Origin of the sequence: Psychrobacillus sp. MER TA 171 (assembly GCF_023713305.1) — a bacterium.
GTDB lineage: Bacteria > Bacillota > Bacilli > Bacillales_A > Planococcaceae > Psychrobacillus.
This window is the reverse complement of the sequence record NZ_JAMAWN010000023.1, coordinates 1-57,671: the sequence shown is the minus strand read 5'-3', so window position 1 is coordinate 57,671 and position 57,671 is coordinate 1. Positions and strand designations below refer to the sequence as shown.

At 37.1% G+C, this 57,671-nt stretch carries 63 protein-coding genes and 2 pseudogenes (1 of these 65 running past the window's edge); 36 read left to right on the top strand and 29 right to left on the bottom strand.

Annotated features, from left to right (window positions below):
- The 3 genes from proS to M3627_RS16925 form a co-directional block, all read left to right on the top strand.
- Positions 1-458, top strand: partial view of a proline--tRNA ligase gene (gene proS / locus M3627_RS16935; protein ID WP_251556711.1) — the 3' end only. 982 nt of this gene lie to the left of the window's left edge; only the last 458 of its 1,440 coding nucleotides appear in the window; its start codon lies beyond the left edge, outside the window; it ends in the stop codon at positions 456-458.
- Positions 459-583: 125 nt separating this feature from the next.
- Positions 584-1,099: an RNA polymerase sigma factor gene (locus tag M3627_RS16930; RefSeq protein WP_251556710.1), complete on the top strand. Its 516-nt coding sequence runs from the start codon at positions 584-586 to the stop codon at positions 1,097-1,099.
- The gene (locus M3627_RS16925; protein WP_251556709.1) at positions 1,080-2,402 is read left to right on the top strand and encodes a hypothetical protein; all 1,323 of its coding nucleotides are present in this window, start codon (positions 1,080-1,082) and stop codon (positions 2,400-2,402) included. Before M3627_RS16930 ends, M3627_RS16925 begins: the two co-directional genes overlap by 20 nt.
- Before the next feature lie 218 nt (positions 2,403-2,620).
- Here M3627_RS16925 and M3627_RS16920 read toward each other — a convergent pair whose 3' ends face one another.
- Both M3627_RS16920 and M3627_RS16915 read right to left on the bottom strand, forming a co-directional pair.
- Positions 2,621-3,139: a DIP1984 family protein gene (locus tag M3627_RS16920; protein WP_251556707.1), complete on the bottom strand. Its 519-nt coding sequence runs from the start codon at positions 3,137-3,139 to the stop codon at positions 2,621-2,623.
- Between the two features lie 3 nt (positions 3,140-3,142).
- Entirely contained in the window at positions 3,143-3,832 is a 690-nt protein-coding gene (locus tag M3627_RS16915; RefSeq protein WP_251556705.1) for a B3/B4 domain-containing protein, read from the bottom strand.
- A gap of 57 nt (positions 3,833-3,889) precedes the next feature.
- Here M3627_RS16915 and queG point away from each other — a divergent pair, with 57 nt between their 5' ends.
- From queG to M3627_RS16900, 3 genes are all read left to right on the top strand, one after another.
- The gene (gene queG / locus M3627_RS16910) at positions 3,890-5,029 is read left to right on the top strand and encodes a tRNA epoxyqueuosine(34) reductase QueG (protein ID WP_251556703.1); all 1,140 of its coding nucleotides are present in this window, start codon (positions 3,890-3,892) and stop codon (positions 5,027-5,029) included.
- 12 nt (positions 5,030-5,041) lie between these two features.
- Complete coding sequence (gene trmL / locus M3627_RS16905; protein ID WP_251556701.1) at positions 5,042-5,515, top strand: tRNA (uridine(34)/cytosine(34)/5-carboxymethylaminomethyluridine(34)-2'-O)-methyltransferase TrmL; 474 nt, start codon at positions 5,042-5,044, stop codon at positions 5,513-5,515.
- Between the two features lie 311 nt (positions 5,516-5,826).
- Positions 5,827-6,009, top strand: a complete 183-nt coding sequence (locus tag M3627_RS16900; RefSeq protein ID WP_144541921.1) for a hypothetical protein — start codon at positions 5,827-5,829, stop codon at positions 6,007-6,009.
- Positions 6,010-6,078: 69 nt separating this feature from the next.
- Here M3627_RS16900 and M3627_RS20915 read toward each other — a convergent pair whose 3' ends face one another.
- A complete protein-coding gene (locus tag M3627_RS20915) occupies positions 6,079-6,213 on the bottom strand; it encodes a hypothetical protein (protein ID WP_285841735.1) in 135 nt (44 codons plus the stop codon).
- Between the two features lie 256 nt (positions 6,214-6,469).
- Between M3627_RS20915 and M3627_RS16895 the strand changes: the two genes are divergently transcribed.
- Complete coding sequence (locus M3627_RS16895; protein ID WP_251556699.1) at positions 6,470-7,300, top strand: aldo/keto reductase; 831 nt, start codon at positions 6,470-6,472, stop codon at positions 7,298-7,300.
- Between the two features lie 236 nt (positions 7,301-7,536).
- Here the strand turns inward: M3627_RS16895 and M3627_RS16890 are convergent, their stop codons facing one another.
- The gene (locus M3627_RS16890; protein WP_251556698.1) at positions 7,537-7,845 is read right to left on the bottom strand and encodes a hypothetical protein; all 309 of its coding nucleotides are present in this window, start codon (positions 7,843-7,845) and stop codon (positions 7,537-7,539) included.
- 767 nt (positions 7,846-8,612) lie between these two features.
- Here M3627_RS16890 and M3627_RS16885 point away from each other — a divergent pair.
- A complete protein-coding gene (locus tag M3627_RS16885) occupies positions 8,613-9,032 on the top strand; it encodes a hypothetical protein (protein WP_251556697.1) in 420 nt (139 codons plus the stop codon).
- 74 nt (positions 9,033-9,106) lie between these two features.
- Here the strand turns inward: M3627_RS16885 and M3627_RS16880 are convergent, their stop codons facing one another.
- The 3 genes from M3627_RS16880 to M3627_RS16870 are packed head-to-tail and all read right to left on the bottom strand — an operon-like array spanning position 9,107 to position 10,903.
- Entirely contained in the window at positions 9,107-9,955 is an 849-nt protein-coding gene (locus tag M3627_RS16880) for an RluA family pseudouridine synthase (protein WP_285841734.1), read from the bottom strand.
- A 50-nt stretch (positions 9,956-10,005) separates the two neighbouring features.
- Positions 10,006-10,476, bottom strand: coding sequence for a thioredoxin family protein (locus M3627_RS16875; RefSeq protein ID WP_251556696.1), 471 nt, complete (start codon positions 10,474-10,476; stop codon positions 10,006-10,008).
- Position 10,477: 1 nt separating this feature from the next.
- Positions 10,478-10,903, bottom strand: a complete 426-nt coding sequence (locus M3627_RS16870) for a disulfide oxidoreductase (RefSeq protein ID WP_251556695.1) — start codon at positions 10,901-10,903, stop codon at positions 10,478-10,480.
- Between the two features lie 130 nt (positions 10,904-11,033).
- Between M3627_RS16870 and M3627_RS16865 the strand changes: the two genes are divergently transcribed.
- The 3 genes from M3627_RS16865 (at position 11,034) to M3627_RS16855 (ending at position 14,828) form a co-directional block, all read left to right on the top strand.
- Entirely contained in the window at positions 11,034-12,575 is a 1,542-nt protein-coding gene (locus M3627_RS16865) for a carbon-nitrogen hydrolase family protein (protein ID WP_169360642.1), read from the top strand.
- An 18-nt stretch (positions 12,576-12,593) separates the two neighbouring features.
- The gene (locus M3627_RS16860; RefSeq protein WP_251556694.1) at positions 12,594-14,312 is read left to right on the top strand and encodes a phospho-sugar mutase; all 1,719 of its coding nucleotides are present in this window, start codon (positions 12,594-12,596) and stop codon (positions 14,310-14,312) included.
- Positions 14,313-14,540: 228 nt separating this feature from the next.
- The gene (locus M3627_RS16855) at positions 14,541-14,828 is read left to right on the top strand and encodes a hypothetical protein (RefSeq protein ID WP_169360640.1); all 288 of its coding nucleotides are present in this window, start codon (positions 14,541-14,543) and stop codon (positions 14,826-14,828) included.
- Between the two features lie 227 nt (positions 14,829-15,055).
- Here M3627_RS16855 and M3627_RS16850 read toward each other — a convergent pair whose 3' ends face one another.
- Positions 15,056-15,427, bottom strand: a complete 372-nt coding sequence (locus M3627_RS16850) for a hypothetical protein (RefSeq protein ID WP_251556693.1) — start codon at positions 15,425-15,427, stop codon at positions 15,056-15,058.
- A 1,369-nt stretch (positions 15,428-16,796) separates the two neighbouring features.
- Here M3627_RS16850 and M3627_RS16845 point away from each other — a divergent pair.
- Positions 16,797-17,219: a hypothetical protein gene (locus tag M3627_RS16845; RefSeq protein WP_251556691.1), complete on the top strand. Its 423-nt coding sequence runs from the start codon at positions 16,797-16,799 to the stop codon at positions 17,217-17,219.
- Between the two features lie 138 nt (positions 17,220-17,357).
- On the opposite strand, the gene M3627_RS16840 is transcribed toward M3627_RS16845, so the two are convergent.
- Complete coding sequence (locus M3627_RS16840) at positions 17,358-17,939, bottom strand: dienelactone hydrolase family protein (protein ID WP_251556690.1); 582 nt, start codon at positions 17,937-17,939, stop codon at positions 17,358-17,360.
- 332 nt (positions 17,940-18,271) lie between these two features.
- Between M3627_RS16840 and M3627_RS16835 the strand changes: the two genes are divergently transcribed.
- Positions 18,272-19,384, top strand: coding sequence for a GAF domain-containing sensor histidine kinase (locus M3627_RS16835; RefSeq protein ID WP_251556689.1), 1,113 nt, complete (start codon positions 18,272-18,274; stop codon positions 19,382-19,384).
- Positions 19,385-19,395: 11 nt separating this feature from the next.
- Positions 19,396-20,043: a response regulator gene (locus M3627_RS16830; RefSeq protein WP_251556688.1), complete on the top strand. Its 648-nt coding sequence runs from the start codon at positions 19,396-19,398 to the stop codon at positions 20,041-20,043.
- 175 nt (positions 20,044-20,218) lie between these two features.
- Here the strand turns inward: M3627_RS16830 and M3627_RS16825 are convergent, their stop codons facing one another.
- The 8 genes and pseudogenes from M3627_RS16825 to M3627_RS16795 form a co-directional block, all read right to left on the bottom strand.
- The gene (locus tag M3627_RS16825; RefSeq protein ID WP_251556687.1) at positions 20,219-20,788 is read right to left on the bottom strand and encodes a DUF2695 domain-containing protein; all 570 of its coding nucleotides are present in this window, start codon (positions 20,786-20,788) and stop codon (positions 20,219-20,221) included.
- 112 nt (positions 20,789-20,900) lie between these two features.
- The gene (locus tag M3627_RS20910) at positions 20,901-21,029 is read right to left on the bottom strand and encodes a hypothetical protein (protein WP_255475385.1); all 129 of its coding nucleotides are present in this window, start codon (positions 21,027-21,029) and stop codon (positions 20,901-20,903) included.
- Positions 21,030-21,124: 95 nt separating this feature from the next.
- Positions 21,125-21,562: a hypothetical protein gene (locus M3627_RS16820; protein WP_251556686.1), complete on the bottom strand. Its 438-nt coding sequence runs from the start codon at positions 21,560-21,562 to the stop codon at positions 21,125-21,127.
- 54 nt (positions 21,563-21,616) lie between these two features.
- The gene (locus tag M3627_RS16815) at positions 21,617-21,982 is read right to left on the bottom strand and encodes a DUF2750 domain-containing protein (RefSeq protein ID WP_251555857.1); all 366 of its coding nucleotides are present in this window, start codon (positions 21,980-21,982) and stop codon (positions 21,617-21,619) included.
- Positions 21,983-22,217: 235 nt separating this feature from the next.
- A complete protein-coding gene (locus tag M3627_RS16810; protein ID WP_251556685.1) occupies positions 22,218-22,766 on the bottom strand; it encodes a short-chain dehydrogenase in 549 nt (182 codons plus the stop codon).
- An 80-nt stretch (positions 22,767-22,846) separates the two neighbouring features.
- Positions 22,847-23,670: pseudogene (locus M3627_RS16805) on the bottom strand (MBL fold metallo-hydrolase).
- A gap of 233 nt (positions 23,671-23,903) precedes the next feature.
- Positions 23,904-24,185, bottom strand: a pseudogene (locus M3627_RS16800) (transposase); the annotation flags it as partial.
- Between the two features lie 324 nt (positions 24,186-24,509).
- Positions 24,510-25,853, bottom strand: coding sequence for a hemolysin family protein (locus tag M3627_RS16795; protein ID WP_251556684.1), 1,344 nt, complete (start codon positions 25,851-25,853; stop codon positions 24,510-24,512).
- 214 nt (positions 25,854-26,067) lie between these two features.
- Between M3627_RS16795 and chrA the strand changes: the two genes are divergently transcribed.
- Entirely contained in the window at positions 26,068-27,225 is a 1,158-nt protein-coding gene (chrA, locus tag M3627_RS16790; protein WP_251556714.1) for a chromate efflux transporter, read from the top strand.
- 246 nt (positions 27,226-27,471) lie between these two features.
- On the opposite strand, the gene M3627_RS16785 is transcribed toward chrA, so the two are convergent.
- Positions 27,472-27,624 (bottom strand): hypothetical protein, encoded by a 153-nt coding sequence (locus M3627_RS16785; protein ID WP_251556683.1) that lies wholly within the window; start codon positions 27,622-27,624, stop codon positions 27,472-27,474.
- 174 nt (positions 27,625-27,798) lie between these two features.
- Here M3627_RS16785 and M3627_RS16780 point away from each other — a divergent pair, with 174 nt between their 5' ends.
- The 4 genes from M3627_RS16780 (at position 27,799) to M3627_RS16765 (ending at position 34,454) form a co-directional block, all read left to right on the top strand.
- Entirely contained in the window at positions 27,799-29,541 is a 1,743-nt protein-coding gene (locus M3627_RS16780; protein ID WP_251556681.1) for an ABC transporter ATP-binding protein, read from the top strand.
- A complete protein-coding gene (locus M3627_RS16775; protein WP_169360633.1) occupies positions 29,538-31,277 on the top strand; it encodes an ABC transporter ATP-binding protein in 1,740 nt (579 codons plus the stop codon). Before M3627_RS16780 ends, M3627_RS16775 begins: the two co-directional genes overlap by 4 nt.
- 171 nt (positions 31,278-31,448) lie before the next feature.
- Positions 31,449-32,906, top strand: a complete 1,458-nt coding sequence (locus M3627_RS21125; RefSeq protein ID WP_169360632.1) for a M1 family aminopeptidase — start codon at positions 31,449-31,451, stop codon at positions 32,904-32,906.
- Positions 32,907-33,197: 291 nt separating this feature from the next.
- A complete protein-coding gene (locus M3627_RS16765; RefSeq protein ID WP_251556679.1) occupies positions 33,198-34,454 on the top strand; it encodes an MFS transporter in 1,257 nt (418 codons plus the stop codon).
- A gap of 43 nt (positions 34,455-34,497) precedes the next feature.
- Here M3627_RS16765 and M3627_RS16760 read toward each other — a convergent pair whose 3' ends face one another.
- Positions 34,498-35,247, bottom strand: a complete 750-nt coding sequence (locus tag M3627_RS16760) for a class I SAM-dependent methyltransferase (RefSeq protein ID WP_251556677.1) — start codon at positions 35,245-35,247, stop codon at positions 34,498-34,500.
- 341 nt (positions 35,248-35,588) lie between these two features.
- Between M3627_RS16760 and M3627_RS16755 the strand changes: the two genes are divergently transcribed.
- Together M3627_RS16755 and M3627_RS16750 are read left to right on the top strand one after the other, a co-directional pair.
- Entirely contained in the window at positions 35,589-37,007 is a 1,419-nt protein-coding gene (locus M3627_RS16755; protein WP_251556675.1) for a YfcC family protein, read from the top strand.
- Positions 37,008-37,035: 28 nt separating this feature from the next.
- A complete protein-coding gene (locus M3627_RS16750; RefSeq protein ID WP_251556674.1) occupies positions 37,036-38,208 on the top strand; it encodes a M20 metallopeptidase family protein in 1,173 nt (390 codons plus the stop codon).
- Between the two features lie 133 nt (positions 38,209-38,341).
- Here the strand turns inward: M3627_RS16750 and M3627_RS16745 are convergent, their stop codons facing one another.
- Positions 38,342-38,896, bottom strand: coding sequence for a lysozyme inhibitor LprI family protein (locus tag M3627_RS16745; protein ID WP_251556673.1), 555 nt, complete (start codon positions 38,894-38,896; stop codon positions 38,342-38,344).
- Between the two features lie 24 nt (positions 38,897-38,920).
- The gene (locus tag M3627_RS16740; RefSeq protein ID WP_169360626.1) at positions 38,921-39,124 is read right to left on the bottom strand and encodes a YheE family protein; all 204 of its coding nucleotides are present in this window, start codon (positions 39,122-39,124) and stop codon (positions 38,921-38,923) included.
- Between the two features lie 73 nt (positions 39,125-39,197).
- Between M3627_RS16740 and M3627_RS16735 the strand changes: the two genes are divergently transcribed.
- The 6 genes from M3627_RS16735 (at position 39,198) to M3627_RS16710 (ending at position 44,224) form a co-directional block, all read left to right on the top strand.
- Positions 39,198-39,587: a ferritin-like domain-containing protein gene (locus tag M3627_RS16735; RefSeq protein ID WP_169360625.1), complete on the top strand. Its 390-nt coding sequence runs from the start codon at positions 39,198-39,200 to the stop codon at positions 39,585-39,587.
- 65 nt (positions 39,588-39,652) lie between these two features.
- Complete coding sequence (locus tag M3627_RS16730; RefSeq protein ID WP_251556672.1) at positions 39,653-40,795, top strand: DUF445 domain-containing protein; 1,143 nt, start codon at positions 39,653-39,655, stop codon at positions 40,793-40,795.
- Between the two features lie 42 nt (positions 40,796-40,837).
- Positions 40,838-41,182 (top strand): YlbF family regulator, encoded by a 345-nt coding sequence (locus M3627_RS16725; protein WP_251556671.1) that lies wholly within the window; start codon positions 40,838-40,840, stop codon positions 41,180-41,182.
- Between the two features lie 119 nt (positions 41,183-41,301).
- Positions 41,302-42,081, top strand: coding sequence for an enoyl-CoA hydratase (locus tag M3627_RS16720; RefSeq protein WP_251556670.1), 780 nt, complete (start codon positions 41,302-41,304; stop codon positions 42,079-42,081).
- Positions 42,082-42,666: 585 nt separating this feature from the next.
- Positions 42,667-43,221, top strand: a complete 555-nt coding sequence (locus M3627_RS16715; RefSeq protein WP_251556669.1) for a sigma-70 family RNA polymerase sigma factor — start codon at positions 42,667-42,669, stop codon at positions 43,219-43,221.
- Positions 43,208-44,224: an anti-sigma factor gene (locus M3627_RS16710; RefSeq protein WP_251556666.1), complete on the top strand. Its 1,017-nt coding sequence runs from the start codon at positions 43,208-43,210 to the stop codon at positions 44,222-44,224. Before M3627_RS16715 ends, M3627_RS16710 begins: the two co-directional genes overlap by 14 nt.
- Before the next feature lie 48 nt (positions 44,225-44,272).
- Here the strand turns inward: M3627_RS16710 and M3627_RS16705 are convergent, their stop codons facing one another.
- Positions 44,273-44,458, bottom strand: a complete 186-nt coding sequence (locus tag M3627_RS16705; protein ID WP_251556665.1) for a YhzD family protein — start codon at positions 44,456-44,458, stop codon at positions 44,273-44,275.
- Positions 44,459-44,596: 138 nt separating this feature from the next.
- Here M3627_RS16705 and M3627_RS16700 point away from each other — a divergent pair, with 138 nt between their 5' ends.
- The 6 genes from M3627_RS16700 to yhaM all read left to right on the top strand — a co-directional run bounded on the left by M3627_RS16700 (position 44,597) and on the right by yhaM (position 50,267).
- Positions 44,597-44,797 (top strand): helix-turn-helix transcriptional regulator, encoded by a 201-nt coding sequence (locus tag M3627_RS16700; RefSeq protein WP_169361391.1) that lies wholly within the window; start codon positions 44,597-44,599, stop codon positions 44,795-44,797.
- Complete coding sequence (locus M3627_RS16695; RefSeq protein ID WP_251556663.1) at positions 44,798-45,109, top strand: DUF2178 domain-containing protein; 312 nt, start codon at positions 44,798-44,800, stop codon at positions 45,107-45,109.
- Positions 45,110-45,124: 15 nt separating this feature from the next.
- Positions 45,125-45,313: a hypothetical protein gene (locus tag M3627_RS16690; protein ID WP_251556661.1), complete on the top strand. Its 189-nt coding sequence runs from the start codon at positions 45,125-45,127 to the stop codon at positions 45,311-45,313.
- A 90-nt stretch (positions 45,314-45,403) separates the two neighbouring features.
- Positions 45,404-46,609: a metallophosphoesterase family protein gene (locus M3627_RS16685; protein WP_251556659.1), complete on the top strand. Its 1,206-nt coding sequence runs from the start codon at positions 45,404-45,406 to the stop codon at positions 46,607-46,609.
- Positions 46,610-46,614: 5 nt separating this feature from the next.
- A complete protein-coding gene (locus M3627_RS16680) occupies positions 46,615-49,332 on the top strand; it encodes an ATP-binding protein (RefSeq protein WP_251556657.1) in 2,718 nt (905 codons plus the stop codon).
- A complete protein-coding gene (yhaM, locus tag M3627_RS16675) occupies positions 49,329-50,267 on the top strand; it encodes a 3'-5' exoribonuclease YhaM (protein ID WP_251556655.1) in 939 nt (312 codons plus the stop codon). Before M3627_RS16680 ends, yhaM begins: the two co-directional genes overlap by 4 nt.
- 115 nt (positions 50,268-50,382) lie before the next feature.
- Here the strand turns inward: yhaM and M3627_RS16670 are convergent, their stop codons facing one another.
- Positions 50,383-51,321 (bottom strand): peptidylprolyl isomerase, encoded by a 939-nt coding sequence (locus M3627_RS16670; protein ID WP_251556653.1) that lies wholly within the window; start codon positions 51,319-51,321, stop codon positions 50,383-50,385.
- Between the two features lie 139 nt (positions 51,322-51,460).
- Between M3627_RS16670 and M3627_RS16665 the strand changes: the two genes are divergently transcribed.
- The gene (locus M3627_RS16665; protein WP_169361385.1) at positions 51,461-51,577 is read left to right on the top strand and encodes a YjcZ family sporulation protein; all 117 of its coding nucleotides are present in this window, start codon (positions 51,461-51,463) and stop codon (positions 51,575-51,577) included.
- Positions 51,578-51,675: 98 nt separating this feature from the next.
- Here M3627_RS16665 and M3627_RS16660 read toward each other — a convergent pair whose 3' ends face one another.
- The 6 genes from M3627_RS16660 to M3627_RS16635 form a co-directional block, all read right to left on the bottom strand.
- On the bottom strand, positions 51,676-51,861 hold the full coding sequence (locus M3627_RS16660) for a hypothetical protein (protein WP_090570160.1): 186 nt from the start codon (positions 51,859-51,861) through the stop codon (positions 51,676-51,678).
- Positions 51,862-51,929: 68 nt separating this feature from the next.
- The gene (locus M3627_RS16655; protein WP_169361384.1) at positions 51,930-52,475 is read right to left on the bottom strand and encodes a DUF3267 domain-containing protein; all 546 of its coding nucleotides are present in this window, start codon (positions 52,473-52,475) and stop codon (positions 51,930-51,932) included.
- A gap of 121 nt (positions 52,476-52,596) precedes the next feature.
- On the bottom strand, positions 52,597-53,130 hold the full coding sequence (locus M3627_RS16650; RefSeq protein WP_169361383.1) for an HTH-type transcriptional regulator Hpr: 534 nt from the start codon (positions 53,128-53,130) through the stop codon (positions 52,597-52,599).
- Positions 53,131-53,413: 283 nt separating this feature from the next.
- Positions 53,414-53,791 carry a YtxH domain-containing protein gene (locus tag M3627_RS16645; RefSeq protein ID WP_169361382.1) on the bottom strand — a complete coding sequence of 126 codons (378 nt, stop codon included), beginning with the start codon at positions 53,789-53,791 and terminating at the stop codon, positions 53,414-53,416.
- A gap of 106 nt (positions 53,792-53,897) precedes the next feature.
- Positions 53,898-54,422, bottom strand: coding sequence for a tryptophan transporter (locus M3627_RS16640; RefSeq protein WP_169361381.1), 525 nt, complete (start codon positions 54,420-54,422; stop codon positions 53,898-53,900).
- Between the two features lie 111 nt (positions 54,423-54,533).
- Positions 54,534-54,962, bottom strand: a complete 429-nt coding sequence (locus tag M3627_RS16635; RefSeq protein WP_169361380.1) for an HIT family protein — start codon at positions 54,960-54,962, stop codon at positions 54,534-54,536.
- Positions 54,963-55,117: 155 nt separating this feature from the next.
- Here M3627_RS16635 and M3627_RS16630 point away from each other — a divergent pair, with 155 nt between their 5' ends.
- A complete protein-coding gene (locus M3627_RS16630) occupies positions 55,118-55,858 on the top strand; it encodes an ABC transporter ATP-binding protein (RefSeq protein ID WP_251556652.1) in 741 nt (246 codons plus the stop codon).
- Positions 55,851-57,047, top strand: a complete 1,197-nt coding sequence (locus tag M3627_RS16625; protein ID WP_251556651.1) for an ABC transporter permease — start codon at positions 55,851-55,853, stop codon at positions 57,045-57,047. Before M3627_RS16630 ends, M3627_RS16625 begins: the two co-directional genes overlap by 8 nt.
- The last annotated feature ends 624 nt before the right edge of the window (positions 57,048-57,671 follow it).

The window sequence follows — 57,671 nt, the reverse complement described above, 5'->3', positions numbered from 1 at the left end:
ATAAATTTAATGAGTGGGAGCTTAAAGGTGTGCCAGTTCGCGTTGAATTAGGACCACGTGATTTAGAAAACAATCAAGTGCTTATGAAGGCTCGCGATTTAGATGAGAAAGAATCAGTTGATATAAATGTTATTGTGGAGCGTGTGGAAGAAGAGCTAAACACAATGCAAACTCGTCTATTAGAAAAAGCGCGTGCATTCCGTGATGCAAACTCTCATACCCATGTCGATTCCATGGATCAGCTGAAACAGCATTTAGAGGACTCTTCGGAAAAAGGAGAAATCCCTGGATGGATCCTTGCTGGATGGTGTGGAGACGATGCTTGTGAGGAGCATGTTAAAGAAGAAACAAAATTCACAACACGTAATATTCCATTCAATCCACCAGCTGAAAAATCAACTTGTATTAATTGTGGAAAAGAATCGAAACACACGGTATGGTTTGCAAGATCATACTAATTAAATATGGAACACATAAATCAGTCATTGTTTCTACAATGGCTGATTTTTTTATTTTCAAAAGTCTTGTAAGATTAAGGAAAGTAAAACGTCTAATGAAGTAGTAGGGAGATAGGGGGGATCACTTGGAAAGGGATTTAATGGAGGAGTGGTTTGAGTTATATGAGCGGGATGTGACCAGCTTCCTCATTTACTATACAGGCTCTATGGATGTTCAGGACCTGGTGCAGGAAACTTTTCTTCGTGGATTGAAGAAGATTGCCTACTTTAAGGAAGGGGCACATCCAAAAACATGGTTAATAACCATCGCAAAGAATATAGTGGTTGATCGCGCTAGAAAGAATAATATTTGGAATCGAATAAAATACGTTTTGCGAGATGAAAAACAGATAGAGGGATTAGATCATACTGTTTTACTTGGTGAGATGAATCAAGAATTATATCTAGCTATAAATAAATTGCCAGCTAAAAACAAAGAGGTAATTATTTTAAAGGCAATATTAGAAATGACTTCTAAACAAGTAGCCGAGATTCTAGAATCCAATGAAAACCACGTGAATGTTCTTTATCACCGTTCGCTAAAGAAGCTGAAGAGCATTTTGGAAAAGGAGGGATTTGAGTATGAAGCGAGAACACGATGATTTGGAGGAACGGTTGCGCAATCTTCCGAAGCATTCTCTTGATAAAGAAGAAAAGAGAAAAGTGATTTACAGCATTCGAAATGCTCCAAAATCAAACCGACTAAAGTTTCTAAACCCTCTATCTGTTTTTGTTGCAGCGGCCTGCCTTTTAATGGTTGCTTATTTAGCAAGCCCCATGTACAACCCAGATTTAACGAAAGAAACAGAAGTAGGCATGGGCTCGTTGACAGAGCAGGAATTTATAAAAAGCCTCGATCTTCAAATAGATGATATTAAAAGCACGGAGGTTTCAATGAATGCATCAGGGGAGAAGCTCCATGCAGTTAGGACGGAGTTATCTTTAATGTCTAAAGAGCTTATACCAATAGATGTTTGGCATTCTATGGAGTTTCGAGCGGAAAATAAATACCTTTTCTTAAAGGACAGTTACGGTATTGGAAATAGGGCAAGCTATAATTCAAATCCGAATAAGGGTAGATATGATTACACAATTACATTTGAATCTTTATATGCAAATTATTCCGAAGCAGAACTACAAAAATTATTAGAGGCAAGCAAAGATATCAAGTTTTCGGTGGCTTATAAGGGAAAAACGTATGATTTAAATAATGAGTCACCAAAATTCGCTACACTAGACGCACCTTTCGCTACTTCATTTCCTTTACAAGATTCGCCACAAAATGTAATAGGGATAGAAGGGAAAATTGGAATACTAGGGCCTGACAATTTCGTTGAAGAGGATACTCGTCGAGGTGCAAAGCTTATGCTCTACTATTGGAGTGATCCTGAATCTTTAGTTGGAAAGGAATATAAGGTAGAGGCGATAAACAGTTATGGAGAGAAGCTTTTATTGTCAGAGGGATTATTAGCCGCCGGTTTATATAGTGAGGACGCTCATATTTTAACAAGCTTCCCAGCCTTTACTATAGAGGGAGAGTGGCAGCTCTCCTTTTATGTGGAAGAAGAATTGTTTGAGACATTTAGGATAGAGGTCCTTCCGCCTTTTCCAAAGTCCGAACATTACGTGCTGCTAGATTCACCTAAGGAGATTCAAATTGGTGAAACTTCTAATGTACTTATAGAAAGCTCTATTGGGGAAAAGGAAAGTATAGAGGTTCTTTTAGTAAATTCAAATGGAGATGAAATTGTACAGAGGAGTAGCTTTCAAAATGATCAAAACCCTGTGATTGACGCAGTTAACGGACAAAGATTATTCCATTACGAGGGAGAGATCAAATTTCCTAAGGAAGGTTCCTGGTACCTTGAAATAGATGGAGAAAAAACACAGGTCTTTGAAAATTAACTAAGCAAAAACGCTCCTTCCCTAAAATGGAAAGGAGCGTTTTTCATAGTAGGAAGTCCGGTCGTACACTAATTGGAGGTCGATTGCAGTTGCAATGGTTAGTCATTAGTTATTAGTCACAAAGTAAATGGTAAATGGTCATTGGTTTGCCACCAGTTAAATTGTAATGACCTCCTACTACGCCTTGGCAAGGAGTCTCACCTTACCAAGGATACATATTAAGCATATTTTTCATCATCAAAGGCAATAGTAACGGCATAGTTTTTCGCGTTAATCAGTCCAGATAATTTATTGGCATCCTTTTCAAAGTCTAATGCTTTTTTTCGGTATTCCTCTGGCTCATATAAGGCAACTTCTACATAAGTGGTTCCTTCGCCGTAGCCGCTGAACTGGATTCTTTGCTTTTCATGGCTTCCTAGCTGTTTATATACTCTTGCCTGGGCACGAAGCTGAGTAGCTAGTTCAATTGCTTCCACAATGGTGAGTTCAGCTTCTTTATATGTAACTGTATTGTTTAAGTTAGCCTCGTATATAAGTCGATCAAGCTTTCTAATATCCGAGCGAATATCATTCATTTCTAAATCGATTGCGCTTACAGTTCGTATAGGGGGAGCAGGAGTAGTCCCCTTCTCGATAACAGTGAAACCGACACGCATCATTTCTATCTCCAACTCTTGAACCCTCTTCAATAAAATACTCTTAAGCTTTACTGCCTCTGCAAGAAGTATTGGTGCCATAATTTATATCCTCCATTCTATTTGGTTACTGTCTAATACAACACTTGCGGCTTCTCCACCGTGTACTTGCGTGAACATTTGTCCCATGGATTCTAATAATTTTACCGCTTCTTCCTGACTCATAGAAGGTCGTAGATATACTACTTGTATAGCACTCGTTGTGCTTTCAGTAACTGCCGTTCGTTTAGAATCGACAAATGGACTTCCGAATGAACCTATTTCATCTTGAAGTGTTAAAATCCCGTGTAAATTATTTTCTCTACCATTTAATCCAAGATAACTTGTTTCTTTATTGCCTACAGTGATGAAAATGTCGCCTTTCAGCTGTGCCAGGTCATAAATTCCAAGAGGAATCTCATAGCGCATAGAGAAGAAGTTATTTAAATCTACAGCAGAATGCATAGGTGTGATATAATTTTGTTTTGCAATCCTTCTGTACATTGCTTCCATAGAAGGACGATAACGGTTAGGGTCTGCTCCAAGCTTTTTCCAAAGACCTCGCCATTCCTTTATCCCATCAAAATCATTAACTGCTTTTTCCTCTAATTCGAAAAAAAGCTGTTCTTGAAATAATTGGAGGCGTCCCTTAAGCATTTGAGGGGAAGATGATACAATAATTTTGTTATAATAAATAAGGCCAATTTTAAAAGTAGGCTCTATTTGTAATAGAGAAGTATCTAATTTTACAAACATTTTAAACCATCCTTGTATATATTTTCTTCATTGTACCATACAGAAAGGAGAACTCTAGTGAATATAAACCAGTTTCAACAGAACCTCATAGAATACGCTGCATCCATTGGAATTGATAAAATTGGTTTTACCACTGTTTCTCCATTTCATGAATTGAAAAATCATCTGATTCGCCAGCAGGAGCTAGGATATGCTTCCGGCTTCGAGGAGCCGGACATTGATAAAAGGACCAATCCTCAGCTTTTAATGGAGGAGGCACAGAGCATTATATCTATAGCTATTGCGTATCCGTCTAAAATGAAGGATGCACCACAAAGTGTAAAGGGAGCGAGACGTGGAATATTTGCTCGAGCCTCATGGGGGATGGATTACCATACCGTTTTAAGAGAAAAGCTCGCTCAGTTAGAATTATATATTTTAACGCACATACCAGAAGCTAGGCTGCGCTCAATGGTCGATACTGGTGAACTGTCAGACCGTGCTGTTGCCGAACGTTCTGGGATTGGGTGGAGCGCCAAAAATTGTTCTATCATCACCCCTGAATTTGGATCTTATGTTTACTTGGGAGAAATGATCACCTCTATTCCTTTTGCTCCAAGTGAACAGATGGAAGATCAGTGTGGAGACTGCAGGCTTTGTCTAGATGTCTGCCCTACTGGTGCGTTAATAGAAGGTGGTCAGCTGAATGCCCAAAGATGCATCGCCTTTATCACCCAAACGAAAACGATGGTGCCTGATGAGTTTCGAGCGAAGATAGGGAATCGGATATATGGCTGTGATACATGCCAAACCGTCTGTCCTAAAAACAAAGGCAAGGCTAATCTTCATCAGGAAGCATTTAAGCCGGATCCAGAGCTTGTTAAGTCTCTATTGTTACCACTGTTAGGCATGACGAATCGGACCTTTAAAGAAACGTATGGTCATATGTCTGGTTCATGGAGAGGAAAAAATCCGATTCAACGAAATGCAATCATTGCATTGGCACATTTTAAAGAAGAAGGAGCCGTTCCAACGCTGATCGAACTAATGCTACACGATGCAAGGCCAGTTATAAGAGGAACAGCAGCATGGGCATTAGGCAAAATCAATACAGAGGAAGGCTTGCTTGCATTAAAGGAAGCAGAAAAAACAGAGCAAGAAGAACAGGTTTTAGAAGAGATTCGCAAGGGTCTTGCGTTTTATACAATTGAAAATTAGGAAGTGGAATCATTGAGTATTAATGTCGTTTTATATCAACCAGAAATTCCTGCAAACACAGGAAATATTGCTAGAACATGTGCAGGTACAGGAGCTAAGCTTCATCTTATCCGACCATTAGGATTTTCTACAGACGATAAAATGCTAAAGCGTGCAGGATTAGATTATTGGGAGCATGTGGACATCACCTATTATGATGGGTTAGATGAATTTTTCGCTGCTCACCCTGAAGCTGAATATTACCTCATCACTAAATTTGGCGCGAAGCCACATACTACTTTTGATTTTAGTGATTCAGAGAAGGATCATTTCTTTATATTTGGACGTGAGACGAAGGGACTTCCACGTGAGTTTATCGATGCACATCCAGACCGTGCGCTTAGAATACCGATGAATGATAATATTCGTTCATTGAATCTCTCGAATACTGCAGCAATTCTTATTTATGAGGCTTTGCGTCAACAGGATTATCCAAACTTACATTAATAAAAAAACGGACGATGTCTTATGCAGACTCGTCCGTTTTTATGTTGAATAATTATTATTTCTCAGATGCACCTGGTTTGTCGTCGTATCCTGCAGTGAAAATTGCAGTAAGAAACGCAACACAAACGCCAAGAATAAGGATTAGTTTCATACTTAAGCGCCTCCTCTATATATTCTAAATCTTAGTATAACCTAATTTGTAAAAAAATGAAACGATACAATAAAACGAAATTATGTCTGAAATAGAAAGTGTCAAAGTTGCATGTAACGTGTGATTCTACTAGGATAGATAAAAAGGAGTGATTTTTTAAATGGATAATTTGAAAAATGGTCCAGAGAACGGCTCAATGGCAACAAATATGGACGAGGTAAAAACATTAGGCAAGCAAATGGAACGCATGAGAGATAACCAAGAGCTAGAAGAAGATAACCGTGTATCAGACCCTGCTCAATCAGATAGTGCTACAATTATGAAGAAGCGGAAAGACGACTGATTCTTCAGTCGTTTTTTTCTTGAGTTTGCCTGTCGGGGCAGAAATAGGCGTCTGTGCATTTCTTGATGTCTAGCTCCGGCGCCTTGCCCCTCGGGGGCAAATGGATAAAAGCTGTGGTGGCTGGAGAACTGCCTCCTCGCTTTTTTCCATTTGCCTGTCGGGGCAGAGATAGGCGCCTATGCTTTTATAGATATCTAGCTTCATCGCCTTCCCTCGGGGTCAAATGGATAAAAGCTGTGGTGGCTGAGGAACTGCCTCCTCGCTTTTTCCCATTTGCCTGTCGGGGCAGAAATAGGCGATTACGCTTTTATAGATATCTAGCTTCATCGCCTTGCCCCTCGGGGTCAAATGGGAAAATACCGCGGTGGCTGAGGAACTGCCTCCTCGTATTTCCCCATTTGCCTGTCGGGGCAGAACCAGGCGATTACGCTTTTATAAATATATGGGAAGGATGAGATTAATGGAATTACTAGAGGATTCAACAAAGAGATTGGCTAATGGAGTTGAGATGCCGCGTCTTGGGTTAGGGGTATATAAGATGACCGAGCCTGAGGTTGCTCTAGAGGCAATTACATATGCTTTGGAATCTGGCTACCGCCATATCGATACAGCTTCATTATATGCAAATGAAAGAGAAGTTGGTGAAGCAATACGAACTTCTGGAATCTCACGCAAAGAGATTTTTGTAACTACTAAGGTTTGGAATACCGATCAAGGCTACGATCAGACGTTAAGAGCCTTTGAAAAGTCTTTAGAGCTATTAGGTATGGATTATGTAGATCTATACTTAACTCATTGGCCAGTTGCTGAGAGTTATATAGATACATATCGTGCAATTGAACGTCTTTATGAGGAGAAGCTTATTCGAGCGACAGGCGTATCTAATCATAATCAGCACCATTTAGAGGCAATAGCCGCTAAGGCTAATATAAAGCCTATGGTCAATCAGATAGAGTGCCATCCTAGACTGACGCAGTATGATCTTAGAGAGTACTGTGCCTCCGAAGACATTGCAGTTACGTCTTGGTCACCTCTAGCTAGAGGTAGATTATTAGAGGAGCCTACGTTGGCTCGCATCAGTGCTAAGTATGGGAAATCTACCGCGCAGGTGATTATCCGCTGGCATTTACAGCATGACTTGATTGTTATTCCAAAGTCTATTACTCCGGAAAGAATCCATGAAAATTTCGATGTGTTTGACTTTGAATTATCATTTGAAGATGTAAAAAATATTGATGCACTTAATTTAAATGAGCGAACTGGAGCAGATCCAGATAATTTTAGCTTTTAATAAATGAAAAAAAATGGTCGTTACTGAGGGGATTTCAGTAACGACCATTTTTATTCGCTGTTATAACATGTATGAACTTTTCCCTGTGAAAGAATAGGAAGTAAAAGGGATACAGCGTCAATAAAGGGGGTTTATTCTAATATTACCCATTTGTCATTATTTTATTCAAAATATTTATGGAAAACTACTTGTTAAAGTTTATTAATTGAAGGCTTTCTTTGAAACTGATAACCATCCTAGCCCCACCACATTATACAAACAAATACTGACCACAAGGATACGATGAGGCCAACCATGACAGTACCTAAAATGTATACATCATTAAACTTGTTATCTATTTTTTTAAACTTAACCAATACTGATACTAAAAAAGGTGTAGCTAAGTATAGGATGATACTAATTACCGTTATGATGGTTAAGTAATATATAGGTGGGACGTTACTCGCCATAATTTCATCTACAAAATAGGCTAAAGCTTGTCCAAATAAGCCTAACAGGGTTGCACTTATTATTAATACCCACAAAAGAAAGTGCCATTTTTTCAAAACTCATGCCTCCTTTGTTAATTTAGAGTATAGTATATTTAGTGTAATTTTACACTAAATATAACTAATATGCCGAAAATTTTAATCTTAATTTTGAAGGGAATCTCAATTATTTATAGAAAGTATGTAGGGTGCTTTTAATGGAAATGATTCAGCGACCGAAGAGGGTATACCATTTAAGTTTATGAGGGAATGTTTGAAGAAGTTTATCTCTTTTTTCACCCTTTTATTAAACCAGAAACAATGCTATGTTCATATAAAAATAAAAAGCTTTGTTAAAGTTATTGGTTGATTTTGACTAACAATTCTTTTTTATAGTGACTGTAAACATAAACAATTGAACTTTCAAATGGCTATTCAGAACATAAATAGATGATGAAAATGGGGTTGGTGACAGTTTTTTAGCTTTGTTTATGCGAGTAAATTTATTAGTTCTTTATCAATGTTAAAGCTGTTCCCATTTATTGATTGGAGCGACAGACGGCGACTCCAGTGGGATGAGTGAGACAGATAAGACATCACAACCGCGCGCGTTAGCGACGGGTGATGGCTTATCGCTCACCCCACGGAAAGCGTCCGGCTGGGGCGGAAATCAATTCTACTCTCTGATCTAAAATTTCTTTGGATTATAAATCAACCCTACCCTTTAACATAGGAAAATAAAATAATAAATAGTTACAACCTGTAATCTGAAAGGTTTTTATTGCGAAGAAAGCACCATTGGAGTATAAGGTGATTTTATAATGTATCAAAAGGAGAGATTTATAATGACTTTTGAGGAGCTAATAAAAGAAAAAGGATACCATATTTCATTTGAAAGTATTTCAGAACCTCGGATAGATGGAATACAGCTTAAAATCATAGTAAATAAAAGTGACAATCCAACTGATTTACTTATTTATCCCCACCCAGATAGTAATGTTACAAGGTTACAGATTGATTTTAAAAACTATATATCCTATTACGTTATTTATGATGATTATACTAAATGGAATGATGAAGAAGAGTACGAGGGGGAATCCTTCGTTATTTACACGAAGTCTAACTTATTACGTTTCTTACAAAAGGATTCTTCATTAGACTCTTACTTTCCAAATGAAACAATTACTCATTACTCCTTGTCCTGTATCGAACATAGAGTTGATATATTGTCAAAATATGAGCCGGTAATAACAGAGATACATTAAACACATATTTTGATCTAAAAAAAGCTCTCGAAATTGTAATTTCGAGAGCAACTTTTTTATTCAAATCTAGAATATTATCGCTTATCCTCAGCAATAATTACTTCTCCAGTAATTGGATGCTTGAATTGAACCTTGAACGCATGTAATTCATATGTTTTAGTAGGTGATCTTTTTGCTCCATACAAGTCATCTCCAACAATTGGGTGACCTAAATGTGCTAAATGTACTCGAATTTGATGCGTACGACCCGTTTCTAAAATAGCATGCACCTTTGTAAATTGGTCATGTCGGCCGACTACCTCATAATGGGTAATTGCCAGCTGTCCAGAAGGAGATACACGTCTTCTAGTAGGATGGTGTCGGTCGCTTCCAATAGCAGCACGAACGGTACCATGATTACTCTTCATTTGACCTTCTACAATCGCTTCATACGTGCGGACAATTTCTTTTTGCTCAATCATTCGGTCTAGCATGCCTTTAACGATTGGATTCTTCGCTACTACTACCAGCCCTTTTGTGCCTTCGTCGATGCGATGGATATGCTCACCGTAGGAATGTCCCTTGCTCTGCAAGTAATGGGTAACTGTATTCATTAAAGTATGGTTTTGACCTTGCTCGTTAGGGTGGGTCGACACTCCACGTGGCTTAGAGGCGATGAGTAAATACTCGTCCTCATAGGCAATATACAAAGGGATTTGGTCAGATGGTAAATAGCTGGAGGATTCTCCTTCCCATTTGAAAGTCAAAACATTGCCCTTCTGCTGTGGTAATTTCCATTGTAATAGTTCCCCGTCTTGATCGGTCACAGCTTTTTGCATTCGGAGCTCATGTATAAGTTTCTTGCCGAGCTTCCATTTAGTTTGGAGCAGCTGATCGATTGTCAGATCATCCTCTTGAATCGTATAAGTAAGTATATGTTGCATAATCTCTCTCCTTTAAAAAAAGTCATGTCAATGAGACATGACCCTTTTCTTTATTTTAATACAACTTGATCAAAAAATGCTTGAATATTTTCATTTGGCTGAGCATTAGGCATGCGAGCCACTTCTTTACCATTTTCAAAATGAATTAAGGTAGGTGTACCTTCGATTTGGAAATCATCCCATCCTTGTTCATACTCTAAAACATTATATTTTAAAATCTCTACATTGTTTTCCTCGGCAAGTGGCGTCAATCTTGGCGTCATTTCCTTACAATGTGAGCATTCAGGACTGAAGAAATAAACTGTAAAGGTTTCCCCTTTTTTAATTTTATTATCTAGATCCTTTGGTAAAATAATATTTTGGTAATTTGGATCATCAAGTAAGTCAATAGTGGATTGCTTTAGATTATCGGTATCATAAGGATTATTCTCTAAAGCATTTTTATTTTTTTGACTGTTTAATACAAAAATTAATACAAAAACTAATATTATTACTCCGCCGATTATGGCAACTTTCTTCATGTTACTTGTCCTCCTTGAGACTCTTCAAAATAACTAAGCTACTAATTGCGATTAAAAGAAACGCTATTAAAGCTAAGAATGGGATAGTGATAAATCCGAATACATTTATATATTCACCAGTACAAGGAACTCTACCGCAAGCAGGGGCTACGTCCTGTAAAAAAGCCAGCTTTTGTAGACTATAATGATAAATAGAGAAGCATAGTCCTATTGTAGAAAATATAAGAGTAGTAACAGCTATCTTTGCATTTTTTTGTGCTATAGCTATCCCAAGTATGATCACAAGAGGATACATGAGAATGCGCTGATACCAGCATAACTCGCATGGCTCGTATTGCCGTATCTCAGAGAAATACAAGGAACCCAGAGTCGCTACAAATGCAACGGACCACATGAATAACATAATATTTTCGATTTTCTTAGTCATAGTTATGCTCCTTTAAAATGCTTTGAACTCAAATAGAATTATAAGCGTTAAAAGAGGGCATGTAAAATATTTTATATGTGAACAAAAGAGTTATATAATGAAAGTTAGTACTAAAAAGAGGAGCGGTATAATGTCAGAAGAATTTGATTTATCACAGTTTGAAAAAAGTATGATTATTAGAGAAATGACTTTCTCAGATATAGATTCGATTTTAGAAATTTCACGTTTATGTTTCCCAGGTATGGACCCTTGGAAGGTTGAACAATTAAAAAGTCACTTGACCATATTTCCAGAGGGACAATTGGTTGCCGAATTAGACGGCAAGGTAATTGGCTCCTGTTCAAGTCTTATTATTAACTTTGATGAGTACGATGATCGCCATTCTTGGTCTGACGTGACTGATAAAGGGTATATCACCAATCATAATCCAGATGGATATAATCTATATGGGATTGAAGTGATGGTACATCCTAAGTATCGCCGAATGAAAGTTGGACAAAGACTTTACGAAGGTAGAAAGGACATTGCACGCCAATTCAATTTAAAATCAATCATTATTGGTGGACGTGTACCTAATTATCACAAGCATGCCGATGAAATGTCACCACGTGAATACGTAACTGCCGTATCTCGACATAAAATCTATGATCCAGTTCTAACATTCCAGCTTATGAATGGCTTTACGCTAATGCGTATTAATCCAAATTATTTACCAGATGACGTTGCCTCTGCAAAATATGCAACATTAATGGAATGGAATAACGTCGATTATATTCCATTGTCTAAGCGACACTTTAAAACAAGCTACCCGGTACGAATTTGTGCAGTTCAATATATGATGCGAAAGATTAATTCTTTTGAGGAATTCGCTAACCAATGTGAGTACTTTGTAGACGTTGCTTCAGACGCGCAATCAGACTTTGTGGTATTCCCAGAAATTTTTACAACACAGCTTATGTCATTTTTAGATGAACAATCTCCAAGCCAGGCTGTACGTAAGCTAACAGAGTACACTCCTCAATATATGGAGCTATTCTCTGATCTTGCTGTACGATATAACATTAACATTATTGCGGGTTCCCATTTCGTAGAGGAAGAAAATGAGGAAATATATAATATTGCTTACTTGTTCCATCGTGATGGATCTATTGATAAGCAATATAAAATTCATATAACTCCTAATGAAAGAAAATGGTGGGGGATCAGTGCAGGAGATTCCGTTAAAGTTTTTGATACAGACTGTGGGAAAATTGCCATCCAAATATGCTATGACATCGAATTTCCAGAGCTTGCAAGAATTGCAACAGATATGGGAGCAAATATTATTTTCACTCCATTTTGTACCGAAGATCGCCAAGGCTATTTAAGAGTTCGATATTGTGCTCAGGCTCGCGCTGTCGAAAATCAAATCTATACGGTAATCTCTGGGACTGTAGGGAATTTACCTCAAACTGAGAATATGGATATCCAGTATGCTCAATCAGCAATCTTTGCCCCTTCTGATTTTGAATTTGCTCGTGACGGAATCGTTGGAGAAACAGAGCCTAACGTGGAAATGGTATTAATCGGAGATGTGGATTTAGAAATTTTAAGAAGACAGCGTCAAGATGGTACTGTTAAGCATTTAAAAGACCGTCGACATGATGTATACAGTATAGATTATAAAAAATGATGGATGGAGTAGAGATATATGTCCTATAAAAAACTCTTCGAACAATGGAATAGTACAAATGAGATGGAAACGGTATGGAAGGAAGACTTAGCGCTTTTAGCGAGAGATGAAAAAAGACAAGAGGATGCCTTTTACAGAGATTTGGAATTTGGAACTGGTGGTATGCGAGGAGAAATAGGAGCTGGCACGAACCGTATAAACAATTATACGGTTCGCAAAGCAACGACGGGTCTAGCAGAATATATCAAGGCTGCTGGTAAGGACGCAATGAATCGTGGTGTAGTTATTGCTTATGATAGTCGAAGATTTTCTCCAGAGTTTGCACAAGAGGCAGCGAACACGCTAGCTGCTGCTGGTATTAAGGCTTATATTTATCGTGAGCCTAGAACAACTCCACAGCTTTCTTTTTCAGTGAGAAAGCTTAATGCATATATGGGGATTGTTATTACTGCTAGTCATAACCCACCTGAATACAATGGTTATAAAGTATACGGGCAAGACGGCGCCCAGTTAAATTTACAGGATGCAGATACTGTTATTGAATATGTTAAAAAAGCGGGAGACGCACTATCTATTAAAAATAATGAAATTGATGAGGATCTAATCGTTTATTTAGATGAGAGCATGGATTCCTCATACATAGATGCGTTAAAAACGGTACAAGAAAATCCCAAACTAGCATCAAAGACAGATTTAAAGGTAGTATTTACCCCATTACATGGGGCTTCGGGTAAAACTACAAAGCGTATTTTGGCCGAAGCAGGCTATCAGCATATCTTTTTCGTGGACGAGCAAATGGAGCCAAATGGAGATTTTCCAACGGTTGTGTCTCCTAACCCAGAGGAGAAAAGTGCCTTTGAATATGCTATCCGATATGGTGAGCAGCATGAAGCTGATATTTTAATAGCTGTAGATCCAGATGGTGACCGTGTAGGAGCAGCAGTTAAGACAAAAAGTGGCTATAAACTCCTGACTGGCAATCAAACCGGGGCTATTTTAATAGAGTACCTATTGATGATGCGTAAGGAAAAAGGGACGATGCCAGCAAAAGGCCGAGTGTTTAAAACAATTGTCACGTCTGATTTAGGCAGAGTAATAGCAGAATACCACGGCGCAAGTACGGAGGACGTGCTAACAGGTTTTAAATTTATCGGTGAGAAAATTAAACACTACGAGGAAACAAAAGAATATGAGTTTCTTTTTGGTTATGAGGAAAGCTATGGCTATTTAGTAAAGGACTTTGCAAGAGATAAGGATGCAATTCAAAGTGTCTTGGCATTAGTAGAAGCAGCTGCCTACTATAAACAGAAGGGGCTGACATTAGTAGATGTCTTGAACAGTCTATATGAAAGACATGGCTATTATCTAGAAGGCTTAGTGTCCGTTACGAAAAAAGGCGTAAGCGGAGCAAATGCGATTGCTAACCTGTTAGAGCAAATCAGAGTGAACCCTATAACAGAAGTTGCAGGTATCGAAGTGCTATCTCAGGAAGATTATTTATCATCTCTAAGAACATTTACGGATGGCAGAGAGCAAGAGAAGATATTGTTGCCTTCTTCCAATGTATTAAAATACTTCTTGGCAGACGGTTCCTGGGTATGTGTAAGACCAAGTGGAACAGAGCCAAAAATCAAATATTATTTTGGAGTAACTAGTGATTCAACAGAAGAAAGCCAGAAAAAGCTGGAAGCGATTAAAGAATCCTTTACGGGCAATTTAAATCAATATTTAGAATAGAGAAGAGGCGCTGAAATTTTTTCAGCGTCTTTCATAATATAAAGAAGGATTTAAAAAGAGCATGGTCTATGGATTATTTTAGTTGTATTTAAGGTAATATTATAATCAGTAATTTAAAGTGATAATTGTATATTATTGGTATAATATAAGTGCAAAGACGGTTTAGCTGAAATTTTGTTTTGGCTTATTATGTATAATGTCAAATTTGGCTATAGGAGTGTTGTTTAAATGTTAACTTCTTTGTTCGTTTTGGTGCTAGTTTTTGGGATACTAACTTTCATTCTTACTTTTAAACGATCTTGGACATTTAACTTAATAATATGGGGCATTTATTTAGCTGTTATATTTGCACCAATATTCACTGTTGTGTATGCATTTATGTATGAGAACATATTCGAAAGCGGATTGGCAGGAAGAGCATTCGTCCTGTTCGAAATAATTGCATTTCTAATGGTCGTAGTTGGTTGTATTGGAATTATTAAAAAGAAAAAGATGAAATCTGATGTTCAATTATAAATCAGCTATTCACTAGAGGTGTAGAATAGGATTTACTATATGAATTTTAAATATGATAAAAGTTTAATCGTATTCAAGGAAACTCTTGAGTACTTTTTTTATTAAGGCTATGTTAAAGGTCAAGGTTGATTTTAGATACACATAAAAAAATGAGCTAGAATATTTTCTCCCGGCCCATGTTAATTTAATATTTGCTAAAGCACCTCGTGAGCATAACAAGGAATTCTTTAATCTTCACTATTATTTACTTTATAGTAGTCACTTTCCATAAATTTATCATAATTTCCATCGTGTTCTCTTTTGACTAGAACGACTTTACTATCTTCGTTCGAGGAGTATATTTCTTCTCCAACTTCTAGAAAATTGGATGATAGATTGTCCTTTGGCATTACTTCTTTATCAACTTTTTTATTAACTTCTCCAATTTTATCCGCGACTGTGAATTCATTATTTTCAATATCACCTTGCCAAGTGTACTCTTTCCCATCAATTATCAAATATGCACCATAAGAACTTTCCGAACTTCCACTATTACAACCAGACAACACAACTAAAACAAAAAGATGTATTAGTAATGATAGAATGCTTTTTCTAAGCATATTAACTCCCCCTTCACCGAAATAGACAAGTGAATTTTACAATGGTTTCAAAAATAAAGCACATGTTCAACTAAATTGCTGCTTTAGTTTAATAAGAAAAAGACTTTACTCCTTTTTGATACAGATAGGTAAGCTTTTGAAGTTATCACCAGCTTTTCCCCTCGTTCACACCGTACGTGCGACTTTCACCGCATACGGCGTTCCAACTAATCCAATTCTATTTCATCATCAACACAGTTAATGTCAAATGAACTTCCGTGTCTCAATTCTTCCGTTTTAATAAGTCGGTGCCATCCATTGGGAGGTGAACCTCTATTAGTCTTACGAGAACCTTAATAATCGATAAAGATTTGCCTTGCATGATTCAATATATCTTTATTAGTCTAGTGGCTATCCCTTCACGTTCATTACACGCTTCGTCGGTACTATGCCACCACTTTCACTGATAGAAAGGCAAGTTATACAACTACTAATATCATAATTATTTTCCTTGCCAACGTTTCGTTGGGAGTAAGCCCTCCACGTTATCAGCTTACAACGTTGAATTATATCTATTTTAGAATGAACTTAGGTGCTTCCTCTAAGCCTGTTAGCGTTCATACGCCTGTAACGTATCATGGATTTTCATATTACTTATTCTTACTCATCCACCGCTAACCTCACATTTGGTGATATACACATTTCTATGTATCGTGCTTGTAGACCTGTACATTCAGAAGTTCGTCAGCAAATCCTTTTTTTGTAGGGCATAATGCATTCTCACCATATTCATTCAACTCAAGCATCATGATTTACACCACCCCCGCGGGTAGGCTTTCGTCAGCCGAACTGCTACGGTAAATTCTCACGCCTTTTCGCCGAGCTTATAATACGATCATTCTTACTAAATCTAATGCTATTCGACTAAGAGAGAGCCCTTCAAGACGTTACTCTATCATTTGACTCTTCGATATAATCCTTCAGTTCCATTGGAACTGTCTAGCCTTTACCAGAGAAATGTGACCATCCTCTATTTAAACTAGAAACGTTTCGCACAAGTAAAGCACCTCGTTAGTTCAATAAGGGGTAAAGTCAGATTTATGCGGATTTACAACGTTAAGAATATACACAATTCTATACAATATCGTCGTTGACACAGCATCTCCAAAAACACGCTCAACCTGTTGCTGGCACTGGCTTTGTAGAAACGTGCATAAAATCACGTATAAACAATGTTCCATATGAAAAGCCATAAATGTTGATGTGACAGCGTTTATGGCTTTTTGGTGTGTTCCCTAACTTTGATTTGGGAACGTTTTTTGTTTTCTTTATGTATAAGTTATAATAATTCTATCTAGTATTATTTATTTAATAAATCGGAGGAATCGTTTTGAGCATTGCAACTTATATAGGGTTAAATTTTGAGATAGCAGTTAGTGATGAATTTACAGATGACCCAATAGAAATCGGTTATTGTTTTTCAGATGAAGAAAATCGTCTGTCTATAAAAGAAAGGCATTTTACTACTCAATTTGTTTATGAAATATGTGACTATGGCGAAGCTATTTGGAATATGAATGAATACAATCAACAATACTCACCACATAATTTTGAAAAGGCTAAAAAAACATTTATTCAGTTATGTGAATTCTTAAATGAATTGATTCCAGATGGTGATTATTGTGAGATATATATTTGTTGGGTGGGAGATGAAACCGAACCTATGGAGTATAAGGTAACTATTGATTTAAAAAAACCTGTTATTGAACCATTGAAACAGTATGAGAAATGCTATATTAAATTCTCTAAATAATGAAAACAACTTTGTTTAAGTATTTTAAACAAGGCTGTTTTCGTTACCAAAGTGTCATTTGGGTACGTTATTATGTTTTACAGTTAATCTTTATACATTAGCTTTTTAGTCTTACCTAATGTTTATTTCAAAATGTTATTAATCGAATAAACATTCTAGTAAATTATTAGTTGTCTGTTCATTGTATTTGGAAGAATAGGGGTCAGCAAAACCATGTTCACCATCCACAATACTAATTCTCACATTGGAATAGGCGTTAAGATTTGTTTTTAATTCAATCGGATTAAAAGATTTCTCTTGCTTACCGAATAATAGAACTATTTCTGCATTCGGAACAATATCCGTATATTGACGAATTCGGGAACCATAGAATCCAATTACTTTATATACATAGTTGTTATTGCTACAAAGCCAAGCAATCGTAGCCCCAATGCTAAAACCAACAATATGTATTTGATTATATTCTTTCGACAAATCGTTTATTAGAATATCAACATCATTCTTTGCTTTTTTAAATCCGATATCCCCCATGAAATTCTGATATGCAAGCTCTTCCTCTTCGTATGAGAATACAGTGTCTTTTTGTAATAAGTTTGGTACATATACATCGAATCCTTTTTGATATAAGAAGTTTGCATAATATTTCATGTGTGCATTTACTCCATAAATTTCATGAAGTAAAATGACACATCGATTTGAGCTTTGTTTTAGTTGTTCCAATAAGATTACCCTCCTTTGATTTAAAATTCATTATAAATAAATTAAAAGGGCAAAGATATGTCAAATCGTTCCCAAAGAGTCGTTTGGTAACATTTCTTTATTTATCGTTGTAAATCTGACTATAATCCTTCTTCAACTAAACTGCGGCGTTAATTTAAGTGTAACATTTCACAATGCAAAACCAATCCTACTCTTTAACATATCCTAAATTTATTACAAGTAGGGTTCGAATTCTATACTGTCAGTCAAAAGTATGATGCTTCTGATATTTATATGTAGACCTTATACATGATAAGATGAATATAACAGGTAGGTTAGATGGAGGAGTTATAATGCAATCGAAGGAACTTTCCAATATAGAGCTATTGAAAGAAATAGCAGAGCTAATCAACGAAGAAACAGATATGGAACAAATGCTACAGGGAGCGCTTCGTAAGCTTTTAGAGGGAACTATTTTTGAGACGGGATGGATTTTTTTCATTAATGAAAAAGGGAAGCAGGAGCTAATTGCGCATGAAAACCTTCCCAAGTCACTTGAAAAAAATGATTGCCGACACCTGCAAAAGGGTGGCTGTTGGTGCGTGTCTCGATATAGAAATGGAGAATTACAAAAGGCTTCTAACATAATAGAATGTCAGCGAATAGAAAATGCTCATAAAAAAGATGTAAATGAAGAGGGAATCACACATCATGCAACAGTACCTTTACAGTCTGGGCAGGAACGCTTTGGTTTGTTAAATGTAGCTACAGCGAATACTGTCCGTTTTGAGGAAGGTGAGTTAGCCTTATTAGAATCTGTTGCATTTCAAATTGGATCAGCGATTAAAAGAATATTATTGACTAAGCAAGAGCAACAGGTGGCGCTTGTTCAAGAAAGGAATAGACTTGCTCGAGATTTGCATGACTCTGTAAACCAGTTGCTTTTTTCAGTTACGTTAACTGCTCGAGGTGGCGTTGAAATGACAGACCAAGTCGAAGTAAAGGATACCTTTAAAGAGATTCAATATTTAACTCAGGAAGCACTAACCGAGATGAGAGCACTTATTTGGCAACTGCGTCCAAAGGGTTTAGAAACGGGAATTATAGAAGGGTTAAAGGGCTATGGAGATATTTTAGGACTATCTCTAAGTATAAAGGTAAAGGGAGTTATCCAACTTCCGGCAAAGGTAGAAGAGACCTTGTTCCGCATAACCCAAGAGGCACTAAACAATATCCGTAAACATTCTGGAGTAGTTAAGGCAGAAATCTATATGACAGTCACAACAACTGATGTGCTTTTAGTTGTCAAAGATGAGGGCTGTGGTTTTCACATGAAGGATTTAAAATCACTTCCTTCAATAGGCCTGCAAAGCATGAAGGATCGGGCAAACTCAATTGGTGGTACAGTGGACTGGGTGACAGAAGTCAATAAAGGGACAGAGATATTAGTAAGATTACCTTACTAGGGGGGATTGAAATGATAAGAGTATTAATAGCTGATGATCACCATGTTGTCCGCAGAGGTTTAATGTTTTTTTTGAAAACACAGAAGGATATGGATATCGTCGGAGAAGCAACGAATGGAAAAGAAGCTGTTGAATTGACAGAGGCTTTAAAACCAGACATTATTTTAATGGATTTAGTTATGCCAGAGATGGATGGAATACAAGCAACCAAAAGGATAAAAGCAGAATATCCTGATATTCAAATTCTGATGCTAACAAGCTTCTCGGATCGAGATCATGTCATCCCAGCTTTAAAGGCGGGAGCAGCAGGGTATCAGCTAAAGGATATTGAGCCGGATGACTTAGCCGACTGTATAAGGAAAATTATGCGTGGAGAAAATACTATCCATCCTGAGGCAACTAGTCAGATGGAAAGAGAAAACGAGCCGAAAGAAGTGCTTCCACATGAGGAATATCCATTAACCCCTAGGGAGCAGGATGTACTGTCAGAGCTTACAAAAGGCAAAAGTAACAGAGAGATAGCATCGTCTTTATTTGTAACAGAAAAGACCGTAAAAACTCATATTTCGAATATATTCGGTAAGCTACACGTCCAGGATCGAACTCAAGCTGCACTATACGCAGTAAAGCATGGTTTAACGGAATCGAGTGGTCAATAGATATCCATTAACATTTTTATAAAAATAGAAGAAGGAGTACTTTCATTTTTGGCTATGTTAAAGGGAAAGGTTGATTTTAAATACACATAATAAATGAGCTAGGATATTTTCTCCTGGCTCATTTTACTTAATTATTACTTTTGATTAAAGCACCACGTTAGTTCAACAAGCTCTATTAATCAACAACATTAGAGAGTACCTCACAATCACAGAATCCGCCTTGATTCTTCAATGCTTTTACGATTTTAGATAGTTTACTCTTAGGTATGTTATCTTCCAGCCATCTCTTTGTAAATTTAAGAGAGTGGTCACAATCATCGGCATTTAACTTTTCATTCAAAAGTATACCGAGGGACTCCAACTGTTCTGCGGATAAGTTTAGCTCATTCCACATTCCACCATAGTCTTTTAATAGGGCAAGTCTTTTAAGGTCCTTTTGGTTCTTTTTAACCAACTCCATAGCCCTTTCCAGACAATAAATAGCATTGTTATAATTGAGTAAGCATTCTTCGGCTTGCGACAACAAACGCCAAGCAAGAGGATTTGTTCCGTTTTCTATTACATAATCCTTTAACCCTTGCCTTGCTTCTAAAAGAAAAGGAACCGCTTTTTTTGCTGGGGCTCTCCTTTCCAACGAACCTTGCATTGATAATTTTTGACCTTCGATTAGAGTTTCTTTTAATGCTTCGAGCTTTTCCATAAAAACCTCACCTTTAATTCCATTTATATTTTCGTTTTCTATCATTCATTTTCCTTCTTCAACTAACCTGCGGCTTTAGTTCAATAAGAAAAAGGCTTTACTCCTTCTTGAAGTAAAGCACCTGTTAATTGAAGAAGAAAATCAGTACTGGTAATAATCAAAGCATTACTTTTTTTTCAATCGCTTTTATCCTATCTTCTAATTCTTTATTTTTCTTTCTTACTTTATCTACATAAAATGCAGAACTAAAACCAAACCCTAAAGCTAACCATGTAATAAATTCCATTTTCAATCTCCTATCATACTCATTTAAAAATCATTATTTATATCCAGATTATAACATCTCTTATTTTCAACTAACCTGCGGCGTTAGTTCAATAACTAAATACCAGAACGTAGATTAATTTTTACAATCAATTCAATGAGGGGTGATGTAAATGTTTCTGGAATCATCGGTGAAGGCAATTTCCCTATGCGATTTGTCAAACCAAAGGAAGCTTCCTCAACGTCAATCCAGTCTAATTCTGGGACACCTTGAATCTCACCGATAAAATGATAATCTGCTATATAATAATATGTACCATTGTCATTTTCACAAGCTCTCCATACTTCTGCTTCTTTTCTTGGGTCGATGCCAAACTGTTCAAAAAACAGTTGAATTGCTGGAGATGTATGAACGATTACCTTTGTATAATAAACGCATTCAGGGCATCCACAATGCTCTTTATCAGAAATTAGTGGAAGTTTTTCATACAAAGCTTTTGTTTTCTGAACGTCTACGTTAACAATATTTCCATTTATGTTGAATTGTTCCGCCATTCTCACTCCCCCTCTTTCTTGAAGTAAAGCACCCGTTAGTTGAATAAGAATATATTATTTTTCTAATATTCCTATAATTTCTTCAAGTAAATCAAATGGTTCTACTTCTACCCCAATTAACTTCGCATTCCAGTTCGCACCAACTAAAAGACCATCTTCATTCATTCCGTTCAACCAAGTATTCATAAAAATTTCCAAAGGTATCGATGACGGCTTATAATGTGACCAACCATCTACTGCACATTGTCGTGCATATGCCTCATCTGACCAAAACAACATAACAACAGTATCTTCATATTCATTAGATTCGCAAACACACCATCCATCTTCATTTTCTAAACCCCAAACCACTTTATTTTCCGAAACTCTTTTTATAAAATTTTCATAACGTCTTTTAGAATTTATTATCAAATCAAGCATCGTTTTAATTCTCCCCATCTTTCAGTTTCCATATAATTCTTTACCTCTATAAGCTTAACGATATATCGCCTTGATTCATACATGTATTTTTTTCTTATTAAACTAAACTGCCCCGTTAGTTTAAGTGTAACATTTCACATAGAAAACCAACCATAGCCTTTAACATAACCATTTTTTAACAAAACGATAACCTAGTACATTTCTTCCAAGGCTGCAGAATGTTCACTTTTATGTTTTATAGGTGCTTTTCCAGTGATTCAATTTGACCAATGGTTAGTATGTTTTTTCTTTTCTTGATAGCTTCAATTACTCCATCTGAAATTTCCTTCTGTGTTAACCACCTTGGGCGGGTACCTTCTATTAAAAATCCCAATTGAACTTGATGATAGGAACAATTTTTAGGCAGTATAGCTTCTCGTTTAACCCTTTTTAAATCCGAGCTACTCCCTAAAATATGAAATAAATCCCACCTACTTTTACTAATGGAAACCTCCGCTGCAATTATTTTAAGTGCCTCTGGAGCAGTCGAGTGTATCCAAGCTACCACAATATCAATCCCACCATTTTCATTAATTGTTGTATGCAGCTTCTTTTGTAATTCAGCATAATTGTTATAATCAAGAAGAAGTGGGGTTATATGATTATTTAAGTCCGTCTGTTCTATTAGATCTTTCATGCGTTTGGGATTTCTAGCGATAATTGAAACATGATATCCCTGATTTAATAACCAGAGGGAGACTCTGGATAGCATCCCAGTTCCACCGACTACTAAGGCATGATTCATAATATTTCCTCCTTACGATACAATTGCTCGATAGAAAAACTTTTCTGCCCTATGCAAAAACGTCTAATTTCAGTTGCACACTAGGTATTAAATAAGGTTCCATTTAGTGCTTCCATATAACGGGTGGCAGATCTTAGGACATTTTGCTTGGCCTCTTCTTTAATGACACGATGAAAGGCATCGTATAGCCGAGCAAACTTCAATTCTTTTATCCTAGTGGAAATCCTTTCTACAGTCGTTTCTGGAAGGGGAATAAAGTTTGGATAACTGTACATAAAGCTTACCCAGGAAAGGTCAGCTACGACACGAATGATATCCCCAGTCATTAAAATCCCGCTTTGGTTATCTCCATTTTTCCATTCTAAAACTGTTCCACCTTTAAAATGGCCACCAATTCTATGAAGGATGATTCCTTCTTTTAATTTCAGTGACTCACCAGACCAAAAAACTATTCGCTCACTTGGTCTCATAACCCATTCTTGATCATCTTCATGAATGTATATTGGAGCGTTAAAGGCTTCAGCCCATTCTACTTGGCTAGAGTAGTAATGTGGATGAGATAAAGCTATTGCATCAATTCCACCTAAGTCTTCTATTTTGCTAATCGTTTTTTCATCAATATAAGAAATACAATCCCACAATAAGTTAAAATTTTTGTCTTGTATCAAATAGGCTGTTTGACCAATTCCAAAACGGGACTAGTGTTTATGCTGTATAGTCCTTCTTCTTCGATATTAATAGTATTTTTGTATATGCCTTCTTTAATCATAGATTCTAATGTGGTCCAATTTTGGACATTAGAACTAATAAATTGTCTTTCTTCACCGCAAATTATACATTCCTCTGGTTTCCCAAAAGAATTTTCATACTGAACTCCGCATGTCTTACAAATATATCTTTCCAAAATAATCACTCTTCCTCTAAAATTCATTTTAGTTTGTGTGTTCTGGTATTTCTTGTAATTGAATTGTATCACTATAAATAATGCGTCATTCTAATACTTTTGATTGAAAATTCGATATTATTTGGTGAGTTTAACGTAGTATGTTTTGAAAGAGAAGATAAGACAACCCTTTTGCTATTATCCCAGTTTACATTCTGAAAAAAGAGCTAATTCAGCTCTCGATTTTGTTTGTTTTACGCCATTTTTGGCGTTTTCCAGGTCCAGCTGGCCAACTTCTTAAGATTTAAGGCAGCAAAAGTTAGCATCGCCTGCACGGACAATTTTTTAAGACCCTTTAAGGTTGTCCATCGCATACCATGCTTTTCTTTGGCATCGGCAAAGACACGCTCGATCGTCTCTTTACGCTTCCCGTAAATTTCTTGCATTTCATAGTTATGATGTAAGTCCTCAGCTACATCCAAATAGTCTTGCAAGATATGACGTAGAATCATCTTTAGTTTATTCTTACTCTGCGTTCATTGGTTTGATTTTTCGTCATCAAATCCATCACCTCATTCATTTTATAGGAGGCCCCTTGATTGGAGCGGAGAACGGCGTCTCCAGCGGGAACAGCGCGAGCTGAAGACCCTGGACTGAGCGCAGCGAGGGAAGCGGCTGAAGCCGTGCCCGCGGAAAGCGTCCGTTCGTAGCGGAAATCAACTCTTCCTCGCGTTACTTCTATTTAAAAAGAAAAAAGACTGTAGGCAAACTCCATATTTTTTGGAGTTTGTCTACAGTCTGAACGACTCTCTAAAAAGAGAGCCGTTTCTATATGCATTATTTTAAGTATGATGTATTAATTATTCATCTATGGATTCTTTTAGTTCCTCATCCTCTTGATCTTCCGGAACTTTGACAACTTCTAGATATTGAATGTGATGACCGTCGATTTCTTTGACAGTAAATTCGTAGCCTTGTTCTAGGAGCTTTTCACCACTGACCACATCGTAGCTTTTTGTCATAAACCACCCACCAATAGTATCAATATCTTCTTCATCAATATTAATATTTAGTAAGTCATTTAAGCTTTCGATTAACATCTTAGCGTCAATAATATAATGGTTTTCAGCAACCTTTTGAACCTCAGGCAGCTCATCTGTGTCAAACTCGTCGCGGATATCGCCTACGATTTCCTCGATGATATCTTCAATCGTGACAAGACCAGAAGTTCCTCCGTATTCATCCATTAAGATGGCCATGTGAATACGTTCACGTTGAATTTTAAGTAATAAATCAGCGATAGGCATGTTTTCAATTACTCGAATAATTGGCTGCATGTAGTCAGCTACCGGAGTAGTGGCGTTAGCAGGATCTCGTATAAAGGCAGTTAAAAGATTTTTCATATTAACAAGTCCTATAATATGGTCTTTATCTCCATCAGTTACAGGATATCTTGTAAACTGTTCGACACCTACGACTTCAAAAACCTCACTAAGGGTTAAATCCTTATCGATGGAAGTAATTTCAGTTCTAGGAACCATAATTTCTTTTGCGATACGATCATCAAATTCGAAAATTTTGTTTACATACTTATACTCTGCTTGATTGATTTCTCCACCCTTAAAACTGTCCGAAAGAATCATACGTAATTCTTCCTCGGAATGGGCTACTTCTGATTCTGAAACAGGCTCTAATCCAAACACCTTGGTCGCTAAGAAACGTGCCGATCCATTCATACCATGGATTACCGGATACATAATTTTGTCAAATATGACTAGTGGCTTAGCAACTGCCAATGTAATCTGTTCAGATCGTTGAATAGCAAATGTTTTAGGGGTTAATTCTCCAACTACTACATGTATATATGTTACTAATGAGAACGCAATGATAAATGAAAGTAAAGAAGAAACACTTTCTGGAAGCTCAAAATACTCAAATGCTGGATGTAAGATTCTTTCTATAGTTGGTTCTCCCAACCACCCTAATCCTAAAGCGGTGATTGTAATACCTAACTGACAGGCAGATAGATATTCGTCCAAATTGGAAACAACCTTCTTAGCATTAATAGCTTTTTTGTTTCCTTCAGCTAAAAGCTGATCGATTCTTGTTGTTCTTACTTTTACTATTGCAAATTCACTTGCAACAAAAAATGCAGTGAAAGCGATTAAGACAGCAAAAGCTGTCAACCGTATGGCTATGTCCAAATAATTACTTTGTCCCTAACCCAAATGGGGGGTAGAACAAAGTGTACACCTCCTGTTTTCTAAAAAAATAGTTTCTAGGTTTAATAATAAAATATATAAAAAGAAATTACAAATCTTTATTCTTTAGGTTGCGACTTCATATTTCCCCCTGTAATCTTGAGATATAGTTTTCCTATTTGTTAGATAATTTTAATGAACTAGGGGGTATGGAAAAATAGTGAAAAAATATATTGAAATAGCAAGTGCTTCAACGAAATTAGGGTTAACTTCTTTTGGTGGACCCGCTGCTCATTTGGCTTATTTCCGAGAAGAGTATGTGCAGAAAAGAAAATGGCTAGACGAAAAGTTATATGCTGACATTGTGGCAATTTGTCAATTCCTACCGGGACCAGCCTCATCTCAAGTGGGCATTGCCATCGGCATACTAAGAGGTGGAATAATTGGAGGGGGCATATCATTTTTAGGGTTTACTCTTCCTTCCATTATACTGCTTGTATTGTTTTCAGCGTTTTTGATATCTACCAACTCATTTGACAGTGGGTGGCTACAGGGATTGAAAATCGTTGCAGTTGCCATTGTTGCTCATGCTCTGTTAGGGATGCAAAAGACACTAGCACCAGACCGTATTAGAATTACTATTGCAATAGCATGTGCTATATTAACGTTGCTTATTCCATCAATAGCTGGTCAATTTAGCATATTGATTGCAGCTGGATTGTTTGGATTTATATATTTTCGTTCAGATGAAAATGAACCTGCTCCAAATATTAGGCTTCCTTTTGGAAAAACAACAAGTATTATTGCTTGGATCTTGTTTTTTGGACTTCTTATTTTTTTACCGTTATTGAAGCCATTTATAAATTCAACCTACTACTTAATTTTTGATATTTATTATCGTGTCGGTTCTTTAGTTTTTGGAGGAGGACATGTTGTACTGCCAATGCTTCAGCGAGAGGTAGCACTTTCCCCTGATATATTTTTAGCTGGGTATGGTGCTGCTCAAGCGGTCCCAGGTCCATTGTTTACGTTGGCTAGTTTCTTGGGTCATGCAACAGCTGGTATTCCAGGAGCTTTAATAGCTACATTTGCCATATTTTTACCCTCGTTTCTAATGGTAATTGGAATACTACCATTTTGGTCAGCTATACGATCGAAAAAAGGAATTCAGAATGCCTTAAAGGGAGTTAATGCAGGTGTAGTAGGAATCCTTCTTGCCGCGTTATATGACCCGGTTTTTACGAGTTCAGTTAAAGAATCATCGGATTTCATCATCGTTTTAATTACTTTCACGGTATTATTTGTTTTCAAATGGGCTCCTTACAAGGTTGTACTGTTAAGTGCAGTTTTAGGTTATCTTTTTCATTTAATTTAATTTTAAAATAGTAATGTACGTTTTAAACTCGAAAAGCTACATGTTAACGTCACAACTGCGCGCGTATACGACGGGTGATGGCTTATCACTCCCCCCGTGAAAAAGCGTCCGACTAGAGTGAAGAGCATTTAAACTTCATTTCCATCTATTTGTTCGTTCTTAAATGTAAAAGCACGAATTTTTGGAATAATTTAATTGTCTATTTCTTCAAAATGTATTGACAACTAAACTTTTATTGAGATAATATTAAGTGACACTAAATAATTTAGAAATGGAGGTATGAATAATGATTCGTTTTAAAGTTATCGCAAATAATTTAATAGCTCGTTCATACCTACCATTAGACGCTAAATGACTGTTTAATAGCATAAGAATTACTATGTCTATTTTAAAGTGCATTACCGTATCATGGGTAATGCGCTTTTTTGCGTTCTATTATTTCCAAATTTTGGTGAAAAAACAAAGGAGGAGAGTTGGGTATGATTATTCAACGAGCTAAGCAAATTTTAATAAAGGAATCTCTTGAAGGCGGATAGTTGGTAAATGTAAAGGAAAGAAAAGAGGGACAATGAAATGTTTTCAGTATTATTTAAGTTAAAGTGGTTTTTTAAGGGTCATTGGAAAAGGTACACTGTTGCAGTTGGTGTACTAATTATTGCAAGTGCATTTGAGATTTTTCCTCCATGGCTAGTAGGAAGGGCAATCGATACAATTACGCTAGGAAATATGAATAGCGACCTATTAATGGAGTATGTATTATATTTTGTAGGAATTATTATAGTGGGATATATTTTAAATTTTATTTGGCAATATCAATTATTTGGTGGGTCTATTTCTATTGAGCGCATTTTACGCACGAAGCTGAATCGAAAATTTTTAAGTATGACACCGACTTTTTACGAGAAAAATCGTACTGGTGACTTAATGGCTCGTGCAACAAATGATTTGAATGCAGTTGCAACTACTGCTGGCTTTGGGATTATGACCTTAATAGATTCGACTATGTATATGTTAGCCTTGATTCTGGCAATGGGTTTTCTTATTTCATGGAAGCTTACTTTTTTTGCACTGTTACCTATACCAGTTCTCGCAATTATAATGCAATATTTAGGTAAAATCATTCATGAAAAGTATATGGTAGCCCAAGATGCATTTGGGGATTTAAATGATCGTGTTTTAGAATCTATAGCTGGTGTAAGAGTAATTCGTGCGTACGTTCAGGAACGTGCTGATGAGAAGAACTTTGCAGATATGAGTGAAGAGGTTTATCAAAAAAACATGGTTGTAGAACGAATTGACGCCTTGTTTGGTCCTATCACAAAAATAGGAACAGGTATTAGTTATGTCGTGGCACTTGGTTATGGAGCTTTTTTAGTTTCTAAGGGTGAGATGACGGTAGGAAACCTAATTACATTTAACGTTTATCTAGGTATGGCTATTTGGCCAATGTTCGCTATTGGGGAACTGATCAACGTTATGCAACGCGGGAATGCTTCGCTTGACCGTGTACAGGAAACGCTTGAGTACGATGCAGATGTGAAGGACCCGACTGCTCCAGTGAATTTGAAGGATGTAATGTCCATCGGTTTTGATGATGTTGGATTTCAATATCCTTTATCACAAGTGAAAAATTTAGAAAATATCCGAGTAAACCTACAAAAAGGGCAGACGCTTGGCATTGTAGGTAAAACTGGGTCTGGAAAAACGACCTTTATTAAGCAGCTGTTAAAGGAGTATCCAATTGGAGCAGGTCAACTGACGATTGGAGATATCCCAATATCAGAGCAAACAAAGGATCAAGTATTAGAATGGATTGGGTATGTGCCTCAAGATCATGTGTTGTTTTCTAGAACCATACGCCAAAATATCCTTCTAGGAAAAGAAAATGCTACAGAAGAAGAATTAGAGGAAGCACTTCGTTTAGCACATTTTCAACAGGATTTAATGAATCTACCAATGGGATTAGAAACGTTAGTAGGGGAGAAAGGGGTTTCCCTATCTGGGGGTCAGAAGCAAAGGGTATCGATTGCTCGAGCGCTTATCAAAAATCCAGAAATTCTTCTTTTAGATGACTCCCTTTCTGCGGTAGATGCTAAAACAGAGGCAAAAATTATCGAAAATATACAAAACGAACGCAGTGGGAAGACAACAATTATTACGACGCATCGCTTGTCAGGCATTCAGCATGCCGACCAAATCATCGTTTTAGATGAAGGAATCATTGTAGAACAAGGTACGCATGAGGAACTTCTAAAGCAAAATGGCTGGTACAAGGAACAATATGATCGTCAACAGCTTGAGGGGGTGTCGTCATGAGTACTGGAAAACGACTCTACCATTATGCGTTATTTTATAAAAAGCCAATTATTCTTGGTCTAATCTTTTTAACGATTGCTGTAATTGCCGATTTGACAGGACCATTTATCGCAAAACAAATTCTTGATGAACACATTACAGATGGTGCCATTGATCTGGAGCCGATATTAATGCTCCTTGCAGTATTCTTTGGTCTAAGTATTGTAACAGCGGTTTTTAGATATTTTATGTTTATAAACCTACAGGTTGGAGCAAATCGTGTTGTTCAGAAGCTCCGAAATGATGTTTTTCAGCATATACAAACTTTGCCTATACAGTATTTTGACAACCTGCCTGCCGGTAAGGTAGTTGCTCGTGTGACAAATGATACGGAAGCAATCCGTAATCTATATGTTCAAGTACTTTCACAGTTTGCAACCAGTATCATTTCTATTACTGGGGTCTATATAGCAATGTTTATTTTAGACGTTAAAATGGCAGCAATCGCTTTATTCGTCATTCCGATCGTATATATATGGATGCTAGCTTATCGAAAATATGCATCTCAATATAATCATATTGTGCGAACAAAGATTGCAGATATGAACGCCATGTTAAATGAATCAATTCAAGGAATGTCAATCATTCAAGCGTTTAAACGGGAAAAACAAATGGACCAAGAATTTGAGGAGATGAATGAAGAGCATTACAGTTATCAGCGTAAGCTTTTAAAATTAGATTCTGCTACCTCCTTTAACTTAGTACAGGTGCTAAGATCCATCATGTTTGCTCTATTTATTTTAGTGTTTGGTAGTCAGTCCATGGAGCCGGGAGCAATCATCTCTGCTGGATTGCTTTATGCCTTTGTGGATTATACGACGAGATTGTTCAATCCAATTACGGGGATAGTTAATCAGTTCTCTCAGCTAGAACGCTCATTGGTAGCTGGAAGTAGAGTATTTGAATTGTTGAATGAAAAAGGGGAACAGGTAGAAGACAAACGAATGGAAAGATACGAAGGAAACGTGGAGTTTAAAGACGTGTCGTTTGCCTACAAAGGTGATGACTTTGTCTTGAAGAGCTTAAACTTTGTTGCAAATAAAGGAGAAACGGTTGCCCTAGTGGGGCATACAGGCTCTGGGAAAAGCTCTATCATGAACTTGTTATTCCGATTCTATGACCCAACTAAGGGGAAGATTTTAATAGATGGAATAGATATCACGTCCCTTCCAAGGCAAACCATTCGTAATCATATGGGAATTGTATTGCAGGATCCATATCTTTTCTCTGGAACCATTGAAACAAATGTTAGTTTAAATGATCCTAGAATTTCACGAGAAAAAGTAGAGGCCGCATTAGAAGCAGTAGGTGGAGAACGTGTACTAAAAAACCTCGAAAAAGGATTAGATGAACCAGTAATTGAAAAGGGAAGCACGCTCTCTTCTGGTCAAAGACAGCTAGTATCCTTTGCAAGAGCGCTTGCCTTCGACCCGGCCATTCTTATATTGGATGAAGCGACATCTAACATAGATACCGAGACAGAAGAAATTATCCAGCATGCGATGGATGTATTAAAGAAAGGTAGAACAACCTTCATCATTGCACATAGACTTTCTACTATTAAAAATGCAGACCGTATTCTAGTTCTAGACCGGGGTGAGATTGTAGAGAGTGGCACACATGACGAGTTGCTGCAGCTACAAGGTCGCTACGAACAAATGTATAAGCTACAAGCCGGAGTTTCCCCTAATGCATAAGCATAAGGGGATTTTCCCTTTTCTAGAGATAAAAGATAGATAATTTTCTTGAAAAACGAAGTTGGTGTGTGCATTTTTCTCCACACATCTGTTAAAAGACTCAACTAATTTACAAAATAAAGGAAGGATATTTTTGAAATAGATAGAATGTAGAGAAAAGGAGATGAGATAGTGAAAACTAAAGCATTCATTGCTATTTGTACGGCTGCAGTCATTTTAGGGGTTGGAAGTTACTTTATATTAGAGAAAGAATCTAAAATAGATATAGTAGAACCAGAAGTGAAAGCAGAAGAAAAACCAACTGCTAAAAAAGTAAAAGAGGAATCTATTTCAGTACTCCAAGGTTCTAGGGGAAATTACAAAATAGATATCCACCAGGCGGAGGACTTACGTTTTCACATATCTGCGGAGATTGAAGTTACGAATGAATCCAAAAGTGTATGGGAGGATATCGGTTTTTATTTTATCCCGAATGTTACGACGCTAGAGAATAAATACTTTATGCTTTCATCTATAGGAGAAGCAGAGATTTCTTCTATTAGAAATAAAGATGGCGAAGAATTATCATATAAATTGAACGATACCATGCTTTATGTAACTCCAAAATCTGATGTACAACCAGGTGAAAAAACAATTTTAACAGTAGAATATTTATTAAAGCCGCCATTTAAAGGGCAACGACTGTCGAGAATAGACAACAATTTCTATTTAGCATTATGGTATCCAATGCTAGGTAGGTATACGAACAAATGGGAACTACATCCTTATTACCATGTGGGTGAATTCTATGATACGGGGTATGGAGACTATGAGATTACTTATGAGTTAGCTAGAGAATACTTGGTTGCCAGCTCGGGAGAAGATGGTGAACCTAAGCCTACCATTAGTGGGAAGACACAAGGAACAAATATTAAAGATTTTTATATAGCATTTTTAGATCCGGAAGAATGGATTAGTGAGACATTGCAAGCAAATGATACAACAATCAGATATTTTTATCCTTATGATGTTCCAGACACTTTACATCAAATGATTATGGATGCTCAAAGAGCGTTTTTATTTATGGAAAAAAATATTGGGGATAATCCGACAAAAGAGTTCGATGTTGTTGCAAATAATTCAGGAATGGAATACCCAAATATTGTAGAAGTATGGTTTGATCCAGGGAGACATGAAAGAGTATTAATCCATGAAATTGCTCATCAATGGTTTTATTTCATGGTTTCCAGTGATCCTTATGAAGAATCTTGGTTAGATGAGAGTTTAACGGCACTATTGGAGGGGACATACCGTACCTTAAGATATGATTCCAGTGAAATGGGTGAAAAATTAGGATTTAATGAAATAAATATTTTTGCTGAAAGAAAAACTCAGCAGGAAATTGCTAATATTCCAGTTACGGAGTTTGGTACGGATCATGGTCCGGTGCTATATGGGAAAATCCCTGCAATTTTACGAGATTTCTTTAAAGAGAGAGGCGGACACGAAGAAACAATTAAATTTTTATCCGCTTATTTTAATGAATTTAAATATCAATATGTGGATACTGAGACCTTTGTAGAATTCTTCAATGAGTACCATCAAGAAGATCATACTGAGTTTTTCAAAGAGTGGCTTCTATTAGAATAATTTACTTCATATTTTTTTATTGAACTATAGCAGCAGGTTAGTTTAACATATTATGCTGTTAGGAGACTGCCGAAATTAAATTTAAATGAGCCTGGAGAAAAATCCTAGCTCATTTTTTTGTGTCTTAAAGCAACCTTGAGCTTTATACAAAGCTAATGATAAAAAACAAGAAAGAGTTCTTTTGTAAATTCTTTCTTCTATAAAAATTTCGAAAAATTTAATTTAAGCGATTGTAATTTTCTGTCGGAACTCGTATATTTAGTGTAACGAAATAGATGGAAGAGGTAGTATATGATTCCTTGGTTTGTAGAGTGGAAAAAGAAAATAGTTTCCTTTAATCGTAATATTCGTATGTTTATGCTGGCCAATGTTCTGATTCAAATAGGCATGGGTGTTTTTTCTGTAATGTACAATTTATACATTAAGGAGCTTGGATTTCCGGAAACGTTAAACGGTAAAATTATCGCGATGACCTCCCTGGCTTCTGCCATCATGTTAGTGCCTGCCGGTTTTCTTAGTGACCGTTTTGGAAGAAAGAAAATTATTATGATTGGTGCTGTGGTCGCAGCAGGTACATTATTTTATAGAAGTTTGATGGTTAGCGAGCAGTCTTTAGTGTATGCTGCTTTTTTTACGGGCCTCTTTATGGCGCTTGTTCAAGTATCAGGGATACCTTTTTTAGCTGAGAATTCAACCGCCAGTGAACGGATGCATCTATTTAGTATTCATTTTTCACTTATGACTCTAGCCGGGGTAGTAGGGAGCCTAGGGGGTGGGGTCTTAGCTGATTTACTGCATGCATTAGGTGGTCTATCTGTAGTGGATGCCATCAAATATGTATTAATAATTGGAGCTACGATATTTACTCTAGGTCTCCTGCCGCTTACTAAGTTAAATCCGGTAGGAAATAGAGCTACATCAAAGGATAATCAAGATGACAAAAGAACACCTGAGCCAAGCAGCTTCAGAAAAAATGTGAAGATTATCATTCTATTTGGCTTTGCAAATTTATTAATAGGTACTGGCTCTGGGCTAGTAATTCCTTATCTAAACTTATATTTTTCTAATCGATTTGATGCTTCGAATTCATATGTAGGACTTATTTTATCACTAGGATCCGCTATGACAGCGGTGGCGATGTTATTAGGGCCTGCTTTAGTTAAGCGAGTAGGAAAGGTGAGGGCGCTCGTTATTTTTCAGCTGTTATCTATCCCGTTCCTTTTTATAACTGGCTATACGAACTCTCTTGTAATTGCATCCATTGCCTTCCTAATGCGACAGGCGCTGATGAATGCGGGTAATCCAATTCAGAGTGCCATAGCCATGGAGTTAGTTCAGGATAAATATAAAGGGCTTGCGAATTCGGTCAATCAGATGGTGTTTAATGTGGGATGGGCAAGTACAGGGGCTGTATCTACCGGTCTTGTCATGACCTTTGGGTTCTATTGGGGCTATGCTTATACATTTACAATTACAGGAGTATTGTACTTGATTGCCTCTACGTATTTCTTTTTGGTCTTTGGTAGGAAAAAGCTGGACAGTGTGTAGCATAAAAGCAACCTTTGTGATTAAACAAAGGTTGCTTTAAATATCATTTCTTTTTTACTTTTATTCGATAAGATAAGCAGTTTTCTAAGCTGGCAACCTGCTGATAGGTCCATGTGTTGTAGTCCATTGCCCCTCCAGGAAAGTAGCCTACTACTTGTAAGCCTGCTTGATGACACAACTCATCTATTTGTGCGGGTGCATAACATGCTAGTATTTGTGTGAATTTTTCTTCTGCGTCCTCTACACTCCACCATGTGTCAGTCATAGATTGAGTCTCCTTGATATACCCGTATTGCCGTTGAACTGTTGGATCATTTGTGGGCTGCATTTCTATTCCATTTACATTCTTCCAATATAAAGGCTGATAAATATCTATTAAAGCAATTCCATCGATATTCAACCAGTCATATATACGTTTGAGTATGTTGACTTGGTCTTGATCAGATCCAACACCAAAGCCATCTATATAGAGCACAATATCAAATTTCTTTTTCAACCTTACAGTATAAAAATCAGCACAGATTGCTTCTACGCTAGGGTGTGCGTTTTGAAGCGCATACTTAACTATTTTGTCAGCTAACTCAATCGTAGTAACATTTTTGCCTAACGCTGCAATTGCATTTGCTAATTTTCCATAGCCTGCGCCTAATTCTAAAACTGCTTTAAACGGTTTCCCAGCTTGTTCCTGAATAGCTTCTGCTTCCTGGTGATAAAATAAGGAATCATTGTAGTTTTTATCATATATAAAATCAAATTGTTTTTCATAAAATTTCTTTTGCCAATTGGATTGCATCTTTTCCTCCTGTAATTTTATTTTTACAGGTTGTACTTAAAATTCCGAATACCCATGAAGAAGAGCACCTCCTACTAATCTCAATTTTATCATAATTAGAATATTACAAAAACAGGTTTATGAATTTGTTTTGCTGAAACGATATATAAATATAATATTTTTTCAATTCTGTATTGAATGTTAATTTTGTTTATAGTAAAGTTTGTTAAAAGTATTAGACTATATATTCTTAATTGTCTATAACTTTAATGGTTCACAATAGAGAAGGGGATGAAAAGGGGAAACTACGTAGTGGGATAAAAAAAGGAACATAATTTTAACGAGCAAAGGAGAAAGCTAGAATGACAACAGCCTTGAAAGAAGTATCCACAAAAAAGAAAAAGATTAGAGAAGCGCCACATCCATTCGTTATTTTATTTACCGTTGTTATAATCATGGCTGTATTAACTTATATTATTCCAGCTGGACAATATGATCGCGTAGAGAATGCAGATGGTCGTACAATCGTAGTAGACGGCTCCTATCAAACTATCGATTCTAGTCCTGCGGGCTTCTTAGATATATTTAATGCTATACATAAAGGAATGGTCGAAGCTGCTCCAATTATTTTCTTTATTTTTATGGTGGCAGGCTCATTCAATCTATTTAGAGAGTCAAAGGCGATAGAAGGTGCATTTGGTTCCTTATCCACTAAGATGAAAGGAAAAGAAATGCTCATTATTCCAGTAGTAATGATGTTTTTTGGAGTGGCTGGAGCAGCAGTAGGAATGTTTGAAGAAGCACTACCTTTCATCATGATTTTAGTGCCGATTGCCATAGTTATGGGATTTGATTCCATCGTAGGGGCCGCCATGGTTATTGTTGGGGTTTCAGCTGGATTTACAGCAGCCTTTATGAATCCATTTACCATTGGAGTTGCCCAAGGAATCGCGGAGGTTCCAATTTTTTCAGGCATGGGTCCACGCATTGGCTTTTGGATTGCTTTCATGGCAATATCTATTGCATATGTAATGATTTATGCCAATAAAATAAGGAAAGACCCAACCAAAAGTATTATGTATGAGGAAGATAAAAATAGAAATATTGATATCGAAGCGATGAAACAGGACACTATCACAAAAACTCAAGGAGTTATTATTGCGATTCTAGTAGTCACAATGGTTGGAATGGCATTTGGGGTATTGAAATTTGGATGGTTTATAACAGAGATTTCAGCATTATTTTTAATCATGGCAATCGTTATTGGATTGGTTAATCGACTGAAATTTAATGAGATTACAAAATCCTTTGTTCGAGGCTGTGAAGAAATAGTTGTAGGGGCATTAGTAGTTGGCTTTGCCTATGGGGCATTAGTTATTTTAAACGATAGTAATACAATAGACACCATACTGTATGGAATTACTAATTTAGTTGAGAAGTTTCCTTCTAGCTTAACAGCGATCGGTATGTATGTTATGCAAACATTGCTTAATCTTATTGTTACATCAGGCAGTGGGCAGGCAGCTTTAACTATGCCTATTATGGCCCCTTTATCTGATTTATTAGGAGTAAGCAGACAAACGGCAGTATTGGCTTATCAAATGGGAGACGGAATCACAAATATTATCGCACCAACAAGTGGGTTAATATTAGCAGCTCTTGCCATGGCTAAGATCTCTTATGGAAAATGGGTTCGTTGGTTGTGGCCATTAATTTTGATACAATTTATAATGGGAGCAGTTTTTGTGACGATTGCTCATCTATTCTTTTGGCCAGCATGATACAGTTGTGTTATTTAGGAGGATTACAATGGAAAAGTTATTTAATAGATTAGAAGAGATTTACCCCGAGTTAGTCGATTTCCGAAGAGATTTGCATATGTATCCCGAGCTTTCTCATCACGAGGTGGAGACGCCTAAAAAAATTGCTGCTTACTTAAGGAACTTAGGATTAGAGGTTCGAACTGAAGTTGGAGGGAGAGGTGTTTTAGGTTACCTAAAGGGTGGGAAACCAGGGAAAACCATCGCACTTCGAGCAGACTTTGATGCACTTCCTATTCAGGATGAGAAGGAAGTAGCATACAAATCAAAAGTTCCAGGAGTTATGCATGCATGTGGGCACGATTTACATACGTCTGCACTTCTAGGGGTGGCAAAGGTATTAAGTGAGCACAAGGACAAGGTACCAGGAACTGTAGTGTTCATACATCAATTCGCCGAGGAGACCACTCCAGGTGGTGCTGAATTTATGATTAAGGACGGTTGCTTAGATGGTGTGGACGTTATCTATGGTTCACATGTGATGTCTCTTCAGCCCTATGGGACATTTAGTGTGATAGAAGGCTATGCTTCCTCCGCACAGGATGATTTTTATATAACAATCCATGGTAAAGGGGGGCACGGGGCATCTCCTCATGAAACGATTGATGCTTTAGTGACGGGAAGCCAGGTTGTATTAAATCTACAGCAAATTGTTAGCAGAAGAGTAGATCCACTAAAGGCTGCAGTAATTACGGTTGGTTCTTTTCAAAGCGGAAGCACTACTAATGTGATACCTGACACTGCCTATATAAAAGGGACAGTCAGAACCTATGACGAGGATGTGCGCACACTAATCGAGCAGAAGCTAGAACAAGTAGTTAAAAGCACTTGCGAAGCTGCTGACGCTACGTTCGAGTTAAAATATGTGAAGGACTGTCCATCTATCTTTAACGACCCTATTGAAACAAAGCGTGTAGAGAAGGTGGCCAGTCAGGTTCTAGGGGCTGATAACATTATCCCAGGGAAACCGATGAACGGAAGCGAGGACTATGCGTATTATCAACGCGAGATTCCGGGAGCTTATTTTATCATTGGTGGAGGGAACGAGGAGCTAAAAGCTACCTACCCACATCATCATCCTAAGTTCGACATCGACGAACGCGCAATAAAGGATATTGGTAAAATGTTTATTGGGACTGTTTTTGAACAGCTACAGAATTGATTGCAGGATATAGAAAAAAGAGCTTGGTCCTCCAAGCTCTTTTTTTATATAGAATAAACATTCCATGTATGTACGTTTTGCCTTTTTATTTGACCTTAGGCTTAGTTGTTTACTTTCAAATCACATTCTTGAATTATTTCATATAACGATCAACTAACTCATAGCATCTTTCTTCAGTAAGATTAGCGAGAACAGCTACATATTCTAAATGCTCCTGCGTGCCGCCTTTAAATTTTAGAGAAGCTTCTAATGCTTGTTCATCTCTATCTTTTAACCATTGTCGTTGATTTTCTCTTAATAGGTCCATTTCTTCTGGAGACAATTGCTCCTTTAATTCACCGTATATTTCATTCAACAGTTTATCCCAAAGTTCCCATCTATCATCTTCCACTTTTTTTAGCGCATAAGTCGAAGAATCAGTTGCCTTCAGTTTTTCTGCCTGTAATTTAGTGTTGTTTAATTTTATCAAGTACTCTTCTTTTAAAGTAGAATTCTTAGCTATTGGATTTTCTTGAGTGTCATTTGATGTGCTTTTGTTTTCATCCAAGACTGATTTTTTGTCTTGAGATACTTCACTATTTTGGGACTGGTTGTCCAGCTCAGTAATAGTTTCTGGTGATTCTTCACAAGCAGCTAATAAAGCTGCTAGCACTAATGTGACTATTGGTATTATATATTTTTTATTCATAAACTAAGTGTTCACCTTTCTTGTTTAGTCGTACACATGGAAGAGCATAAGCTCATGAATCATTTTTTTGACTGCTTCCTCGTCTGGAGGAGTTTCGCCAAGCCACTTAATCGTGCCATCCGGTTCGTATTCCGCAGCAAATCTTTGTTGCTTGTAAAAGAAAGAAACTGACCAGCCGGGCAGCTGTTTGTTGTCATAGAGTGACTTGAAGCTGAAATGTTGTAGCAATATAATCATACCTTTCATGTGAGTGAATTTGCTCGCATATACTAGTATAAATGACTAGCGAAGGAGCATCTAATTGTTTATTGAAAAGCTGGAACAAGCAATAAAGAATGAGTACGCCGATTACCATCATTATATGGATATGTATAAGCTGACGGACGACCCATACTGGCAAGAATTCATCGAGCACGTTTATGAGGACGAAAAAAGTCATTATGAAATGTTTCAACAACTCTATTATATGCTTACAGGAAGTTTTGTTCAAAACTTACAAAAAGTTCCCCCGTGTGAAGATTTAAAATCCTGTGTCAAGCAGTCAGTCAAGGATGAATTGGAAACAGCAGAAGTATATAAGGAAATGCTGCTCCAAATACCGATTCAACAAGCATATGCACCTCTTTTTTGTGCTATGCATGATGAAACAGAGCATGCCATTCGATTTTCGATGATGTACAATGCACTCTAATTGTTTTTGTGTTTCTCCCTCCTCTGCTATAATAATCTAGAAGCTAGAGGAAAAAGGTGAGATGGATGGGTTTTTTATGGACAATCATATTCATGGCAGTCGTTGGAGCAGCAATTGGAGCGGTTACTAACCATTTTGCCATTAAAATGCTATTTAGACCACATGAAGCAAAGTATATAGGATCATGGAGAGTTCCGTTTACTCCAGGTTTGATACCAAAGCGACGGGATGAGCTTGCCAAACAATTAGGAATAACTGTTATCAAGCATTTATTGACTCCGGATATTTTCAAAAAGAAGTACTTTAATGATGCAATGAAGAGTAAGGCTAATGACTTTGTTGTAAAGCAGCTAAATAAAAATATATTACAATCAGATAAAACTGTACATGATTGGTTGAAGCTTGCAGGAATTGAATCTGTGCCATCTCTTGTGAATGCAAAAATAGATGAACAGGTTGATATACAGTTCAATCGTATTTTAGCAAAGTTAGAGAATGAGACAATTCGTCAAATTGCTCCACTAGATTGGCAAGAAAAGGCCAATAGCAAGGTTGGGGATATTGTTTCTTATATTCTTCATAAGGGTGAGGAATTTTTCCAATCAGAAGAAGGTAAAAGTACAGTTAAGAAGCTGATTGATGATTTCCTTTCTACTAAAGGAACACTTGGTAATATGATACAAATGTTTATGGGAGATTCCAACTCACTTGTGGGCAAGGTACAGCCTGAAATTTTAAAGTTTCTACGGGCACCTGGAACAAAAGTGATGCTCGAAAACATTGTTCAAAACGAGTGGGAGAAGCTTAAGGATCGACCATTGGCTGAGATGATGGAAGGCTTTGATTTTGATCCACTAGTAGTCAACGTCAAGGCATATTTAAGAGAGCAGCTTGCAATTGAAGATAGATTAAATTATAGTTTAAACCATTACTTCCCTGGTGCCTCTGAATGGGTCGAGACCCAAATGGTACCGAAAATAACTAATTTTGCTTTTGTTGAAGCAGAGTCTAAATTAGAGGAAGTATTGCGTAAAATGAAGCTAGAGGAAATGGTTAAAGAGCAGGTTGACTCATTCCCAGTAGCACGATTAGAGGATATCGTACTTGGAATCTCTAAAAGAGAATTCAAAATGATTACGGTTCTCGGTGGTGTATTAGGGGGACTTATAGGAATTATACAAGGTCTAATCGTATTCCTAACTAGCTAATAAAAGGCGAGTTCGATGCCTAAAAAAAGGAGCATACAAAACATGATTAATATTTATGACGACATTAACAAACTAGAGACATCACTACGCCAAACAGATGAATTCGCAAACGTGAAAGCAGCAGTAGAATCAGTAAAGGCAGACCCAGAGGCACTTGCTCTATTCCAAAGCTTCCGTAAAATTCAGCTTTCCCTACAAGAAAAGCAAATGAAGGGCGAAGAAATCTCTGGGGAAGAGATTGAATACGCACAAAAAACGGCACAACTTGCGCAAACAAACGAGAAAATCTTTCACATGCTACAATCTGAAATGGCACTTAGCCAAATGATTGAAGAGATCAATCGTGTGTTACTAAAACCAGTTCAAGATTTGTATGAAGGAATTTAAGATGGATTTAAAGCTCTAGGCTTCTTGCTTAGAGCTTTTTTTATTGGCTAAAAAGAAGGATTAAAGTAATTAATGACGAATTATAAAAATGAATGACTATTCACAAAGGGGATTTTATTATGTACAAAACTTTACTATTTGAACAAGAGGGGCGTATTGCCACACTAACGTTAAACAGACCAAATTCAATGAACGCTATGGATGAAACGATGATGGAGGAATTAGCAGATATTCTTGATGAGCTGAGAGGAAATAAATCTGTCCAGGTTTTAATCATTAAAGGAGAAGGCCGTGCATTCTCAGCTGGCGGGGATATTAAAGCAATGCTCAGCGATGAAAAGCCACTCGATATAGAAGCTGCCATGGACTATTTAACTCGTATTGCAACAAGCTTGTATACATTGCCTCAAATTACGGTTGCCTCCGTACATGGTGCGGCAGCTGGCCTTGGCTTTAGCATGGTATTAGGCTGCGATATTATTATCGCCGAGGAAAATAGTAAGCTAGCGATGAACTTCATCGGAATTGGCTTGATACCTGATGGAGGGGGTCACTTCTTCTTAAAGGAAAGAGTCGGCATACCTAAGGCAAAGCAGCTTATGTGGAGCGGACAATTATTAAACGGCAAGGAAGCACAGAAGTTAGGATTAGTAGACGAGGTAGCGCCAGATGGAGCAGGACATGCAACAGCAGCAGCCTATGCCCAAAAGCTGTTAGCATCACCTGTAGCAGCAATGATTACTTCTAAAGAAATCTTGCATCTGTCTAAAATAAATGAACTACAAGCCATTTTAAGAGGCGAAGCAAAAGGTCAAACAGCAATGCGTAAAACCACAGACCACCAAGAAGGCATACAAGCATTCGTGCAAAAGCGTAAACCTGCCTTTAAAGGGGAGTAATGATAGTGAGAGCCGAGGTAGTTGTATGCCTCGGCTCTGTTTTGTTTTGGAACATTATAAAAAAAGGGGGAAGTGTATTTAAGAATGTGGAAAGTGCACTTAAATACATAGAAATCGCAACTAAGTCAGCAAACCACTCCTAAAATCTCAAAAATCTCACCTAAACGCTTGGGAAGTGTCACATAAAAAGTGGAAAAGTGCACCTAACCTCATGCAAAATGTCCCATAACCAATCGGGAAGCGCCCGTAAATCAATAGAATGCGCCCATAAATCCTGAAAGAGCCCATAACTTCATCTAAAGTGTCCCATAAAGGGAAGGAGAGTGTCCCATAAGCACCAGAAAATAGCCCATAAATTAATCAAAATCGCCCGTAAACTTGCCAGGCGCCCATAACCTCATGCAAAGCGTCCCATAACCAACAGAAAAACGCCCGTAAATCAATAAAAAGCGCCCATAAACCAACAAGCCACCCCCCACAAAGGTGGCTCTCCCCATTACTCCTCCTATATATTTTCCCAAAAATTTAATTTAAACTGTAACAATATAGAGATCCAAACGTTTTAGGTTAGAAGGGAGGCAGGGTATGAAGAAGCAAAGGCAAGATGATTTAGAAACAGTCTATTTGGCGTATGCGAAGCCTCTCTACTTTTATTTACTTAAACTAACCGGTTCAGATACTATTGCAGAAGAGCTTGTACAGGAGACCTTTTATAGAGCGACACTCTCCCTTGATTTATATGAGGGGGGACAGGTGAAAAGCTGGCTATATAAGGTAGCTAGAAATACATATATGGATGAATGGCGAAAGCGAAAGAGGTGGAGGTGGGTTCCCCTCTATGACTATCTCTCCAATTCAGAGGAATATGTAAGTCCTTATGGGATACCGGAAGAGGATTTATTAACTCAGGAAAGCTCCCATGAGATCAAGGATGTATCCCTCCTGCTCCCAGAAAATTACCGAACCATTTTGTATTTAAGAGAATTTGAGGAATTTTCTTATGAGGAGATTGCAAATACGCTAGAGATTACGATAGACCAAGTCAAAGTAACGATACATAGGGCACGACAACGATTTAAACAATTGGCAGAGCGACTTGGTAAGGATTTTGATAGGAGTGGAAAAGATGGAATGGAATGATGATAAAGCAAAAGCAATTGTACAAAAGCATAAAAAACGTTTTTCATGGAAGTTATCTTTTAATGTGATTCGTGTACTTTTAGGAATTGTTCTTGTATATGCCATTTATATGATAAGCGTTTCAATTATTTATGATGCTACCAATGTAGGTAAGCGTAATGAATTTTATCAGAAACTAGCGGTTGATTGGACCTATCCGGGTTATACCTCCAGTATTTTTTTCGATGGTACGAATGAAATTAATCCATTTTTAACACAAAAGATTGAATTTCCTTTAATTAAAATAATAGGGAAAGAGGAGTTTGCCGTAACAAAGTTTAGCTTAAATAAACCTCTTATAGACTCTTATACCGCTATAACCGTTGATGAATATTTTCCCTATAACACAGACAATAAATTTTCATTTTCTTTACCCTATAATCCTGTAACGAATGAAAAACTAGACGAAACCGAGACGCCGGATGTTTGGAACCAATTAGTGCACATCCATGAAGGAAATGTTGCGCAACTAGCCTTTTCAACGAACAGGTATTACTCTCCAGAGGAGTTACTAGAATTGGTTTCCAATTATCAAGTAGATGTACTTTGGATGCCAGTTTATATGGGGGAGTTAAAGAACTTCACTGAAGGTGGCTGGAGTGGCAGTGAAAACGATATAACATTAGCAAAACCTTGGGGGTTAGCTGGATTTAAACATGTAGATGAAGACTTTAACATCACATATTCGACCACTAATTTAAACACCGAAACAGTCAAAGAAAGCCAAGAAATCATGCTTAAAAATATGGGGAAAATGATCGAAGAAGATAGAAACCTTGCGGAAACATTACTAGGAACAGCTTACCTTCAAGAGAGATATGACTATCTTCAAAAAGAAGGATTTCAAGTATATGGAGCAGTTGTAACAGGACCAGTGAAGGAACTGTTGAAACTGAAGGAAATAGAAGGAATCCATAACGCAAAGCTTGGAGAGATCAAACCATGGAATTGGATTGAACAATAAAAAAGGACTTAGCCCGTTAATTATAGCGGTGCTAAGTCCCTTTTTATATTACACATGAAACAATATTAGCTTGCCGGAGCTATTAACAAGGCGATGTGTTTTATTGCCATAGCCTTTTTCGTTAATTGCTTCCTCGCCTTGTTTTTTTGCTGCTTCGTCGTTTTCGTAATTCCATGTTTCCTCAATGATCAGTTCCCCTGTTGGTTCAAATGCTGTGAATTTATATGCTTTCATATATCATACACCCCTTATGTATTCTTAAAATTCATTATACAACAAAAATTAAAAAATAAAAGTAAAGTCAGCTTGACATTGCTTCGGAAAGTAAAGTATACTTTACGTAAAGTTAGCTTTACAAAAGGGAGGGTACCGGTGAAAAATTATGTTCGGGATAAGCGAATGGAACTAGGGTTGACGCAGGATGAATTATCAGAAAAACTAGAGGTGTCTCGGCAGACTATCATTTCTTTAGAAAAAGGAAAGTATAATCCATCTATTCAATTGGCTTTTAAGCTTTCCAGGTTATTCAAATGTTATATAGAAGACATTTTCATTTACGAGGGGGACGATTAAATGAATGCAGAATTTGATTGGTTCACGTTTTTAATTGGGATACCAACGGCGATAGTAATTATGGGGATTACGTTTTTTGTTTTTCGTAGAATCGGAAAGAAAAAAAGACTGTTTGATGAAAGGTACAATCAAGTACATTCAACAGCAAGATCTTTTTCCTGGAAAGTCACAACTGCTGCAATATTAGTAGCATGGATGATTATTATCATTGTAGAGGGGCCAGGACTTGCATTTTTTGTAATGACCGGTCTTTGGGTTATACACATAGTCTCTTATGGGGTAGGGGCTGCAGTAGCAGATAAAAATAACTAAGAGGAGGAATAAATCATGACCAAAGCTAAATGGGCACTAGTGGCATCCTTATTTGCTTTAATCGGAATGCCATTAATTTTCTTAGGAGTTTCCATATATACAGGGCAATGGTATTACTTCCTCTTTAGCCTGCCGGCGGGGTTAACAGCAGGGATAACTGGGTTAGTATCATCTCTTGTACAAATACAATTGGAAAAGAAATAAAAGTAGGGCTATCGCACATTTATTTGTGTATAGCCTTTTTTATATGATAAAATAAGAACAAATATTCTATTTTTAGTGAGGTGTAGTAGGATGGCAGCTATTCGTTTTTTACATGTGGCAGATTTACATTTGGACAGTCCCTTTAAAGGTCTTTCATCTATCCCTAAAAATAGATGGCAGGAAATCAGAGAAAGCACGTTTCATGCCTTTGAAAATATGATTCAGTATGCAGTTACGACTAAGCCAGACTTTGTACTAATAGCAGGAGATATATATGATGGTGAAAATCGGAGCTTGAGAGCCCAGCATTTATTTCAAAGGGGAATGGAAGCTCTTCGAGAAGTCGGGATACCAGTTTTTATTTGTCATGGGAATCATGATCATTTGAGTGGCAACTGGGTGCGTTTCCAGTTACCTGACAATGTACAGGTGTTTGGCCAGGACGTAGAGACTAAAACGATTGCTGTCCAAGGAAATCAAGTTCATATTTCCGGCTTTAGCTATAAGGAGCGCCATATTCGAGAGGCGATGCATTCCTATTATCCGAATGCCAGTGGCCAGGGCTACCATATCGGAATGCTACATGGGAGCGTAGAGGGAGACAAAGACCATGATGTGTATGCTCCGTTTCGTCAAAGTGATTTGATCGGGAAGGGGTATGACTACTGGGCGCTTGGACATATACATAAGCGACAGGTATTACATATGGATCCTGCTATTGTTTATCCAGGTAATATTCAAAGCCGCCATCGAAATGAAAGAGGTAAGAAAGGTTTTTATGAGGTAACTCTCTCCAAAGATAAAACGAACCTACAATTTGTTCCATGTAGCATGTTTATATACGAACAGTTAGAGGTTTCCTGCAAGCATATAATCCATGCCAATGAATTGATAAGCCTTGTAGAGCAGGAGTTGAAAGATTACGTTGAAAAGAATGGAAATGCCATAATAGAACTTACGCTTTCCGATATCTCAGAGGAAACTTTTGAAATGCTTGATGCCTCATCGAAGGAGGAGTGGCTAGCTATTTTTCAGGAATCTCTAGACAAGCATAATCCATTTATTCTCCTCAAGGATTTAACTATTAACCTACCAGCTAGTCAGTTAAACGAAGCACTTATACTTTCGGAAATATGGGAAGGGTGGGATTCTGCCGAGTGGAAGCTTGCCGTAAAAGAATTGTATCAGCATCCAAAAGGTAGTCGATATCTACCAAGCATTGACGAGCATTTCATTGAAGAGGTCAAAGAAGAATCAAAACAATTACTGAACAAGGCTGTATCGAGGGGAGTGTAGAGGGTATGAAAATAGAAAAGCTCCACATATATGGCTTTGGAAAGCATGAAAATCTAGAAGTTAATGTACATGATGGGATTAACGTATTCTATGGAGAAAATGAAGCAGGGAAGTCCACGATTCAGCAATTTATACTTCACATCCTTTTTGGCTTCCCACAACGAAATTCACAGCTGTTAAGATATGAGCCTAGAAGTAATGCCACCTACGGAGGTAAAATACAAATTCTAATGGACGATGCCAGTAGAGTTTTCATCGAGAGAGTAAAAGGGAAGGCAAGTGGAGATGTTACCTTATATTTTGAGGATGGGACTCGTGGAGGAGAAAAGGAGCTTGCGACAATATTGAATGCTTATAGTCGAGCTGACTATGAGGCAATCTTTTCATTTTCTTTACTTCAGCTACAAGGGTTTGAAAAAATGACGGAGGAAGAGCTGACACGTACTTTACTTTCTTCTGGAACTACAGGAATGGACACGTTATCTAGCGTTGAAATGCAGTTTGCAAAAGAAATGGGAGAGCTATATAAGCCTACTGGACGAAAGCCCTTCATCAATCAAAAAATGGAGGAGATACGACAGCTTGAAACTGCTTGGAAGGCACAAATGGACCAAGTGGAAAAGTACGAGCCCTCCATCCAGCGTTTAAATGAGATTGAAAGTATCTTAAAAGAATCGGTAGGACGTGAGAAAGAGCTAGCGGACCAACTTCAAAGTTATTCACATTGGAAGCAATTAAAACCGTTAAAAATAGCGGAAAATGAGCTTTTAGAGAAATTGGATAAGCTACCAAGTCATTCATTTCCTCCGGAAGGTCTTCGACGATATGAGGCTGTTAAGGACAAGCAGACCAATACTCAAATAGCGGTAGAACAATTTAAGCAGGAGCTGCAGTCAATTGCCCATAGTAGTGAAGCAATAGCTTCAGAAAATCTAGAGGAAATCCAAGGCTTTTTAAGCCAGGAATCCCAATGGCATCAATTACGTGCAAAACGAGTCCAGTTAGAAGAGGAGCATAGTAAAACTCTCCAGCAGCAAATGCAAGAGCTTAGCCTAGTTGGAATTGATTGGGAAAGCAGCTTGAATGATATAGTGACGGCTGATGTATCAATCCAGCAGGAGGACCGGCTGGTGACGATGCTTAACCAACAAGAGCAGCTTAATCAGCAATTTCAACAAGAAGAACGTTTGCTAAACCTGAAAATGCAGGATGTCGAGCAGCTAGAAAAACGGCTACGTGAATCTAAACGTTCACGTAATTCATCTAAGGGTCAAAGTAACACAAAAGGTATTCTGTTCTCACTAGTAGGATTTGTATTGATAGTTGGGTTAATCTTTAGTTTTCTTGCCTCCAATTGGCTAATTGCGCTCCTTACTGTAATTATAAGTGCTGGGGTATACGGCGGATTTACCTTGCTCATCAAAGGTCTTCAAAAAGATAATGAGGCTCAGCAATATACAGATTTATTAGAGGACGAATTAAAAAGTCTTAAGGATCAAATCATGCGTCTAGAAGGTGTTATCTCAGAAATTGAACACCAAAAGAAGGAATGTAAGCGTAAAATTTATGCCTTTTTAAGAACTTATCAAATTGATGAGGAATTATCCCCAAGCCTACTGCCTGAGTTATTTACCCGGTTAAGACTTATTCAAAATCAACAAATCCAACTTGACCAGATGGAAGGTAAGCTCGAGGAAGTCAGTAGAAATTTAAGGGACTTGGAACGCAGAGCACAGTCCTTAGTGAAATCCCAGTTAGTAGAAGATATTTTATTTCATCAGCTCCGAGAAATTTATTTGAAAGAAAAGAAACGGCTTGAAGAAGAGCAGACTACTCTTAGTAAAATAACAAAGCTTCAAGAAAAGTTAAATGAGCTAGAATTGTTATTAAGTGCTCAGGAACAGCAGATTACTACGCTGTTTATGGAGGTGGGAGTTTCAACAGAAAGTGATTTTTACCAAGCACATGTAGTTTCGCAAGCTAGAGCAGCGCTAGAAAAAGAATTAGAGCATGTAAGAATGCAATTAGGCGATCGAAAAGTAAACATAAATGATTTTGAAGAAGGCTTTGAAGTAACAGCAAGAGAAACTTTAGAGGCGATGAAAGAAAAAAGTCAAATTCTTTTAGAAGAAAAAGCAACCTTACTTTATGAAACGAGTCGCTTACTCGAGAATGAGGAACAAAGTCAAAAGCTACAGCAATTAGAAGAGAAAAAATCAGAGCTGTATGAGTTAGTAAAAAAATGGGCTGCTTATAAAACGGTAACAGAAGCAATCAAGCAGACAGTATTGCAGTTAAAAGAAGAACGGCTGCCAGACGTACTTGATAAAGCCAAAAGCTATTTTAGGATCTTAACGGACGAATCTTACGAGCTGTTAGAGTTTACACCCGAGGGATTATTCGAGGCCGTTAAACCTAGTGGAGAACGATTTCGAATAGCAGAGCTAAGTCAGGCCACGAAGGAGCAGGCATATATTGCATTAAGGATTGCATTAGCCGTTTCCTTAAAGAATAGGGTAGCTTTTCCTATTATTCTAGATGATCCATTTGTACATTTCGATCGAAACCGCTTAAAACAAGTGGTACAATTAATGAAAGAGCTACAAAATGAACATCAATTACTATATTTTACGTGTCATGAGCATATGCGTCTTAGTTGGAATGAGGCTCATATAATAGATGTAGCGACATTACAAGTTGGAAGTGGAGGGGTTTTGAGATGAAGGGAATTACACAACTACGAGTAGGAGATCCTGTCGATCATTTCTTACTGATTAAACAATCAACTAAAGGTATCACTACCGTTGGAAAACCGTTTATGTCACTAATATTGCAGGATAAAAGTGGAGATATTGAAGCGAAGCTATGGGATACGAATGAGGAGCATGAAAAGCAATACGCAGCTAGTCAAATAGTGCGTGTCGGTGGAGAAATCCAAGACTATCGCGGGAAATTCCAGCTACGAGTAAAAAGTATCCGACCTGTGAAATCAGACGAGACGATATCTATTAATGACTTAGTCCCATCAGCAGAAAAGTCAAAAGAAGAATTGATGGAGGAGTTACTTCAATTTTTCTTCGAGATGAAAAACCCTGTGATACAACGAGTAACACGTCATTTAATGAAAAAGCATCAAACTGCATTTATGACATATCCAGCTGCTACTAAAAATCATCATGATTATGCTTCTGGTTTAATCGATCATGTTGTTTCCATGCTTAAGCTAGGGAAATCGCTTTGCGAGCTGTATCCGACTTTAAACAAGGATCTTTTGTATGCCGGGATCATCTTACATGATATTGGGAAGGTTTTAGAGCTTTCTGGTCCTGTCGCTACTACGTATACAATTGAAGGTAACCTTCTAGGGCATATTACGATAATGGTAAATGAAATATCAAAGGCAGCGGAAGAGCTTCAAATTGAAGGCGAAGAAATAATGCTCCTTCAGCATATGGTGCTTTCACATCATGGTAAAGAAGAGTGGGGCAGTCCTAAGCGTCCAATGGTGCGTGAAGCGGAGATCTTGCACTATATTGATAATATCGATGCCAAGATGAATATGCTTAATCGTGCTTTAGCAAAAACAAATCCAGGTGAATTCACTGAGCGTCTATTCCCATTAGAAAATCGTTCCTTCTATAAACCTACTTTTGAATAGCTAGAAAAACCGTAAAGGTTAAGTAGACCTTTACGGTTTTTTATATGTCCAGCTAAAAGATAAAAGGAGACCGCAACTATAAAGTTGCGGTCTCTTTTATCAAAACGATATCTAATTATTTTTCAGTTTCTTCAGTTGTTGCATCTTCTTCAGTTGCTGGTTGCTCTGTAGAACCTGCAGCGTCTCCTGCAGCTAAAAATTCATCCAACGCTTTTTCTAAATCTTTATCTTTGATGTCAACTTTAGCATCTTTTAACAATTTAGAAATTTTAGGTAGTAATGCAGCTTGATCTGCTTTTTCAAGTTTCAAGTTTTTCTCTAACTCTGCTTTTTTGTCATCATATGACTCTTTAACTTCACGCTTGTCCGTAACTTCGATAACGTGGAATCCAAAGCTAGATTGAACTGGCTCACTGATTACGTTAGGCTCTAAGGCAAATGCAGCTTCTTCAAATTCTGCAGCCATTGCACCTTTACCAAACCAACCTAATTCTCCACCACTTTGTTGTGCAGCTGGTTCTGTAGAATAAGCTTTTGCCACTTCCGCAAAATCTTTTCCGGATTCTAATTCAGCTTTAACTTTCTTAGCCGTTTCTTCATCCTCTACAAGCACGTGGCGTGCATTAATTTCATTTTTCGTATTTTCATATTCAGCCTTAATTTCATCTTCTGAAACTTCTACATCTTCAATAAGAGCAGCTTCTTGTAGAAGGTTAAGACGTAAATACTTTTTGTAGGATTCTTCTGTGTATCCTTGTTGTGCAAGCAATGTTTCAAAGTTTTCCCCAAGTTGTTCTTTATCTGCTTTTAGCTGAGCATCTACTTGTTTGTCGGTAACATCGTACTTAGAGTCTAATACTTTTTCAATCATAAGAAGTTGAAAAGCTTGATCTCCAATAGAAGCCTTCATTTCTTCATATAAATCATTTTGTGTAATGTCGCCTACTTTAGAGGATGCAATTACTTTACTGCTATCTGCAGATTCATTGTCATTACAAGCCCCTAATGCAAGAACAGATGCTGCTAATGTTAATGATAAAACTGTTTTTTTCATAAAAATCTCTCCTAACTTCATCTTGCTGCAACTGTAACTATACCATAAACGAAATAAAAACAAAAATGGTTCCCGTGCATTTGCCCACCATATTTGGAAACCACCGCATAAGATAAATTAGAAAGAGGAGGTGTTCTAAATGGGTGGACAATACAACTACGGCGGTGGCTCTGGTGCTGGTGCTGGTTCAGGTTTTGCTTTATTGGTAGTTCTGTTTATTCTTTTGATTATCGTTGGCGCTGCTTTCATCTACTAACGTAATCAATGACTAAGGACACTTAGGTGTTCTTAGTCACTGTATGGCTAATAAAAGAAATGACCCAATCATATAAATGATTTGGGTCAATTTTTCTATTAAACTGCGTAAACTAACTCAACATAGAAAGATACAAGAAGAATCGTAATTAATATATTAATGGTTCTAAAAATCTTAGGATGTTTTTCTTCTGGGATTTCTTTTGACATCACAAGTGCATATGTCATTCGATTAATTTGTAGCAAGTAAAATGCTGAGAATAGAACTAAAGTAAATATGATCATGTCTAAACTCCCTTCATGTACACTAAGCATATCAAATTAGGGGTATTAGTTACAAGTGTAACATATTACTAATGATGGGAAGCGACGATTAAAATTTGATAACCAGCGTCTGTTTCTTCGACAAAAGCACTTCTAGGTGATTTACTTAAATTCTTTACATAGATCAAATCTATCAGGCACATACCGCAATGATAGGCTAATAGCATAATGAAATAATGGGCAAAATGTGGCGCCACAAGAGCACCTATTAGAATAGCAGCGTTTATAAAAATAAAAGGTGAAAGCAACGAAAATATAAACTGATATTTATTTATTGGTTCACAGACTTTTATGGAAACTATCGGAAGAAAACCATAACGTCTGTTAAGAGTTACTTTTATATGATCACGAATCGTAAATAACGGAAGAAAATGAAACAACTTGTGAAGTGGATATACCATTATCATACCAATCGCAAATAGCCAAAAGAAGTCATCAGATTTATGTGAGTCATTAATAGTTTCTTGTAAAGCATAGACAATTGAAAAAACGGACATAACTAGTATGGAAGATAGGAAAAATAGCCGTTCCATACCATATTGTTTTTTGACATTAATAGTTTTCCAACAATGCAAGATTGATGCATCTCCTATATAGTAAAATATATTTCAGATACATACAATACGATGTTTCTATATAAAATACAAGCTTATTAATTGTAAAGATTTATAGAACGCTTACATTGCTGATATGACGCTATTCTGCCTTTGTGAAAGACTCATCAATATTTTGAATAGAACGCTCGAATATTTCCATGAAGTCGTCACCATAAATATTGCGAATAACTGCCATAACATCCATGAAGTCTGGAAACCTGCCGTACAAATCTTTCATTGGACGAGACCCTTCAATAACAGAATGAGGAGTTTGGTGGTAATTCTCATACATTTCCTCTAAAAGTAGTTGACCTTTTTCCGTAACGTCTACATAAGTGTTGCGCTTGTCTGTGTCTCGTTTAGAGAAAGAAAGCAATCCACGCTCCTCGAGTTTCTTAGAGAAATTAAAGGCTGTAGAAACATGCATAACTCCAAATTTAGCTACATCTGAAATGGTCGCACCTTTTAAATGATAGGATATCCATAAAATATGGTGTTCATTAATATTAAGGTCATAGGGCTTAATCCATGTTTGCCAATCTTTTTCCACTGCCTTCCAAAGAGCCTTGGAAAGTTGAGCGATTCGCTGACTATATAGCATTGCTTCCTTCATCGTATAAAATTGATCAGTCATCTCGTATGCCTTCTTTCTGGTATATAATCTTAACACATTATAGCAATAAAGTAAGAAAATTGAAATAAAATATTTGAAAATATTATTAATTTTATAATAATTTATTTTATTTCAACATTAGTCCAGTTAGACAAAATTTCCTATATCGATAAGTATAGACACCTATAGTTAGTCTAGCAAGCTATTCATATAGATATATTTTAGAATAATTGAAACATTCAAAAATCTATAGGTTTAAAAAAAAGTATGCCTTTAATCTAAAAGACTAAACGCATACTGGTGGTTAGTTAGTAACTATAACTTCTTTTTTCTTAGGAAGTGCTTGTTCAAGCTCATCAATAGCTGTTTGAATGGATGAAATCTCATTTTGTAATTGTTGTTGGAGAGGGGCTGTGTCGCTTTGCCACTTTTCAACGCTTTCTTTCACATCTTTGACTGTTCGTGGAATCATAACCTGTGATTCTGCCTTTAAGCTTTGTATCGATACCTTCACTTTTCGTAGCTGATCGTTAATATCGGAAAGCTTGTCTTTGTAGTCAGCAGATACCGCTTTAATATTTTCCCTAACTTCTGGACCACTTTTAGGGGTGGATAAAAGTACAGTAGTCGCACCTGTTAATGCTCCAAGAGCTACACCAATTAATAATTGTGATACTTTCATGCAAATCACTCCTTATATGTATATATTATTCCTTTCCTTTCCATTATTAAAACATAATATTCAATACAAAAAAAGCTTTCCTCATAAAAGGAAAGCTTTTTATAATTTAAATGGTAAGTGCAGTATTAAAATTAGAGCGTTTCACAAGTTTTACGACAATGGGATAAATGATAAAAAATGCTATGCCATTTATAAGTATTGCTGGTAAAACGACTATTAGGAAGAGTTCTGTAAATACTGCTCCCGCATTAAATATGAAAATAGCGGTGGATAGGAAAACAGTTCCTGATATTAGAGTGCCAACGCAAGTTAAAACGACTGCTACGGCCAATTTGTTAGCTAATTTGTTTAAAATAATAACTAGACCAAAGAAAACAAATGCAGTGATTGTCTTATCTATTATATTTGGAACAAAGCCACCAGGGAAGGTCGAAAATAATCCTGAAATTATTCCTGTGGAGAACCCTAGTAAAAATACACTTTTGACCTCGGGAAATAATAGTATTCCAATAAACATCATGGTCAACATAAAGTCTGGCTTCATACCCCCGTTAATGCCGGGAATAATAATGTAAAGCACTGCTCCTACACCAACTAGTAAAGACATTAGTACAAGATTTTTCGTATTCATTTCTCATCTCTCCTCAACTTTTCTCAGGCTATTTAGTTCTCCTAACGTATCCTCATGATCGTTAGCAAGAAACTTATTATTGATTGTAAATCTTTTTCCTTTTAAAAGCAATTAGTTGGCTGATAATTTATTTGACAGTTCTTTTGCCAAGTCCTGAATCATTTCGGATGAATAGGTTTTTTCCTTCGTATTCCAACTGAGCTTCAGTCCATCGGTTTGATCGTAACGAGGGATAAAATGCAAATGAAAATGGAAAACGCTTTGTCCGGCAGGGGCACCGTTATTATTTAATAGGTTCATCCCAACAGGTCCAAACGTATCCTTTAATGCAGACGCAATTTTTGGAACTACCTTAAATAAATTGCTAGCCTCTTCTTCGCTTAAGTCATATACATTTTCCTTGTGGGATTTAGGAATGATTAACGTATGTCCCTTTGTCAGAGGCATAATATCCATAAAAGCATACACATGTTCATCCTCATAAATTTTAGCACTAGGGATAGAGCCATCGATTATTTTACAAAAAATACAGTTACTCATGAAAAAACCTCCTATTCATTATTAGGATGAGTTTAACATATAATAGGACAAGTTTGTTTTTCTTTTTAACAATTTGAGAGATAGAAATGAAATGACAGAAGATTTTTAAGGCAGGCTTTGGTAAAATTATAATTAAGAAGAAGTGAGGTGTAGAAATGACTGTACTAGAAGTAAAAAATGTAACAGGTGGATATACAAGAAAGCCTGTATTGCATGATTTGGACTTTTCTATTGGTAAAGGAGAGCTTGTAGGTTTAATCGGGCTGAATGGTGCTGGGAAAAGTACAACGATCAAGCATATTATTGGAACAATGAATGCCGCAAAAGGGGAAATTCTACTAAACGGAAAGACGTTAAAGGACGACCCAGCACTATATCGCTCTTCTTTTTCTTATATACCAGAAACGCCGGTATTATATGACGAGTTAACGTTAAATGAACATTTAGAGCTTACGGCTATGGCCTACAATTTGGACAAGGATGTATTTGAGGCAAGAAAAACTTCCCTATTAAAAGAGTTTCGTATGGAAAAACGATTAAACTGGTTTCCAACTCATTTTTCTAAGGGAATGCGTCAAAAAGTGATGATTATGTGTGCATTTTTAGTGAGTCCATCCCTATACATTATTGATGAACCGTTTGTAGGTCTGGACCCTTTAGGTATTCAATCACTACTGGATCAGATGAAAGCAAGAAAGGATGAGGGGGCTTCTGTCCTCATGTCGACACATATTCTATCAACAGCTGAACGATATTGTGATCGCATACTTCTTTTGCATAATGGGAAAATTCGTGCACAAGGAACGATGACGGACTTACGAGCAGCATTTAACATGCCATATGCTACATTAGATGATCTTTACATCGAAATGACAAAGGAACAACAAGATGAATAATTTGCGTGAAGTATGGAGTAAGCGATTTGTCTTCTATATAAATGAGCTCCAGAAATATATGAAATTTATTGTTTCTGGTCATTTGGCTATTGTTATCGTATTTGCGATTGGCGCGCTAGGCTATACGTATAGTGGATGGCTAAACACAGCTCCTAAGGATTTTCCCGCATATTTGGTAGTTGCGTTTATCTTAAGTATCTTAGTTACATTAAGCACACCTGTTACTCTGTTAAAAAATGCAGACAGTGTGTATTTTTTGCCGTTAGAAACAAAGTTAGGGGAATATCTACGACTGGCACTTCGTTGGACCTATTTCTCTTCAATCGTAGTCACTTTGGCTGCATATGTTGTGGCAATTCCTTTACTTACAAGAGTAGCTGGCAGTACAAGAGAAGAAATTATTGCTCTATTGCTATTTTTATTAGTGTTAAAGTATTGGAGCATCCATACGGAGTTCAACTTCCGATGGGCTGCTAATGGAAGAGGTGTATGGGGAGACCGTTTTCTACGCTTTCTACTTGTATTAGTAGCACTGTATTTCCTATTGAATGGAAGCTATTTATTTGTGATTTTAGTGGCTATTGTACAATTTATTTATACAATGGCATGGGTGAAAAAGAAAAAAGAAGTTCCATTTCCATTTGAGCACTTTATTGTAGTTGAGCAATCTCGTATGATGAGATTTTACCGATTTGCTAATTACTTTACCGATGTTCCACATATTCGTGGAGCAACCAAAAGAAGAAAATGGTTGGATGTATTTTATAAGCTGGCGAGATATGGACAAAAAAATACTCAGCTTTACTTAGTTATGAGGACTTTCATCCGAACGAATGACTTTTTCTATTTGTGGCTGCGTTTAACTGGACTTGCGATCATCGGAGCTATATTCATTCCGTTCCCAATCGTATCCATCATATTTGCCGCTGCCCTTTCCTTTGCTACAGTTATTCAGATTAAGCATGCACTATTGTCAGGATATGAATTTAGAATGGATCTTTTGTTTCCTATTGAAAAGGACGCAAGAAAGCAATCAGTTGCGCGTTTGATTAGAATCCTTCAGTTCATTCAAGCAGTGGCTGTTTTGATAGGTGTTCTAATCCAAGGCGGAAATTCTCCTATCACATACTTAGTACCAGTAGCCGTGTTAGTAGTGTCAGAACTAACTTTGCGAATGAGTAAAATCTAATTGTTGAAATAAAAAACTGCAAATACACTCAAGTAAATTGAGTGGTTTGCAGTTTTTTTATTGGAGAAACAAAGTATGGAGTAAGTAGGTTGGAGTACCACATAAAGAGTATGGAAAGCGCCCATAAACAGGTTAGAAGTGACCCATAAATCAAAGAAAAGCGCCCGTAAACGTGGGAATCGCCCATAGGTTGATGGAAAGTGTCCCATAAAGAGTATGGAAAGCGCCCATAAACAGGTTCGAAGTGTCCCATAAATCAAAGAAAAGCGCCCGTAAAGGTGTGAATCGCCCGTAGGCAGGCGGAAAGTGTCCCATAAAGAGTATGGAAAGCGCCCATAAACAGGATGGAAGTGACCCATAAATCAAAGAAAAGCGCCCGTAAACGTGGGAATCGCCCATAGGTTGATGGAAAGTGTCCCATAAAGTGTAGGAAAGCGCCCATAAACAGGTTAGGAGTGTCCCATAAATCAAAGCAAAGCGCCCGTAAACGTGGGAATCGCGAGAACGTATAAAATTTTGTGTAAATGACCATAACTTTCCTATAGGAGATGATCATTATGCAAAATTACGAAAATATGAGAATCAAGGATTTAGCTAGAGAGTGTCAATCTGTTGATGACATCA

What these genes read in the sequence shown, in the direction of transcription:
- M3627_RS16720 (WP_251556670.1), top strand. Translation starts at nt 41,302, where the DNA reads ATGTACAAAACTTTACTATTTGAACAAGAGGGGCGTATTGCCACACTA.
- M3627_RS16725 (WP_251556671.1), top strand. Translation starts at nt 40,838, where the DNA reads ATGATTAATATTTATGACGACATTAACAAACTAGAGACATCACTACGC.
- M3627_RS16850 (WP_251556693.1), bottom strand. Translation starts at nt 15,427, where the DNA reads ATGCTTAGAAAAAGCATTCTATCATTACTAATACATCTTTTTGTTTTA.
- M3627_RS16860 (WP_251556694.1), top strand. Translation starts at nt 12,594, where the DNA reads ATGTCCTATAAAAAACTCTTCGAACAATGGAATAGTACAAATGAGATG.
- M3627_RS20910 (WP_255475385.1), bottom strand. Translation starts at nt 21,029, where the DNA reads ATGGAATTTATTACATGGTTAGCTTTAGGGTTTGGTTTTAGTTCTGCA.
- M3627_RS16780 (WP_251556681.1), top strand. Translation starts at nt 27,799, where the DNA reads ATGTTTTCAGTATTATTTAAGTTAAAGTGGTTTTTTAAGGGTCATTGG.
- M3627_RS16895 (WP_251556699.1), top strand. Translation starts at nt 6,470, where the DNA reads ATGGAATTACTAGAGGATTCAACAAAGAGATTGGCTAATGGAGTTGAG.
- M3627_RS16715 (WP_251556669.1), top strand. Translation starts at nt 42,667, where the DNA reads ATGAAGAAGCAAAGGCAAGATGATTTAGAAACAGTCTATTTGGCGTAT.
- M3627_RS16765 (WP_251556679.1), top strand. Translation starts at nt 33,198, where the DNA reads ATGATTCCTTGGTTTGTAGAGTGGAAAAAGAAAATAGTTTCCTTTAAT.
- M3627_RS16635 (WP_169361380.1), bottom strand. Translation starts at nt 54,962, where the DNA reads ATGAGTAACTGTATTTTTTGTAAAATAATCGATGGCTCTATCCCTAGT.
- M3627_RS20915 (WP_285841735.1), bottom strand. Translation starts at nt 6,213, where the DNA reads ATGAAGCTAGATATCTATAAAAGCATAGGCGCCTATCTCTGCCCCGAC.
- M3627_RS16730 (WP_251556672.1), top strand. Translation starts at nt 39,653, where the DNA reads ATGGGTTTTTTATGGACAATCATATTCATGGCAGTCGTTGGAGCAGCA.
- M3627_RS16630 (WP_251556652.1), top strand. Translation starts at nt 55,118, where the DNA reads ATGACTGTACTAGAAGTAAAAAATGTAACAGGTGGATATACAAGAAAG.
- M3627_RS16660 (WP_090570160.1), bottom strand. Translation starts at nt 51,861, where the DNA reads ATGATCATATTTACTTTAGTTCTATTCTCAGCATTTTACTTGCTACAA.
- M3627_RS16755 (WP_251556675.1), top strand. Translation starts at nt 35,589, where the DNA reads ATGACAACAGCCTTGAAAGAAGTATCCACAAAAAAGAAAAAGATTAGA.
- M3627_RS16830 (WP_251556688.1), top strand. Translation starts at nt 19,396, where the DNA reads ATGATAAGAGTATTAATAGCTGATGATCACCATGTTGTCCGCAGAGGT.
- M3627_RS16835 (WP_251556689.1), top strand. Translation starts at nt 18,272, where the DNA reads ATGCAATCGAAGGAACTTTCCAATATAGAGCTATTGAAAGAAATAGCA.
- M3627_RS16815 (WP_251555857.1), bottom strand. Translation starts at nt 21,982, where the DNA reads ATGCTTGATTTGATAATAAATTCTAAAAGACGTTATGAAAATTTTATA.
- M3627_RS16900 (WP_144541921.1), top strand. Translation starts at nt 5,827, where the DNA reads ATGGATAATTTGAAAAATGGTCCAGAGAACGGCTCAATGGCAACAAAT.
- M3627_RS16865 (WP_169360642.1), top strand. Translation starts at nt 11,034, where the DNA reads ATGTCAGAAGAATTTGATTTATCACAGTTTGAAAAAAGTATGATTATT.
- M3627_RS16680 (WP_251556657.1), top strand. Translation starts at nt 46,615, where the DNA reads ATGAAAATAGAAAAGCTCCACATATATGGCTTTGGAAAGCATGAAAAT.
- M3627_RS16670 (WP_251556653.1), bottom strand. Translation starts at nt 51,321, where the DNA reads ATGAAAAAAACAGTTTTATCATTAACATTAGCAGCATCTGTTCTTGCA.
- M3627_RS16640 (WP_169361381.1), bottom strand. Translation starts at nt 54,422, where the DNA reads ATGAATACGAAAAATCTTGTACTAATGTCTTTACTAGTTGGTGTAGGA.
- M3627_RS16855 (WP_169360640.1), top strand. Translation starts at nt 14,541, where the DNA reads ATGTTAACTTCTTTGTTCGTTTTGGTGCTAGTTTTTGGGATACTAACT.
- M3627_RS16650 (WP_169361383.1), bottom strand. Translation starts at nt 53,130, where the DNA reads ATGACTGATCAATTTTATACGATGAAGGAAGCAATGCTATATAGTCAG.
- M3627_RS16750 (WP_251556674.1), top strand. Translation starts at nt 37,036, where the DNA reads ATGGAAAAGTTATTTAATAGATTAGAAGAGATTTACCCCGAGTTAGTC.
- M3627_RS16690 (WP_251556661.1), top strand. Translation starts at nt 45,125, where the DNA reads ATGACCAAAGCTAAATGGGCACTAGTGGCATCCTTATTTGCTTTAATC.
- M3627_RS16705 (WP_251556665.1), bottom strand. Translation starts at nt 44,458, where the DNA reads ATGAAAGCATATAAATTCACAGCATTTGAACCAACAGGGGAACTGATC.
- M3627_RS16645 (WP_169361382.1), bottom strand. Translation starts at nt 53,791, where the DNA reads ATGAAAGTATCACAATTATTAATTGGTGTAGCTCTTGGAGCATTAACA.
- M3627_RS16745 (WP_251556673.1), bottom strand. Translation starts at nt 38,896, where the DNA reads ATGAATAAAAAATATATAATACCAATAGTCACATTAGTGCTAGCAGCT.
- M3627_RS16695 (WP_251556663.1), top strand. Translation starts at nt 44,798, where the DNA reads ATGAATGCAGAATTTGATTGGTTCACGTTTTTAATTGGGATACCAACG.
- M3627_RS16870 (WP_251556695.1), bottom strand. Translation starts at nt 10,903, where the DNA reads ATGACTAAGAAAATCGAAAATATTATGTTATTCATGTGGTCCGTTGCA.
- M3627_RS16760 (WP_251556677.1), bottom strand. Translation starts at nt 35,247, where the DNA reads ATGCAATCCAATTGGCAAAAGAAATTTTATGAAAAACAATTTGATTTT.
- M3627_RS16665 (WP_169361385.1), top strand. Translation starts at nt 51,461, where the DNA reads ATGGGTGGACAATACAACTACGGCGGTGGCTCTGGTGCTGGTGCTGGT.
- M3627_RS16810 (WP_251556685.1), bottom strand. Translation starts at nt 22,766, where the DNA reads ATGAATCATGCCTTAGTAGTCGGTGGAACTGGGATGCTATCCAGAGTC.
- M3627_RS16920 (WP_251556707.1), bottom strand. Translation starts at nt 3,139, where the DNA reads ATGGCACCAATACTTCTTGCAGAGGCAGTAAAGCTTAAGAGTATTTTA.
- M3627_RS16710 (WP_251556666.1), top strand. Translation starts at nt 43,208, where the DNA reads ATGGAATGGAATGATGATAAAGCAAAAGCAATTGTACAAAAGCATAAA.
- M3627_RS16825 (WP_251556687.1), bottom strand. Translation starts at nt 20,788, where the DNA reads ATGATAGAAAACGAAAATATAAATGGAATTAAAGGTGAGGTTTTTATG.
- M3627_RS16785 (WP_251556683.1), bottom strand. Translation starts at nt 27,624, where the DNA reads ATGCACTTTAAAATAGACATAGTAATTCTTATGCTATTAAACAGTCAT.
- M3627_RS16880 (WP_285841734.1), bottom strand. Translation starts at nt 9,955, where the DNA reads ATGCAACATATACTTACTTATACGATTCAAGAGGATGATCTGACAATC.
- M3627_RS16820 (WP_251556686.1), bottom strand. Translation starts at nt 21,562, where the DNA reads ATGGCGGAACAATTCAACATAAATGGAAATATTGTTAACGTAGACGTT.
- yhaM (WP_251556655.1), top strand. Translation starts at nt 49,329, where the DNA reads ATGAAGGGAATTACACAACTACGAGTAGGAGATCCTGTCGATCATTTC.
- M3627_RS16625 (WP_251556651.1), top strand. Translation starts at nt 55,851, where the DNA reads ATGAATAATTTGCGTGAAGTATGGAGTAAGCGATTTGTCTTCTATATA.
- M3627_RS16775 (WP_169360633.1), top strand. Translation starts at nt 29,538, where the DNA reads ATGAGTACTGGAAAACGACTCTACCATTATGCGTTATTTTATAAAAAG.
- M3627_RS16925 (WP_251556709.1), top strand. Translation starts at nt 1,080, where the DNA reads ATGAAGCGAGAACACGATGATTTGGAGGAACGGTTGCGCAATCTTCCG.
- M3627_RS16875 (WP_251556696.1), bottom strand. Translation starts at nt 10,476, where the DNA reads ATGAAGAAAGTTGCCATAATCGGCGGAGTAATAATATTAGTTTTTGTA.
- M3627_RS16915 (WP_251556705.1), bottom strand. Translation starts at nt 3,832, where the DNA reads ATGTTTGTAAAATTAGATACTTCTCTATTACAAATAGAGCCTACTTTT.
- M3627_RS16685 (WP_251556659.1), top strand. Translation starts at nt 45,404, where the DNA reads ATGGCAGCTATTCGTTTTTTACATGTGGCAGATTTACATTTGGACAGT.
- M3627_RS16885 (WP_251556697.1), top strand. Translation starts at nt 8,613, where the DNA reads ATGACTTTTGAGGAGCTAATAAAAGAAAAAGGATACCATATTTCATTT.